This window comes from Stieleria bergensis (assembly GCA_007745635.1).
GTDB classification, from domain to species: Bacteria; Planctomycetota; Planctomycetia; order Pirellulales; family Pirellulaceae; genus Stieleria; species Stieleria bergensis.
This window is the reverse complement of sequence record CP036272.1, coordinates 3,071,480-3,129,150: the sequence shown is the minus strand read 5'-3', so window position 1 is coordinate 3,129,150 and position 57,671 is coordinate 3,071,480. Positions and strand designations below refer to the sequence as shown.

Below are 57,671 nucleotides of genomic sequence, written 5' to 3'. Positions count from 1 at the left end.
ATGCTCTGTCGCTGCTAAAGAACCCGTCTTACTTGGTGTTCGTTCTGGCATCGATGTTGATCTGTATTCCGCTGGCATTCTATTACCAGATTGCGGCCCGCGTCGTTGAACTCGGTGGCATGCCAATCGGAGCAACCATGTCGATGGGGCAGGTTTCCGAAATCTTCTTCATGCTGGTGATGCCACTGTTCTTCGTCCGCCTGGGCGTTAAATGGATGCTTGCTGTCGGCATGTTGACATGGGTCCTGCGATACCTGCTGTTCGCCTTTGGTGCACCAACGGAGATCAAGTGGATGATCTTCCTGGGTGTCGTGGTACACGGAATCTGTTATGACTTCTTCTTTGTCACCGGTCAGATTTACACGGACCAAAAGGCACCGAAAAAGATTCGCGCTCAAGCCCAAGGCTTGCTGGTCATGCTGACGCTTGGATTGGGGATGATGATCGGTGCTCAGGCTGCTGGCCAAGTTGAAACACAGCACACCACACAGGACGCAATCGACAAGAACGAGATCGTCCAAAAACTCGATGACTCCATCAAGGACCTCAACGAACAGATCAGCGAAGAGACCGACAGCACCAAGTTGTCAGCTTTGGAAACACAACTGGAGACACTGAACGCATCCCGCAGCGACGCTCGCCATGCTGCTTTGGCAGCGATCGAGTGGCAACCATTGTGGCTCAAACCAGCCGGTTTCGCTGCTGTGGTTCTGATCTTGTTCGTCCTACTGTTCTGGGACAAATCACCGACCGCAGTAGCCGATGACGATTCCGAGGATGCCCCTGAAACGGCGGACTCAGACGATATGATTGAACTGAACCCAGACAATCCGTACGCATCGAGCTGATCACGCCACGACGGGTTCATGTTGAACGAAAGCTCCCAACCCTGCGTGATGTGCGGACGCGTCACGCGGCGCGGGAACACTCGCCACCATCTGATCCCACGGACGTGCCATAAGAATCGCTGGTTCAAGAAACGTTTCACGCGAGACGAAATGAACTCGACCATCGACGTCTGCCATGATTGTCACCTTTGTATCCATCGCGTGGTACCGCGTGAGAAAGATCTTGGCCGACACTTCAACACACTGGACCTCCTGCTGGCTCACCCCGAGATCAGCAAGTTCGTTCAGTGGGTCAGCGGTCAACGATAACTCGGCCATCGAGCCGCTCGTGCGGATTGGTCATCGTTTTCAGCGTCCCGTCACCGCCCTGCTGGCACCGCCCTGCCTGTTTAATGGAGCCAACCAATCTCATGAGTCAGGACGACAGCGAAGAAGAGTGGGGCGATGACCCGTGGGAAGAAGGCGACTGGGAAGAAAATATCGACGACGAGGACGGCGTGGAGTCGATCTCGCTAGACGATCTCGGCGCGGCCTATGCTCGCGCCGCCGCTGCTCATGATCCTGAATCGTTTGCTGAACCCAGCACCGATGAGCCCGAATCCTACGAAGCCACCGAGGAGGACGCGGCCGCTGAAGAAGTGCCGCCCACCACCGAGTCCGAACAGGTCCATCCAGCAGGAATCATCGAAGCGGCTCTGTTTATCGGCCATCCAGAGAACGAATGCTTCACCGCAAAGAAACTGGCCGGGCTGATGCGTGATGTCAGTGCAGACGAGGTGGTTGCACTGATCAAAGATCTGAACCAGACCTACAAGGATGCCGAACAGGCTTTTCGCATCGTTGAACAAGACGAAGGGTTTCGATTGACCATCGCGCCGCAGGTGGAAGAGATCCGCAGCTCGTTCCTGGGAAAAGTTCGCGAGGCCAGACTGACGCAGGCCGCGATCGAGGTGTTGGCGTTGGTTGCCTACCAGCCTGGCATCACGGCCCAAACGGTCCAAGACCAGCGGGGACGCGACTGCGGTGCGCTGCTCAATCAGCTGGTGCGACGCCGACTGCTGGAGATCGAACGCAAGCCAGCTGAGAAGAGTGGAAAGCGGGTCGCTCATTATTCTCCCACCGAACGCTTCCTGGCATTGTTTCACCTGGAGAGTCTGGAAGACCTGCCGATGGTCGACGAAGGGCCAGTTTAATCTTTTTTTGAAAATTCACTCCGTAGCACATGCCCAGCCTGCAGCGCGTCCTTGATCGGCAAACTGTAGCGATTCCGGGTAATTTTCCGGCGGATGCCAAGCGTGAGCGCAAGCTTGATTGCACCAATCTGTTGGCTGCACTGGAATCGATTCGCTGCGATGGCAAACCAGACGCTAGAAACGTCTCCCAAAGGACCGTTGGCATTGATCCAACGTGTCGCGGGCCACTCGCGATCCTCCCTTGCCTGACCAACGTCTGAACGACCACGCTAGAACCATCACGCCTGATCGCTTACACCGATCCATGGGGAATACGGACATGAAACGTCTACTCGCACTCTTGATGCTCATCAGCATCGGCTACGCCGCGCCAGCTGATGCGCAACTGTTCAAGTTCAATTGGCTTCGCAAGCGAGACAAGGCGCCGCCAGCGAACATTCCCAATCGCTATCGCACTCCCTATCCCACCATCACTGGGCCAGCCAGCATCGGTGTGTTTAGCTACCCAGGACGCAACTACCCCGGGCCTTACGATTTCGATCCCTACCGCTTTGATAACTACGTTTACGATCCGATGATCAGCGGCCGCTTTCGTGCCCCCAGCCTCTTGGACGACCCGTACTTCCGAGAACGCTATCGTTACGATAGCGCGTATCCGGGACGCAAGCACGTTTCCGTTCAACCACGGCGCAACGACCAGTGGCGTTATGGCTATGGCCAACGTTCGACGAATCAGCACCACCATGGATCGGCGAATCTGCATCGCCACAGTTCGACGCCCCCGCACAGCTATGACTCCGCACCGTCGATCGGCTCAACGCCATCACCTGTTCCACAGCCAATGCACCAGCCACTGACTGACCGATTGGACAACCCGTATGTCTCCAAGACGATGCCCGGGCGACGCAATCAACATGTCAATTTGCAAGCGACAGGCGAGTTCACTCAGGCCCTACAGAAACGCGCCGACCGCCAACTGTGGATGGATTTTCTTAAGCCTGATGAGATCCACCGCTTGATTCATGACAACGACAACGAAGCGCTCAGCGAACTGCTGGCCCACTACGATGCGATTGCCAATGATGCTGACATGCAGGACTTGGTTTCCACACCTGGGTTCAGGCAAACACATCAGCTGCTGCGATCCAATGTGAATCAACTGCGGCAAACGACCGTCAGTCCGATTCAGCCAACGGAAGTCGACGGCGATCATTTGCCTGAGTTCAAGGATCTGCCTGAACTGCTCCCTCCGCCGGCACCGCAAAGCACGACCGCAACGGACCAGATTTAGGTCCAATCGCGTTTCTGGCGCCAGCCGCCGCTTTAAAAGCGGTTTTGGCGCCAGCCAACGGTCCGCCTGAACCACATCAACGGCCGGGCCAGACGCTGCTTCTTCTGAGTCAATGATGCGTTGACTCAACAGCGATGTTGCTCAAACGCAACAACGACGACCTCGCCGAACTTCTTTTGCTGCTTTTGGCAGGCGGCCTTTGAACGAAACGGTTGCCGCGATGACCGTTTCTCCTATGTTGCAGCGATCAGCTCAATGAATCTCGCTGATCTGATCGGTTCCGCCGTCTCTTGGCACATTAGCTGCACCGTTTGAGGTGACAAATGCTTCGGGGTGGTCTTTGAGTCCTCCCTGGATTCATCAGCCCCAATGCCCCATCGCTTCACAGGACGAACTCTTGGCACAACATCAACGCCCCATCTGGATCGTGGTCTTCGCAATCATGCTGGCAGCCATCGCGGTACGCATGTCCACCTAAGCTGGGATTGAGACGGGACGACTAACCCGCCAATGGCAGCAGCCAAGCCAAAACCGTGGTCACAAACAGCGCCGAGAACCCCAGCGCGATGCTCATCACGGAAATGGTTTTCAAACCCTCTGCTTCCGTCATCCCGGTCATGCCGGTGATGATCCAGAACGCACTGTCGGTCATCCAAGAAATGGGCTTGCTGCCCGCACCGATGGCCATGGCAAGATAAACAGGATGAAAGGGCAGTGACTCTGGAGCCACCAAACCTTGCAGAACGCCAGCAGACGTCATCATGGCAACGGTCGCTGAGCCCTGCAGCGTCCGAATCGCTGCAGTGACGACAAACGCCAGCGGCAACAGGACCAGCCCGGCGTCGGCATGCACTAGATCAGCCACGGCGCTGGCGATGCCCGCTTGCCGCAGCATGACTCCGAACGCTCCGCCCGCGGACGTGATCAGAATGATGTTTCCCGCTGAAGCGAGGTTTCTAGAGACCAACGTGGCTCGCTGCTCTTTGGCGATATAACGCGTCAAGGGGAATGCAATCAGCACTCCAATGGCAATCGCAAGATTCTTGTCCCCCAGCTGTAGCAACAGGTCCGTCCACCAAGCGGATTCAACGATCTTGGCCTTCAACAGGTACTTGATCACGCTGCCGCAGGTGATCAGCAGCACCGGGACCACGATCGGCAGGATGGACTCCCAAAGCCCGGGTTGGTTCTTGGTCTCCAACGACTCGGCGAGTTCTGCGATGCCTGGCCGGTCGGCATCGACGTCTTCCCCGTCCCGGTTTTCTGGACCGTCGTCATCTCGCATGGGCACCGGGAAGGTGCGATTGATCAGCTTGGCGGCCGCCAAGGAAAAGAAACTGCTGATCGAACCGATCACCAGGCCCGCGATCAGCATTTCTCCGATATCGATTTGCAACGTCTCTGCGACTTGCAGCGGCCCAGGTGTCGGCGGGACTAGCGAGTGGGCAATCGAACCCCCAGCCAAGACCGCCAAAATCAGCAGCACATAGTTTTTTCCGATCGCACGGTACATCGACCGCACCAATGGAAGCATCAAATAAAAGACGGTGTCAAAGAACACCGGGATGGCAATCACGAACGAACTGATCGCGATTGCTTCGGGAGCGCGCTTGGGACCGACCCGTTTTAAGATGCGCTGTACTGTCGCAGTCGCGGCACCGGATTCAGCCAAACAGCCGCCGATCACGCTGGCCAGTGCGATCAGCACGCCGATCTTTCCGGCACTGGTCCCGAATTCCATCGTTAACCGTGAAATTGCGGACCGATCGACAAGTTGTTCGGCTTGCTGGGTTGTCCAATCTCCCTTGGAAACCTGCTTCGCACCGTAATCGCTTAGGGCGTCAGTGCCCGTTAACCCGCCAACGAGAAATCCGGCTAATAGCAGTGTGAGAAAAGCATGAAGACGGAATAATAGAATGCAAACTAATACAACGACAAACGCCCCGGCTACAATCCACCATATATCCATCACGACAGCGGTTCCAATCGACAGAATCCACGAGGTAAACGTTCACTGATCTAGTCGTACAGCGAAACGAAGTCTAAATTGAAGATGGAACTTAACAGATTTTGATGCCGAAGGGTTATGATCAGCGAGAGCAAGACGTGCATCCGCACAGACTTTCTCGCCGTTCCCTTCGCCGCGATCCACCCTCCAGACCATCGGTCCCTTAGAAACGTGTCCGACACCAGCCCAGATTCATCGACCCAATCATCGTTCCTGCTCAAGCATGAATTCGCCATCCGGCGTTTTCACTCTCTGACCGGGATCGTGCCTCTTGGCCTGTACATGTGCGTTCACCTGGCAACCAATGCCGGCTTGCTGAACGGTGCGGAAACATTCCAGAGATCGGTCTTCATCATTCATAGTCCCGGCAAGTTACTGCCGCTGATCGAGTGGACTCTGATTTTCTTGCCGCTGATCTTCCACGCTGGCCTGGGGATTTGGATTGCCAAATCTGGAAAGTCCAATAGCAGCCAGTATCAGTTCACGTCCAACCGGCGTTACACCGTGCAACGCTGGACCGGTTTTGCAGCCCTGATTTACCTGTTCCTGCACATTCTGCACCTGCACGGTTGGTTTCACGCCGACTGGTGGTTGGGAATGATCCGCGGCGCCGGGTTCGGCCAGTTCGCTCCTTATAACGCGGGTAGCTCGCTCGTCATCGCGATGCAAGCGTGGGGCATCGTTTGGCCGATCATCTACTTGGTCGGAGTGCTGTCCTGCGTGTACCACTTTGCCAACGGACTATGGACCGCAGGCATCACTTGGGGCTTGTGGGTCTCGCCCGAAGGACAGAAACGAGCGTCAAAGGTCTGCGGTGCAATCGGCATTCTGTTGACCATCGTCTCGCTGTCAGCTTGGTTCGCCGCGATCAGCCCAAATGCTGAACAAGTCGAAAAGTATCGCGAAGCAGAAAACCGAATGTATGAAGCAGCGGTCGAAGCGGGCTTTGTCGATGCGAATCCAGAGAAACGCTCCGAACCCGTCGTTGAAGACGGTCAAGAGAACGAATCGGACGAAGACTAAGCCGAAGTCGTGTTGGTCTCGGCCGTTTGACACGGTTGACTTCAACAGAGCGGCCTACGCCAACTTTCAAGAACACAACCACTTCAAGTTACTCAAGTCAATTGAATCATGTCTAAACAGCGTGTTGTCGTCATCGGTGGCGGTCTTGCCGGTTTGTCCTCTACGATGAAACTGGCCGAACTTGGCGTTCAAGTCGACCTACTTAGCCTGACACCTGTCAAACGTTCTCACAGCGTTTGTGCACAGGGTGGCATCAATAGCTGCAACGATCAAACCCGTCAACTTGGTGACAGCGAGTGGAAGCACTTGGATGACACCGTGTACGGCGGTGACTTCTTGAATCACCAACCGCCTGTCAAAGAGATGGCGTACTGGGCGCCTAAGGTCATCGACCTGATGGATCGCCTGGGCGTGCCGTTTAACCGAACCGGCGAAGGATTCATCGACCGCCGACGCTTTGGTGGCACACTGTACAAACGAACTGCGTTTGCCGGAGCGACCACCGGTCAACAATTGCTGTACGGCCTGGACGAACAGGTCCGCCGTCAGGAAGCCCTGGGCAACGTTCGCAAGTTCGAATTCTGGGACTTCTTGGGTCCGATCCAAGACGAAACTGGTCGCTGCCGTGGTGCTGTGGCACAAGACTTGGTGTCGATGGAGATCCGTGCCTTCCCCGCCGATGCTGTGGTCGTTGCCACCGGTGGTTGTGGCTTGGTTTACGGTCGCAGCACGATGAGCGTCTTCTGCAACGGCAGTGCCGCCAGTCGATGCTTTCAAGCAGGTGCAAAGTACGGTAACGCCGAATTTATTCAAGTACATCCCACCGCAATCCCCGGCAGTGATAAACTGCGTTTGATGAGCGAATCGGCTCGTGGCGAAGGCGGCCGAGTCTGGGTTCCTCGAAAACCCCACGACTCTCGCGAACCGGACAACATTCCAACCGGTGAACGCTATTACTTCCTAGAAGACCGTTACCCCGAGTACGGGAACTTGGTCCCCCGCGACATCGCCACACGCGAGATCTTTGACATCTGCGTCAACGATGGGCTTAGTGTCGACTCCGAACGCATGTGCGTGTACCTCGACCTCACGCACATCCCCAAAGCGGAATTGGATCGAAAGCTTGGCGGCATTCTGGAAATCTACGAAAAGTTCCAGGGCGTCGACCCACGCGAAGAACCCATGCGGATCTTCCCTGCCGTTCACTACAGCATGGGCGGTCTGTGGGCCGACTACGTTCGCAGCAGCGAAGGTGGCCTGCAATCCGGTGCCCCTCGCAACCACATGACCAACATCGAAGGCCTCTACGCCATCGGTGAATGTGATTATCACTATCACGGAGCAAACCGCTTGGGAGCAAACTCGTTACTCTCTTGCATCTTTACCGGTTTATTTACCGGGCCATCCATCCAAAACTACATCAGCAACCAATCCGGTGGATATGCGGACGTCGAGGCCTCGCTGCTTTCCGGAGCCGTCTCCAAACAGCAAGAGCGCCACGACAATCTGCTAACGGGCAACCCAGGCAGCGACGAAAACCCGTACCTGATCCACCAGGAACTGGGTGACATCATGACGCGAGCCGCCACCGTCGTACGACGCAATGATCAGCTGAAAGAATCGATCGGCAAAGTCGACGAACTGCACGAGCGAATCATGAAGGTCAACTTGGCCGATAGTGGTGGCTGGTCCAATCAAAACGTGATCTTCGCCAAGTCCGTCCAAGACATGTTCCCGATTGCCAAGTGTATCCTGAAAGGTGCCCTGAATCGCGACGAATGCCGAGGCGCTCACTTCAAGCCAGACTTCCAACGTCCATCGCTCACCGCCGAAGACCCCGCCGAACGCCGCAAGCAAGCCGAAGCATGGTGTGACACCTTTGCCGAGAACAATGAGAAGTACCTCAAAAGTACGATCGCGTCCTACGACGCCAACAGCATGCAGCCTGACTTGACTTACGAAGACGTTGACACCAGCCTGGTCCCACCGCGACCACGACTCTATGGCTTGGTCGGTGCAGAAGACATCGAACAAGTCTGGAAAGAACGATCCGGTGAAAAGAAAGACAAGGACGACACCTTGGCTGCCACCTGATCCCACTGTCCAGCGACAACCTCTCCTTCACCCACCGAATCAACCCGTTATTTGAACCTTCAAAGGCCGACGAATGATTGCCCTTGATTCCGCAGCAAAACGCCCTGAGTTCATCAATGTCCGTGTCCGCCGCCAAGACGGCCCTGGAAAAGAACCGTACTGGCAGCTGTTCAAGATCCCGTATGAACACGAGCTAAACGTTATCTCCGTCCTGCAACGGATCGCGGCGCAAGCAAAAACCAGCGATGGCCAAAAGGTCGCTCCGGTCACCTGGGACTGCGGTTGTTTGGAAGAAGTTTGCGGCTCTTGCACCATGGTGATCAACGGCCGCGTTCGTCAAAGCTGTAGCGCTTTGGTCGATCGATTGCTAGAAGACAACCCCGATGAACTTGTTCTCGAACCGATGAATAAGTTCCCCGTCGTTCGTGACCTGATGGTCGATCGTCAACGCCTGTTCCGCGGCTTGGAAAAGGTCAAAGCTTGGGTCCCCGTCGATAGCTACTACAACATGGGCTCGGGCGAGCGCCAGTCCCAGGCCACCCAAGAGCAAAATTACCCGCTGAGCCAATGCATGAGCTGTGGCTGCTGTGTCGACTCATGTCCACAGTATCAAAAGATCGAACTCGAGCGGATGCCCAACGAGTCCGACGAAGACTTCTTGAAGCGTCAGAACGAAGCGTTCGACGAAGCCTTTGTCGGCCCGCACGCGATCTCTCAGGCAATGCTGTTTAACAATCACCCGACCGGCAAAGCCATCGCGGACGAGCGAATGGACGCGTTGACGGACACCGGCGGCATTCAAATGTGTGGCAACGCCCAGAACTGCGTTTCGGTGTGCCCGAAAGAGATCCCATTGACCACGTCAATCGGACGCGCCGGCAGAGCGGCGACCGTCCACATGATCAAAAAGTGGTTCGATAAGTAAGACCTGCGTTCGTCGGGTGCCGTGCTTGCACACATCAATGAGATAGCATCGCACAGTTGGGCCTCAATCACGTGGCTTGTCCGCCTCCGCACCACGAGAATCGAAGATCTTCCAAGCAGTGATGTAAGCACCACTGCCCCCAAAAAGACTCGCCCGCAAGCGGGAGGGTATTCTTGGGACAGAACCGCCGATTTCCCTGTGATGACAAAACTCTCCCGCTTGCGGGAGAGTCGAGCCTAAGCGAGGTGAGGGTGAAAGCGGTGCAGACGCCTAAAACCCGCGTGACAGCGACTAAATTGGTGACGAGATTCTAAACGGACCGACGCCTCTGTCCCCGTTTTCTTGGTGCCGATGGAGTGCCTCCCACCGACCGTCAAGTGATGGCGGTCAGATTCACTTGCTGGCAGATGCCCCGAATCGATTGCTCGTCAGTCAAATGATACGTGGGAATACGCATCGCGATCAACGGTCCCGCCAGGTCCAGATACTGATCGACTTCTAGCGTGTTGATGATCACGGCGACGGCGGCACCTTGCCTGGCCAAACCAATGATGGCCGCCAAGTCATCCTCGGTGGCTTCTGGCACGATGAACAGAAGCGTCGTCTCGCGACTGAGTTGTCCCTCAACTTCGATCAGCAATTCGGGCAGCGTCAGTGCATCGCTGCGTTCCAATCGCGCCAGCGTCGAACGGATCTCTTGCAACTGCCCCGGGCCTCGATCGGCTGACAGATTAATAGGCCGCATGCGATCATTTTCGACGGCATCTGCCGCTTGCCGCTTCGCCTGATCTCGAACCCGATAGTCGCCCACCCAACCTTGTGTCTGAATCCGATCAGCTGCATCACGGCCATTGCTGACCAGGCCCACAGGTTGCGAGACTTCATGCAGGGCACGGGCGATGCCTGCCGCGGCCATCACCGCCAGGTCGCCTCGGACCGGTTCGTGCCGAATCGGGTTGCTATCGACGTGCATGTCCAAAATCACGGTTGCCCCGGCGATCGAACTGGGCTCGTAGACTTTGCTATGCAAGATTCCGGTGCGCGCCGTGGCAGCCCAGTGAACGCGGCGCATCGGATCGCCCGTTTGCCAGCGTCGAATGCCGCGCAAGCGAGTCGGATCTTCGAACAGGTTATCACGCATGCGAATCTCACCCATCGGACGACGCGACGCGATGTCATAGGCATCCAAGGGGACAATTTTCGGCAAAACGGTGACATAGCTTGGTTCCGCCCCCAGACTAAAGCGACGAAACAACCCCATCACATCACCGGTTTCCAAGACCATGGGGCCGATCTGGTAATGGCCGCGTCGGTTACACTTGATCTTGTACTCGATCACTCGTTTTTGATTAGGCCACAGCATGAAGATCTGCACCCGTTCTCCCTGGACCTCAAGGGCAGGGGGAGTGAAGAGGATCGCCCGCGGCGGCAGCACGTCTTCGGCCAACAGCCACAGCACTGGGATTCGACTGGTGTTGTGCAGTTCAATCCCGACACTGATCTGGTCACCTTGCCGGACTTCAACATCGCCGCCAAGGCGTTTTGCAACCACACAGCGCGTCCACAGATTCGCCAGGAACCGGTTGACGATGACGGCTGCGAGCGCGGTCAATCCGGCAAACAACCACAAACTGGCTCCGATCAACAGGCCAACGAGCAAGACGAACGCACCACCAGCGAGGAGCGTTGCTTTTCCGCTCGGTCCCGGTGAACACTGCGAATCAGTCGCCTGTTCATTGCTGCTTGTCGTTTGATCTGCCATACCGTTGATTGTACATCATCGGCCCCCGTGAAGGCTAAGCATTCAAAATCGGGTGCAGCACATTTCCATGCACATCGGTCAACCGCATGTCACGTCCGCTGTATCGGAACGTCAGTCGTTCGTGATCGACCCCCAGCAGGTGCAGCACCGTGGCCCACATGTCATAGATGTTGCACACATTTTCGACGGCATGGTAACCGAGTTCGTCGGTGGCTCCGTAAGCCGTGCCCCCTTTGACACCTCCACCGGCAAACCAAACGCTGAATCCCTGCGGATTGTGATCGCGCCCGTTGCTGCCCTGGGAAAATGGCGTCCGGCCAAATTCGCCGGCCCAGACAATCAGCGTCTCCTCTAGCAATCCTCGCTGACGAAGGTCTTTGATCAAACCTGCGATCGGCTGATCGACTTGTTCGGCCATTGCACGATGGCCACGTTCTAAATCACCGTGTTGATCCCAGGGGTTCGCTGCACCGCCAGCGCCAATGCTCTTGGTCAGGCAACTCAATTCGATGAACCGGACGCCTTTCTCGACCAACCGTCGAGCCAACAAGCACTGCCTTGCATAGGCTGCCTTTTCAGTATCCGGACTGTCCAAGCCATACAGTTTCCGCGTGGCCTCGGTTTCGCCGCTGATGTCGCAAAGTTCTGGGACTGCGGTTTGCATCCGAAACGCGGTCTCATAGTTTTCGATCGCCGCGTTGACTTGATTGTCTCGCCCGCTGCGTTTTAGAAAGTCCGCATCCAATGCTTTGGCGAAGTCCCGCTGGCGATTCTGATACGCCATGTTACCAATCGGTTGAATGTTGCGAATCGCATCGGGCTTGTCCGCTTGCAGAATCGAGCCTTGATTCTGGGCGGGTAAATACCCACTGCTGTACAGGCTCACGCCTCCATGAGGCACACGAGCACTGCCACTTTGCAACACAACAAACCCAGGCAGATTCTGGTTCATTGATCCCAGGCCGTACGCGCACCATGCTCCAGCGCTGGGATGCCCCATGAATGGGAACCCACTGTGCATCAAGAAATTACCTTGCGCGTGTTCGTTCACCGGCGTCGTCATCGAACGCACCACTGCCAGTTCGTCGGCCACCGTCGCCAGTTGGGGGAACATGCTGCTGACCGGCAGGCCCGATTGCCCCGAGCGCGTGAACTTAAACGGGCTAGCCATCACGCTGCCGTTATTGTTGAACTGGGTTCGCTGCACCGAAACCGGCATCGGCTTGCCATTCAACTGATCCAGCTTAGGCTTTGGATCGAACGAGTCGATGTGCGAAACGCCCCCCGACATGTAGCAAAAGATCACATGTTTGATTTTCGGTGCATGATGCAGTCGCTGCATTGCCGCTCCATGAGCGACAGACTGAACGGATGCCCCACCGGATGAATCGGGGGCAAGCGGATTGGCGCTGGCAGCATTCCGCATCGCGGTCAGCGCCGTGAGACCGAATCCGGTGGACGCCAGTTCTAGAGCGCGACGCCGTGAATACAAGCGGTTCGGACGAGCTTGATTATCGAACATAGAGGAACTCCTTCAACTGAAACATCGAGTGTGCTAGAGCCGCCATCGTTTCCGCATCTGACGCTTCGCGGACAGGCCCGATCTGGTCGAGCTGCTTGGTGATTTCTTCCATCCCTTGCTTGGACTTTTCATACTGTGCTCGCTGTTCGGCGGACAACAGCTTGACCAACTGTTGCTCGCTGACATAGTTCTGATTGCCTGAGGCAATTGCTTGAATCTCTTCAGCGCCGAGGACTCGATCAAACAGGGCTCCGTTCAGAATTCGTCCGTGCAGCAAGCGACCACCCGAAGCAGGCAAATGGCGCACACCGAATGTCACCACGGATTGTTTGGCCGCAAAACCAATGAATTTATCGGTGCGATAGGGTTTACCGTACGCTTGCCCATTCCGGTAACCCGTGATGGTGCCCTGATTATCGTACGTGATCGCCAAGTGAACGGGTTGTTGACCGGCTTGTAAATCGGCTGCGCCCCCAAACGGTTTTGTCCGGTGAAATAAGTTGCTACCGGCCATCCAATGCTTCGGGGTTTGTTCGCCGAAAACAATCGAATCAAACAAGCTCCCGTCGGCCGTTTGCAAGGTGATGGCTCCACCGCCTCGCTGATTCAAGTCACTTAACTGAACCGTCACCATCAAAGTCTTTTCTTCAATCGGCTTGGTCAGTGGACTGGAAATCGCGTAACCATCTCGTCCCAAGTGCAGTCCATCCGCGTCTTGCCTGGCGTCCCGCTGAAGCTTCAGGGTGATGGGATTCTCTGGGGACTCCAACGACTTGGTAAAGTCCCACGAAGCGTAGGCCTCGGGCAGAGACTGGCTTTCCTGATCGGGCTCAGTTTGGCTCTCCCGCCAACGTTGCCTGGCTGTTGCCAGCAACCGCTGCACTTGTTCCTCAAGCTTTTTTCGCTGTTCTTTTATCGCGGCTTGCCTCGCCGATTGCTCTCGAAAATCAAATTCGAAATCATCCAACATCGTCCGCGCGGCCAACAATTCGTCGTCGGTGGCATGACGAGCAAAGCACAACCGGAACATGCGATTGATCTTGGACTCCACGGTCGGCAAAGCAGGATCTCTCAGCACGCGATTGGCTAGCGACCTGGCATGTTTGACCACCTGTGGACTGTTCATCATTGCCAGCGACTGAGCCGGCACATTGGTGACGTCACGGGCGCCAACACAGCTAAACGGTTCGGGGTAATCAAACACTCGCAGAAACGGGTCCAAGGCATTTCGAACGACACGCACATAAAGGCTGCGGCGATTCGAATCGGCGTTAACCGGCGGTCCAAAGGTTTGCGGTGCCAAGCTTCCGCTCACCGATAGCAAAGCATCGCGAACCACTTCGGCTTCCATCCGACGGACGTTGGATCGTGCAAAGAGTTGATTGTCGGGATCCTTCTGGAATGCCAATTCATCGGCACTTGATGATCGCTGCCAAGCTTCCGTGGTCACCATCGCGTGCACCATTTGCTTGATCGACCAATCTTGTTGAGAGAAGCGATCAGCCAATGCGTCAAGCAACTCCGGATGCGAAGGGGCAAACCCCAAGCGTCCAAAGTTGTCGGGGGTTCGTACCAACCCGGTCCCGTACAGATGATGCCAAAGCCGATTGACGATCACGCGCCGAGTCAACGGGTTGTCGACTCTTAAGAGATCTTCGGCCAGCTGCAAACGGCCACTGTCCTGTGCTTCATAAGGCGTTGAATCGATGGCTTCCAAAAAACGACGCGGAACAAGTTCCCCCAATTGCTTGTGGTTCCCGCGAACCATCATCGCCTGATCGGTTCCAGCGGTCTCCTCGATCCCTGGAACGCGGGTTGGAACAAGCACCTGGGCTTCGAGCGCACGGTACTTTTCCACCAGTTCCCGAAGCGACTTGGAATGGTCCAAATGTGCCGAAAGCACGCCATGATCGACGCAGTCGGCAATCATGACGCTCTGCGGGTGACTCGCGTTCCCAGCGCCCCAGGATTCGATGGCACCTTGCAACGCCGCTTTTGCCGTGACTGTTAGTTCATCCAGGCTCTTGACCGTCGCCTGATCCTCGTTCAGCAGGGCCGCGATGCCCTGGCCCCCTAACCTTGGTCCGGGGGCGGATCGGTCGGTGATCAAGACTTTGCGAACCGCAAACCAGGACTTGGCATCATTCTTGGTCAACAGTGGAGCGTCCTTGGCCGTCGTGACCTCCACGTGAATCGAGTCTCCGGCCCAGTAAGCCAAATCGAAACGATACCACTTCCACTGCGGAGTGAGATTCTGAACCGGGTACACGGTCCCGTTGCGGGGATAATCCTGAACGACGTAACGAACGGAAGCTTGCCCAGCACCTTTGGCCAAAACCCACAGCACTTGATTGTCGGCGAGTTGAACGTCGGGTGATGTGAAGCGACCGGCGTGCTTGCGACTGATGCGATCCGAACGGACCGCGGCTGGCATGACTTGCTCAATCGCTTCCACGCCAGATTCCCGCAAGGCAAAGGAGTCTCTGGGATGGTCGACCTGGGCATCAAATTCCAAACCATTGCCCGCGACGAACCACGCTTGACGATCATCGACATTCGCAAAATCCCAGTAGTGCGCCGCCTGCTGCTTGACCGTCAAAGCATGATCCATGTCGGACTTCAAACGTTCAAGACGCTGTTGCCAGCGCTTTGCAAACGGTTGCTTGCGATCGTCATCGCTGGCTAACACAGACAATTGATTGGGAACCGCGCTCTGGAAGGCTTGGTCGGCCTTCTCCGGAATCGAGCGAGAGAACAAACGCTGACCCGCAGCATCGATGTCGCGCAGCCATGCCGCGGCAACCTGCTGGCGTATCTGCTTTTTCAGCGTTGCGAGTTTCGAGGTCTGTGCATTGATCGCCTGGTCAACATTGGCCACGTTTCGTCCAGGACGGCAAGAACTAAGGATCCCAAACAGCGCGTAGTAGTCTGCTTGGCTAATCGCATCAAACTTATGATCATGGCAGCGAGCGCAGGAAACGGTCAGCCCCAGAAAGGCTTTGCTAAAGACGTTGATTTGATCATCAATGAAACGAACCTTCTCGTCCAACGCATCCGTCGGTGCAAAGCCATGGAAGACCATTCGCCAGTGTGCGGTGGCGATGGTGGATTCGTTGAGCCCCAGCTGCTGGTTGATTCGGGGTTTGGTCAGCAGATCGCCAGCGATGTGTTCACGCAACATCGTGTCATAGGGAATGTCTTCATTCAGAGCACGAATCAAATAATCTCGATAGTACCAAGCGTTTTCAATGCGAGGATCTCCTTCGCTGCCGTGCGATTCTGCGTAACGAATCCAGTCCATCCAGTGCCGCGCCCAGCGTTCGGCAAAGGCCGGGCTGTCAATCAGCTCGCTTGCCAATGCCGCAACAACAGCTTGTTGATCTTGGCCACGCTTCAGTTGACCTAACCAGCGCGATTGTTGTTCGATGCTTGGCGGCAAGCCAGTCAGAACAACATACAACCGGCGAATCAAAGTCGCATGGTCCGCCGGCGGCGACGGCTTCACACCGGCATTCTCAATGCCCTGGTTGATCCAAGCATCAATCAGTTCGCGAGTCGGAACCTGAGCGGCACTGCGACCTCCAGGCAACGCCGCGGATTCAATGGGCTGCAGACTCCACCATTGCTTGCGGCGCTGCAGCGTGTTCTCCCATGATGTTTGCTCGCGCAGGCTCTCTTCAGTCGGTGCTTGGTCACGCGGATCGGGCAAGCCCATTTGAACCCAGTCTTCAAAGTCCTTAATGACCGCGTCAGCCAACTTGGGACCGCCTTCGGGCATTTCCAAACCATCGATTTCATGGCGCAAGATTTTGATCAAGCGACTTTGTTCCGGTTTACCCTTCACGATCATCGGTCCGCTATCGGCCTGCAACATGCCACCGGCGAAATCGGCAATGAAACCACCCTCATTGGAATCGATTGAGTTGTGGCACTCGTAGCAATTCTCGACCAACACGGGTCGAATTTTCGATTCGAAAAACTCACGTTGCGGAGGCGTTAACTCTGCCCCCATTGAGCTGCCATGAAACATTGAGCTGCCATGAAAGCAGAGCAAACCAATGACGATCAAGAGCATCCGCTGCCAGCGATGATCTATCCAAGACGGAACGTCTTTCTTATGCATGAGGTCGATACCAGAATGAGGCGAAAAATTCTGAGCACAGCAGGGGAAGGGAGGGAAGTCACAGCCAGTGCATTCGAAGCCAGGTGAAAGTGCAACCGGTCGCAACGCATGTGGGGCAACCAGTCCTTGCAGGGCATGTCAGTGCGTCACATCCGGCGTTGCAGTTTGACGCTGGAGTTTGACGGATTTGTGCCAGCACGACACCCTGGGGGCGAACGAACATACCGAGGCGGGGGTCATCCAATGCCTCGTCGCTGAAAGAACTGGCGGGAAACGCCAAGAACAACCGTGCAGCGACCACTTTCGGCATCGATGGACTAAAGTCAGTATAACCGCTGTACAATCAGAATGCGTTTGACCATCCGTTGAACCGTTCTGTTTTTGCCGCCTCTCCCAACTCAGCGGCAAGCCTTTCTTTCCCCAACCTATCTACATCACTCACCCATGACACGAAACGTTCGACGTAGCACCCTGTTTTCCATTGGTATCGCGCTTTGCCTGACCACTGGGCTGTCCGCTGACACGGTCCTGTTGAAAGACAATTTTGATCGCCAAGAGACCGATGATTCCCAGGAACAAGTGGGCGGCAAGTGGTCAACGAACAGCAAAGCCCGTGCAAAAGGCAACAAGCAAGTTGACCTGATTGACGGGGCGATGCGAATGACACGTCATGAAGTCGCAGACCACGGCGTCTCGGTTGCTCATGATCTGCAATTCAAGAATGCTGAAATCAGCATGCGATTTCGCATTGGCCAGGGCGACGAGCTTGGCATCAACATCGCAGACATGAAAGAGAAAAGCGTTCATGCCGGGCATCTTTGTGTTGCCAAGATTCGGCTCAATAAAGTGACCATCATTGATCTGAAAACGGGACGGATGAAGAAAGAGATGCGCGACAAGGCTCAAAACAAGACCTTGACCGCCGACGACCGGAAGCTGATCAAGACCAAAGAGAAAGCCTTCCCAATCAAGTTGACAGCCGATACCTGGAATGACTTGAAAGTTGAAATCCAGGACGACACCATGACCGTTTCCATCAACGGCAAAGAAGTCGGCCAGTTCGCCTCAGCGGGGATCGATCACGACACCAAAAGTCGCCTGCGACTGGCAGTGGCCAAGGATGCCTGGGTCGATGACATCAAAGTCGTACGCAAATAAGGCGTTAGCCTACTCTGGCTGCCGCTTGCCGATTTGCTGAAAAATGACAGGTTGCCGCGAGTGCCACGTCTAGTCAACTCGTGGGGCAACTTGCCTCCCAGCGGATCGTGCGGTATAATTAGGGGCTCGTTTCAATTTCGATTGGCGAATTCGGGGGCGACTTGGATTCGACCGGATGATTGGAAGCGTATGGTTGCGTGTCGTGGTTGATCAGTTGGCCACGTAAAAAGCTGATCACAACTTAATTGCAGATGAAAATCTAGCACTGGCTGCCTAAGAACAGGCAACCCTGACTGAAGGGGGCTGCCAGAGCCGCCTGACTGTCAGATGCAATTCTGGATCGCTTACCGTCATGGTCGAGACGCGGTAGGCTAAATAAAGATTCGATCTAGCGAGCGGCGGAGCCTGTCGGGCAGCGCCGCTGTAAGCGAAATGGGCTTCGGTCCATAACCGTCCGACTACACACGTAGACGCCGTCGTGGACGCATCGCGGGACGAGGGTTCAATTCCCTCCGCCTCCACTCAAGCCACTTTGCGATTCTTCGCAAAGTGGCTTTTTTCATTGGCTTACGGCGAACCTCTTAATTTGCGATTTTTCCAGCGACAATTACGTCCACGCGAAGGGACAATTAGACGCTTGTGGTCAGAGACTAGGAGATCGCCATCAACCAAGGGGATGTCCATCTGTTGTTGAAACGGTTGACGGTCTCTTTGATGATGCCATCGAGGGACTAGGGTGATCTTACTGTTGCTCGCCGCTCAGGTGCCGATTTCCCCGGGACGTGCCAGTGCCTTGATCAAACCCGGTAGAGGCTGTTGACCAACAAGTTTACGGAAACTCTTTTAGCGTCCGCAATGCGTACGATGAAAGGAGGCGTTTTGCTCAGTGGCTCACGCTGCTCCACGCTGGTCGTACTGGAGACGCAATTTTCGACGTCCCGAATCAGGAACACTCATCAGCACTCATTCCCACTCATTGATTAGTGTTAATAAGTGCTTATTAGCGTTCTCCATTTCCAGCAATTGCATCCATTCCCGCACGAGGCCGTGGACTTGACAGTCCGAGACGCGTTGACACGAACACTGAAGTCCAGGCTGCTGATTGCACCATCGGCTGGGCCATTGAAATTCATCTCACTCGCCCTGACCAGGTAAAAGCCAAGCGTTCGCCGTACAAAGACGCAATGTTCGACGTCCTGGATCAGGAACACTAATTGGCACTAATCAACGCTAATAGATGAGTGCGGATAAGTGCTTATTAGCGTTCTCCATTTCCAGCAATTGCATCCACTCCCGCTCGAGGCGGTGGACTTAACAGTCCGAGACGCGTCGACACGAACACCGAAATCCAGGCTGCTGATTGCACCATCGGCTGGGCCATTGAAATTCATCTCACTCGCCGTGCCCAGGTAAAAGCCAAGCATTCGCCGTACAAAGACGCAATGTTCGACATCCTGGATCAGGAACACTCATCAGCACTCATTCCCACTCATTGATTAGTGTAAATAGGTGCTGATTAGCGTTCCGCATTTCCTGCGATTGCATCCATTCCCGCTCGAGGCTGTGGACTTGACTTAGTCAGCCATGAACCGAGTCCTGCATCGGGGACGGAGTCAAGTCATTGATGGGTTGCCTGGTTTCACTTGGGTGTCCAAGGCGTTCTTGGGTTGGCGACTGTGTTAGAGAAACCGACCGATCGACGGCTTGGCAGTGTGTTGACGCGGTGACAGCGCGTTTGATTGACCCGGAGGATGGAAATCGTTTGACCAACAACCGACCAATCCGGCGTCTGATGTAACGCTCGATAAGGTGCTTGCTTGCACTGACCAACCAACACGCAACCCAAACGAGTGCTAAATTTCGTTTTATGGCGGACAGTCGTTCTAGCGAATTCGAAGATCCTCAAAGCAGTGGTGCATGCACGGCACCCTACGATTTTTGGTGCAAGCGTTTGGGCGCGAAGCCTTGGACTCGCTTGCGTACTGTTGGGCTTCCCAGGACCATTTGTAGAACACCTTCGGCGTTCGGAAAGGATCTGCATGGGCGTCTGTCCCCAGGGTGCGCTGCGCAACCCTGGGCTTTGAGGTAGAACACCTTCGGCGTTCGGAACTCTGGATAAGATTGTGAAAGCTGCCGCCTTGGGTTTGGCAGGTTGCTTGGGCGTGTTTCTGATCATGTGCTTCGAAGGAACTTCAGGCTGGCCTGCCGAACGCCGTAGGTGTTCCATTTTCACAGCCCAAGGTCGCGAAGCGCACCTTGGGTTATTGGAACCATCAAACCTCCGAACGCCGTAGGTGTTCTACATCCGGTTTGGGGCACACCGAGCGGAGAGCAAATATTCTCTGCTGCAAAAGGACGCTTCGGGGACACCCCCGGAGAATGATTGTGATCCCCATCTTCGTGCTCTTCGCGTCCTTCGTGGTTTATTCCGGAATTCGCAACGATTGCAATTTTCGGCGGACCGTCTGCAAGAGATTATCAAGTCCCGCTAGCGCTCAAACTGATCCGCGTCTGCTCTGCAACGCTGATTTACTCGCAAATGATACCGGACGCTTCGGGGACAGACCCCGGAGGATCATTGTGATTCCCTCTTCCTGCTCTTCGTGTCCTTCGTGGTATATTCTCGGCTTGATAACCAATGCCGGGGATCGTAAGTTTTCCGCGGAAGCCGTTAACGGGGACACTCCAACACGATCGCTGGATTTGACAAATCACAACTGCCATTCCACTGCCAATGGGAGCGATTGATCGACAAGCGTTCCCGCGTTGGCTCAAAAGCCTGAACTCGAAAAGTTGAAACACAGAGGAACAGAGGTCACGGAGAAAACTCTGTGACCTCTGTGTTTTTCTACGTCCGGATCTTTGACAGGATCATTTGATGCCGATTGTTTGGACCAACACCAGACTAGAGTGTTTCCGCCTGGAGACAAACAGTGGCGGACTATTTGTTCAACCCTTTCAGGGTAGGGGGACGCGGTAGGCTGCTGTACCAGGGAGCGCTGCGCGACCCTGGCCTTTGGTGTGGAACACCTTCGGCGTTCAGGCATTCGGTCGGGACTGGCATTCAAAACGGGGGACAGTCCCAGTCCAATGAGTAAATTGGTGCGCGCAAGCACGGCACCCTACGGGTCTTGGTGCGTGCTTCGTACGCTCTTGCTGATTGTGGCGTTTATCCAATTCGCCGGAACCCCGATTCGAAGAAAGCGGTTGCCGCCTTCGTCTATCTCGGGAGACCATTTTTTAAGTTTCAACCATGACGGGGAGAGTTCTCAAAACGCTGTACCGAGCATTCTGGCACGCGCCGAAGTGATGAGCGACAGAACATCCAACGCGGCGGCGGCACAAGCAGTGCAAGCGGAAAAGTCTCCCTATCCGCGTCTTTCTGGCAAAGAACAGGTGCGAACGGGATGACTTTGCGTTCTCGAACATCGCGACCATTGGGGTTCAGGGACACCTGGGATTCTAATCATGCAGCCGGTCTAACTGCACGACGATGGCACGTGATGCAGCCCCTACTCCCCGGCCCCGTTACCATCAACCGACCCGTTCTGGAATCGATCCCGTGAACCGCATACCTTTAGCACTGCTGATGATTGTGGTTATCGCCAGCCCCCTTACTGCACAGGTTAGTGATGGTGTTAACAACAGCTTGCCGCAACAAGACGCACCGCCAGTCGCGCATGAGTCCGTGGTCCCGTCCGCCTGTGACTGCATTCACTCGAATTGCTGCGATGCGTCCTATGCCAAATGTGGGTGTGAGAGCCAACGCAGCCTCTGCGAGTGCGGTTCCGGACGGTTCTACTTCGATATCAACGGCGGTGGAACAATCCTCTGGATGCCGGACTACAACTTTTTCGCCGAACGCGGTGAGGGTGGTCCCTTTAACAGAAATTCGAATCTCAACACTGCGGACAATGCAACACCTGGCTTTGCCGTAGGTGGATCGATTGGAATGATTTGCCGCCGATCATTGTTGGGTGCCTGCCAAACCCGACTGGAAACACGGTACTCTTACCTTGACGCTCAGACATCCACCAACTCCGCTTTCCTGGACCCCGGCGCGGGAACACGTTTCGGCTGGGAGGCGTTCGATACTGCCGGCGGCTTTGGAACCAATGATGGAAATACATTGACCACACGCGTCGACCGCGACGTTGCCCTGCACAGCCTTGATCTACTGCTGCACCAAGATTACCAGCTATACGGCCAAAACCGGCTGACACTGTATGCCGGAGCATCACTACGAAGGTTGGAACAAGATTTCGACGTGTTTGGGCAAATCAGTACGTCCGTGACCATGCGCGAGTCGCTCAACACTGACTACTACGGCGGCAAGTTGGGCATGAGCACGCGTCGCCCCGTCCGAGCTGGCTGGATGTTTGAGGGCGACTGTGGAATCGGCCTGTACGGCGCGTCGTCAGACTACGTTGGCAACTATGCCGACAGCACACCGAGTGACATCTCCAGGACACGATCAAGTTCCGATTTCGCAGTGAATCCCTACGCAACATTGAAACTAACCAAACCGATCAGCCCCAACGCCTTCATCAGCGGATACACCACCGCAGAGTACCTGAACTATGTGCCACAGATGGAGTACGGCGAGCTCGGCACACCGCCCTCTGCCGGATCGGTTCGGATGGACGGGGATGAAATGACCAGCCTGGTTCTGGGACTCAATCTAACCTTCGTCCGATAGCCGGATCCATGACTTGCCTGGCATCGTGGGCAAGCTGAATGAGCCGTCAAGCGGACCCGCCGCAGGATGATTGCTTGTTGCCTTGAACAGAGCGGCAACGGAGCCAGCACTAGGCCGCTTGATGGACAGGCTTCAGACGAACGCTAAGCCAGCCAAGAGGCCGAATGGTGGCTTCAAGGCTTTGCATCGTGCTTGACGCCAAGCCTACATCAGCAACACCACTCGCGACTGATGCGAGGGGGCGGGGTTGTGTGACAGTAGGCTGCCTTGGCGACGGTGCTTGCCTGAGAAGAGTGCCGATGGCAATTCGGGAAAATGTTGGTTCGGATCCCGTTTCTCAGGCGATCGAACCACTGTTTTCGCGGCAGAACTCCGGCTTTGCTTTACGGCTTCAGAATTGGCGTGTCCCAACCTTCGATATCCGAAGGCTTGGCATCGGTGACAGAGGCCTTGAAGCTAAACGTGGACGGATTGTAGGGGCCGACAAACGAGACGTCCGCATCGGCTTTGATCTCGTCTTCCATGCCCATGCACCACAGAGTGGCATTGATCACGAGACGACGGACGCCTTCGCTGACGATGTCCTCCGAAGCTCCCTGAGTCGAACAGAACGCGCGTCCTTTGGGACCGCCCTTGTAGGAATACTCACGCACCCAAGCAGCTGGCTGGGGGGCCTTGTCCTGGTTGGCCGGGGCGCCGACTTCCATCGACTGCAAGACTTGATTGGTTGCCAGAATGGTTGAGTTCGGCATGGGAACCGCCGAATAGGCACCGGCCATCGCGTGCATGTCTTTCACGCCACGCATCACGGGGTGACTCTCCTGACCAGGCACAACATTCATCGCGGTGGCAAACTTGTGATTGGAACCGTAGTGACCGGCTCCCAGCTTGGGATTCCAAGTTTCACCCAAGATCTGGCGGCCAAAACCGCCAACGAAGTCTTTGTCTTTGTTACTGTAATTGAAGAAGGCATACTTGCCCTTGAGACCATTGAAGGCGTGCGTTGTGGTTCGTAGTCCAAGTACCGGACCGCCACGCTTTAGGTAGGCTTCGAATTTTTCCATCCAAGGATCTTCGGGAGCCACAAACCGTAGAAACAAGAACAACATGTCGGCGTCGTCGATCTCCTCAATTCCGGGAATCAAGCTCGAACCTTGCTTAATCAGTCCCTCTTTTGTCTGACCAAACAAAACCGTGCATTTGAATCCATAACGATCGGCCATGATGCGAGCGATCGCGGGACAGGTCTCTTCGCCACGATATTCGTGATCCGATGCGATGAACAGAATGTGCTTGCCCTTTCCGGGCCCGCTTTCTCCTTCGTAAACCACTCGATCCGCCGCAGTGACGCTGGAAGTCAAGAAAACAAGTCCGAAGACGAAACAAAACGCGTGTCTGAAGGGCATCACGAGGTTCCTTAAGGAAGACATGAAGGAGGGGGGAAATTTGGGGCAGAAGGTCCGGCGGATGAGAATCGATTTCCACCTGAGCACGATTATATTCGACTCACCCGCCCTGAAACCCACCTCCCCCAAGAGAGTTCTCAGAAAAATCGCGGCACCGCACGATCATTCACCCGCCAGTCGGGCTGGTGAACCGTCCGAAACCAAGACAATGGCGACGTTCCCACACTCAGAAAGCGTGTTTTCGTCGCCCATTGATAGCCTGATTTTCATAGACTCTCTCAAGCCGAAGCGTGCTGGAAATCGGAACCGGGTGACCCATCTGTTCGTGATTGTCACGGCCTGCGTGTTTGAGGGGCTTCCTGTCGCTGGCATTAAGCTGAATCGACACCCGACGAACGCCTCTGGACAAGCCCCCCGAAACGCCACTCATGGCGGACCGCCAATACCGCTGGCGGGAGACGAAGCAATGCTTAAGTCAAGAACTTCGCTCGCACGCTGCCAAACCGTTTGGTCTCAACCAGAATCTCGCAGTTCTCAGAAACAGCGATCAAACCAGGCACCGACCCCGTTAAGACAATCTGCCCTGGATACAATCGTTGCCAACGCGCCTCTAGGGCTGTTGTAAGCCACTTTAGCGAAGAGCAAATCGTCTCCAGGAGCACGGTTCCCGAGCAACCGTCCAAGCGTTGCTCATCACGCCGGATGGCCAAATCAAGCATCGTGGACGCCGGATTCTGGGGAAGCTCCGCCATCGAAACACCTGCTCCGGCAACCACGCCGGCATGAATCGCATTGCTGGCGATCAATTCCCCCGCACTGGGCTTGGCTCCGCGGATGACGTGATGATGCAGTTCGATCACTGGGAAGACTCGATCGATGCAGTCTGGAAAACCGGGCTGAGCAAAGTCAGACGCAGTGGGGGCACGAGACAACCGTACGGCCAACTCACCTTCGATCGCGAGTTGAGCGAACGAGGAACGACTTAGAGCGCAACCGTCCTCATGCTGCTCGTTGTGATACAAACGCCCGTTGATGGATTGATCGATTCCTAGCTGTGAACGAATCGTCTTGGAAGTGCACCCTACCTTGTACCCGACGACACGCTCTCCCCGCTGTACTCTGAGTTTGCTAACTTCGTCTTGCAGCCGATAACCTTGCTCGACCGTCAAAACAACGCCCTCGGAGAACAGTGTTCCGGGCTGGCGCCGATCGTAGTCATCAAGCTGGCGCCTCGCCCATTGCGAAATAGGCAAGTCAGCCTGGCCATTGGGGTCGCCCATGAATTTAACTCGGGGTGCAGGAGTTGGCACAAAAAAGAGCGCAGAGTTTACCACCCAACCCAGAACCGGGCCAGAGCCAGCACAGTCTCAATGCTCCCGCCAGCATGTGACTTGTCGGTCCCTTCAGCACACGTCATGGATGAAGCCGCACTGCCGTTGGGCCATCTTCAAGTTGGTCTCATCATCTGGCCTGTTGCTTGGCTGACATCCAGCGAGTAGCGGCTTTCCGATTGTCTTCACAGCTTACGTCGTTCAGGTTCGATCTTTCGACGCCCAAAACTGCGTGCAAATCAAACCACACATTCACCCAATTCGGCAAGGTCCGGTTGGTATTGCGCTAGCGGTCAGGCCTGCCGCTTCATCAATCGATGACGAATCTGCAGCAATCGGGGACCGAATCGGTGACGCAAGCACGACAACGTCCCTGCGGCAAACCGGCGCGTGAGACACCGGAGTTCAGCGTTTGGGCGAGACGCTAACCATCCACGGATTCCGCCGATTTCACGTTGGACGCGGGACGGGGTGACCATCGATGGTGCGGATCAGTGATGTTGAATGCCCCAATGGATCATTTACCGCGCCGGGACTCTGCCAGGCGCCCTCCGCGGGCTGATGACGGGTGCGATCGGCGATTGATTTTCAAAATGGAGGTGATCGTGAAAGCGACGGCTGATTTTGCTAAGATAGTAGTAGTCGATGGAGCACGCTCTTTTACGGATCACGACATGCACACCCCTCTTCCCAGACGCAGCTTTCTTCAAGGTGCCGGCATTGCGATTGCTCTGCCGATGCTCGAAGCGATGACACCCGCCGCCAATGCCGCTGTTCGTCCCGCGCGGCCAGTGAAACGATTTGTGTGCCTATCTAACAATTACGGTGTCTACCGAGACGGCTTCTTTGCTCGCTCGGACCAGGCTGGCGCCGGTTACGAGATGCCGGAGACGCTTCGACCGCTGGCAAAGCACCGCCGGGATCTCACATTGTTTTCCAACTTGGATCATGGCAACACGATTGGCCACCAAGGGGTCCCGGTTCTGCTGAGCGGTGTGCGTCCCCATTTGGCCGCTCATTATCCTGAAGGCAACCTGAGCGTCGATCAACGGATTGCCGAACACGAAGGGGCCGCGACTCGATTCCCATCCATGACGCTTAAGGTCAACGAGTCAAACTTCGTCAGCTTTACGCGCACCGGCGTGCAAGTTCCAGCGATCGATCTGCGCACCATGTACCGGGCACTGTTTCTCGCGGACCCGGCGGACAAGAAAGCGACCGCTGCCGAGCGTCTGAAAAGACAGAACAGCATTCTGGACGTCGTCATGGAGCAGGCCAAAGGTGTCGATAAGCAACTGGGCAAACGGGATCAGCGGAAATTCGCCGAGTACCTCGAAGCGGTTCGACGATTGGAAAAGAAGATTGAACAACAACAACCTTGGCTTGATAAACCCAAGCCCAACCCCGAGCGTGCTGAGCCGCCGCAGGGCAAAGGCACCGAGGCAGACCTGCGTGCAATGGTCGAGTTAATCGCGCTGGCGATTCAAACCGATTCGACGCGTGCGATCACGTTATCCTCCGGTTTTGCAAACGGAGACTTTGGTCTTCAAGGCGGCTATCATGGGTTCTCTCATCATGGCGAACGGGAATCTCACATCGCGGCGTTGAAGTTGATCGAACGCAATAAGATGACTCAAATGGCGCACCTGATGGACTTGCTAAAGGCCCAGGAAGACGTCGTTAACGGCGGGTCGCTGCTTGACCATACGACGATTCTTTGGGGCTGCGGCATGGCAACCGGACCGCATTCAACAAAAAACCTGCCACTGATTCTCGCTGGTGGTGGCTTCAAACACGGCCAGCATCAAGTCTATCCAGAGGATGCGAATCGCGTTCCCGCCGCCAACTTATTGCTCTCGATCTTGCAGAATCACGGCCTAAAGATCGACCGATTTGGCACCAGCACAGGCACCTTGTCGCAGCTTGAGTGGAGCTAATCAGTTGAGAACTCTCTTGTTTGTCATCGCAACGTGGCTGCCAGTGGCAACGCTTCACGCGGCTTCACTGGATCCAGTGCGACCATTCGTTCAACAACACTGTCACTCGTGTCACGGTGCTGAGACTCAGGAAAACGACCGCCGCTTTGACACGCTGCCAACGGACCTCAAGACAGTCGATGCCATTGAGCGTTGGCAGGAAGTCCTGGATGTACTCAATCGTGGGGAAATGCCCCCGGAAGAGAGCCCACAACCCAAGGCGGATGAGATCAAGCCCGTCATCGAGTTGCTGACGAATCAACTTCAACAAGCCTATGCAAGGCAGCGCAGCACCGGTGGGAAGTCCGTCACGCGCCGACTGAATCGTTTCGAACTTCGCAACACCGTCCGAGACCTGCTGTCCCTGAATGATCCGGAATTGCGAATCAACAATGTCGCACGACTGGTTGACAACAATGGCAACGGCAGCGTCGAAAACACCAGCACTGACCCCTTTCGCGCATTTCCACAAGACGAACAAGAGGCGGGTTTTGATAACATTGGGAACCGACTGGTCATGTCGGATTTCTTGTTGCAATTAATGCTTGACGCCGCAGAGGAAAGTTTGGCGTTGGCGACCGAGACGGGCCCGCGACCGGACACCCAATCACGACACTTTTCCGGCCACCTGCAGAAACAACCACGTGGCGACCTGGAACGCCTATCGCGTCAACGGAATCCATCGTTTGATGAATACTTCCGCCGCGAAACCATTGCTGCTGACGCGTTACGTGGTGGTGTCGGGACCTCGGCACGCTATCGAATCACGCTTGAAGTCTCTGGGCATCGGCAACGTCATCCTTGGGGCGACGTGATCACCAACGATCAATCGCAACCGTTAAAGTTGCTGTTGCGTTTGTTCAAAACACGGACTCGCGACGAACACATTCCTGTTCAGGTGCTGGAAGTTCCCGGTGATGGGCGTCCGCGGAGCTTTACCGTTGAAACCTGGATCGACGCACGCTGGACGCCACAATTGCTGTGGGAAAATGGGCCAACCACCCGTGAGGCTCGCAGTGACTTGCTGGTCCAAAAACTGCTGCCCGATCACTATCGCCAACCGCCGGATCGCAAACAGATCCCAGACAAAAAGCAGTACGACGCGGCTCGCGGGCAGTGGACACAAGACATGACAGCGATCGCGCTGGCAAATTACCGGGGGCCATCCATTCGTGTACACGGTTTGACGTTGGAGCCCTTGATCGATCAGTGGCCACCGCGGCACCATACGGCTTTGTATGGAAGCGGTTCCTTCAATCGCGACAACATTCAGCCCTTGCTGCTAAGGTTCGCCCAACGGGCGTATCGGCGGCCGGTTTCGCCAGCGGAGATCGCCCCGTATGTTGAACTCGTCCGATCACAGCTCACCGAGCGCCCGGATGCACTGCCCAGCACGATTCAAGACTTGACGTTCAAATCCTACCAAGGCTCGTGGTCAAGACTTCCCGACTGGTCGAAACTGACTCCCGAGAAGCAAGGCCAGATTGCCGACGGGCTGGTCGACCATCGTCGAGCCGGGCGCGACGAGCACTACGGCATTGTTTTTGATGGCCAGCTGAACATCGGCCAGAACGCCAGCTATGAATTCCAGATGGCGTCCGATGACGGTGCTCGACTATTGATCGATGGAAAAACAATCATCGAACACGACGGGCTGCACGGCGCCTCACTGCGTCAAGGTGCCACTGAACTGAGCAAAGGCAAACACTCGATTCGCATCGAGTACTTCGCTTTTGGAAAACCCAACAGTTTGCGAGCTTCCTGGAGTGGGCCGGGTTTTCGTGACGCACCGCTGGCCAAGGCAAACGCCGCAAACAAGCAACCCATCAGTGTTGATGCCGAGACATCGCAGGTCATCAAGGCGATGCAAGTTGGTTATACAGCCATCCTTTGCTCACCCGATTTTCTTTACCTTCGCGAACAAAGCGACACGCTGAACAGCTACGAAATTGCCTCTCGCTTGAGCTACTTTCTCTGGTCTTCCATGCCAGACGATGAACTCTTTGCGCTCGCCAAATCAGGCAAGCTAACCGAAGCGGCCGTTCTGCGGGATCAAGTGGATCGAATGCTTGACGATCCCAAGTCAGCGGCGTTCACGAGACATTTTACCGAACGCTGGTTGCGATTGGACAAACTCTCGGAAAGCCCCCCCGAGCTCAATGGCCCCTTTCGCGTCTACTGGGACCGCCGCTTGGAACCTCAGATTGTCGCGCAAACCGATGCATACTTTGCAGACTTAGTTCAAACCAACGGCCCGATTGGATTGCTGATTGATTCGGACTACACGTTCATGAACGAGTCCATCGCGGACGTGTTCTACGGACGAAAAGATGTCAAAGGCGACTCGTTGCGAAAAGTGGCGACAAATGATCCACGGCGTGGCGGCATGCTGACCCAGCCCGCGGTCATGACTGCAACCGCCAACGGCGTCGACACATCGCCGGTTGTCCGCGGCGTTTGGATCCTGGAAAACATTTTGGGCACGCCGCCCACACCTCCTCCGCCAGACGTTGAACCGCTTTCGCCCGATCTGAGGAACGCCAAAACGATTCGTGAGCAACTTGCCGTTCACCGGCAACAGGAAACGTGCAACCGCTGCCATCGCAAAATTGATCCATTGGGCTTCCCCTTTGAGAACTTTGATCCGATCGGCCGATGGCGTGACCGTTACCGTACCGGCGTCATCGACCCCAAAACAACCATGGCCGATGGGAGAGAGGTCAATGACATCGTGGCGTTCAAACAACTGCTGCTGACGCGCGAGCAAGATGTCACGCGTTCCTTGACTCAAAAGCTACTGATCTATGCCAGCGGCCGCATCCTGGAACCGATTGATCGTGGGGAAGTTGACCGCATCGTGGCCGAATTCGAAACGCAATCCGGTGGCCTTCGAGACCTGATCAAGCTTGTCGTTTCAAGCCGCGTGTTTTTGAACAAATGACTGGCCATCTGATCGCGGTACCAGCACCGCGTTCCCATCGGTGGACGGAAAAACTTCGAGACGCCTCACGCCTGTCGCTTCATTGGAAACGCCACAGGATCGTTGGGACGTTGTCCGTAGATCAATCAGGCGATTCAGCGCAACGTCGTGCGTCATGCTTTCCCGGTGCTATTGCGGTTTTCCGACGCCCTGACAACACTGCAATGTGATCTCGGTGCTCCCCGCCGCAGATTGCCTTGTCCTCTCAGCTTTGCTGCAAACCGGTGCAGACTGGAGTCTCCAAACTGGTGGTCTCGATTGACCGCGGTCAACCCCATGTCGTTTCGCGGGCGTGGACGAGCGATTGCCGCCGGCGCTGCAAAACTCGCAGGTGTTGACAGAGGCTTGCCAGATGGAGATACTTAGACTGAACGCAGGGGTGTCCCTTCTGGGCTGAGAGTTTCGGACAGCATGAGTCGAAACAACCCTTTGAACCTGATACGGGTCATACCGACGAAGGGAGCGAGACGGCCTCACAAATCTCTCTCGGACCTAGCCGCTCACTCTTCTCCGAGTCCTTTCCCGATTGCAACCTACAGGGAAGAAATGAATTCTCCAAATCTGCCAGTGTTGAAAAAATTGAACAGCGCGGATCAACGCGGTGATTTTAAGGGGCAATTTACTGAAGAGGCAGATAACTCTGCAGAGATTCAGGCGATTGAAAACGACCCCACTCTCTTTCCCAATTCTTCACGCGTCTACATCGAAGGCGAGATCCACGAAGGATTGAAAGTGCCCATGCGAGAGATTCGCCTCTCGGACACGGAGCATGACACTGGAGAGATTGAGAAAAACGAACCAGTACGGGTCTACGACTGTTCCGGACCGTGGGGCGACCCTGAATTCGACGGCGACGTGACTCAGGGACTGCCAGCTCTAAGAAGCCAATGGATCTTGGATCGGGCCGATGTCGAAGAGTACTCCGGCCGCGAAGTCACTCCGGAAGACAACGGTTATCTCTCTGAAGAGCATTCGGACAAGTACAACGAACTGACAAAGGTCAAGAACCGGCTCAAGCAATATCCGGGATTGAAACGTAAACCTTTGCGAGCCAAAGGCAGTGCGGATTGCGAAGCGGAATGGCATCCGGTGACGCAAAAGTGGTATGCGGATCAAGGCATCATCACGCCGGAGATGGAATACATTGCCATCCGCGAAAACTTGGGGCGTAAAGAAGAGTTCGAGGCGATCTGCGACAAGTATCCGAATCTACAGGATCTGCCGCCCGAAGCCTCCGATCGCATTCGACAACTCTGCACCACGCCCGAAGGCTACGAAATGCCTCGGCCTTCAGAGATTGATCCCGATTCGCAAGTGGCTCGCAATCGCATCGATCATCAACACCCGGGACAATCCTGGGGCGCGAAGACACCGGCTTTTATCACCGCTGAATATGTAAGATCCGAGGTCGCTCGAGGGCGCGCGATCATTCCAGCGAACATCAATCACCCTGAAAATGAACCGATGATCATCGGTCGCAACTTTCTGGTGAAGATCAACGCGAACATCGGCAACTCTGCAGTCGCTTCGACGATTGATGAAGAAGTCGAAAAGATGCGTTGGGCGACCAAGTGGGGCGCCGACACGGTCATGGATCTTTCAACCGGAAAGAACATCCATGCAACACGCGAGTGGATCATTCGCAACAGCCCTGTTCCCATTGGAACCGTTCCGATCTACCAGGCCCTCGAAAAGACCGGCGGTAGCATTGAAGCATTAACTTGGGAACTGTTCCGCGATACCTTGATCGAACAAGCCGAGCAGGGCGTCGACTACTTCACCATTCACGCTGCGGTACTCAAGGCCTTTGTTCCCCACACCGCCAAACGGATGACCGGCATTGTTTCGCGTGGCGGTTCGATCTTGGCCAAATGGTGCCTCCACCACGAGAAAGAGAACTTTCTGTACGAGCACTGGGACGAAATTTGCGACATCTGCGCCGCCTATGATGTCAGCTTCTCAATCGGTGACGGATTGCGCCCTGGCTCGATTGCTGATGCGAACGACTACGCGCAGCTAGCCGAATTAGAAGTCCAAGGTGAACTGACCAAGCGAGCATGGGCAAAAGGGTGCCAGGTGATGAATGAGGGGCCGGGGCACGTCCCCATGCACCTGATTCAGGAGAACATGCAAAAGCAGATCGAATGGTGCCACGAGGCGCCCTTCTACACGCTTGGCCCACTGACAACCGATATCGCCCCTGGCTATGATCACTTTACCTCTGGAATCGGTGCCGCACAGATCGGCTGGTACGGCTGTGCCATGCTTTGCTACGTGACTCCCAAAGAGCACCTCGGATTACCGGATCGCAACGACGTTCGCGAAGGTGTCATCACTTACAAGATCGCTGCCCACGCAGCCGATCTTGCCAAAGGACATCCTGCGGCTCAAATCCGTGACAACGCACTGTCCAAAGCTCGGTTTGAATTCCGTTGGCGTGACCAGTTTGCCCTCGGTCTTGATCCGGCCCGTGCGATTGAGTATCACGACGAAACCTTGCCTGCCGAAGGTGCCAAGACAGCGCACTTCTGTTCCATGTGCGGTCCTACGTTCTGCTCGATGAAGATCACCGGTGACGTTCGTAAATATGCCGAAGAGCAGGGCAAGGAAGAACAACCTGCCGAGCCCGTCCACTAGTCGACACCCGCTGGGTCACTGACTCCATCGACCGAGTCGCAGAACATGGCGACACGGTCGAACCTGGTGATTGGCCAACATGATCCACTCCAAGCAGGCTCGTCAGTTGATACTGATGAGCCTGTTTTGTTTGTCGCCCCCGGCACCTCCAAGTGCACCATGCAGAAGGGGTTTGCCAAGCGTTTCAGCACCGACAGGCTCGTCTGTGGTTTGGCCCGGCACCGTCAACTGGCTTGACCATGCCCAGCAGCGTTTGGATGAAACTTAGTTCAGTTTCGGAATCGCGCGGCCGGGAGTCCACGGGGCTTTGGCGTTGTCAAGCTTCTTGTTCAACGCCGGCAGATCCTTCTTCAAGACCTCGTTGATCTGCTTGCTGGCACGCTTGTATTCATTGACGATAATCTCGAATTGCGCACGATGCGTGCCGGTCGGTCCCGCTATCGCTCCGCTGGCCATGCGGCCAAGCCGAGACAGAAAGCCGGGGTAGGCGTTCTCGTTTCGACGTGACTTTGTTGGATCGCCTCGAAACGCTTCATTGATGTCCAGCAGCTTTAACTCGATCGCGCGGACATCATTTTCCAAGGTTGGATCCAGTTTCGGATCTCGCTTCAGAACGGACTTGATCTTGTCGATGTTGTTCTGCGTCTCGGCCAGCACCTGCGTGGTCGCGTTCAGCGTGTTGGATAGCTTCAAAACCTTGCGAGAAAACTCAATCGCCGTTTTTCGCTCCGCCGCGCTCATCTGCTGGAACGAGATCGGTTGGATTTCAAACGCGACCGGTTCGACCAGCTGTGTGACTTCACCATCATCCATCTGCATGAGGTCAACGGTGTATTTGCCGGGGACGGCAACTGGAGCACCGCGATCGAAACCGGCGTGCGTGTAGTTCCAGAAAGTGCGATGCAGCCCTTTGGACGTACTTGCTTTGAGACGCCGAACCACATGCCCCTGTGCATCGCGAAGGGTCAGCCAGACACGCGGCGACGCCTCGCGGTCTTCCGCTTTCAGTTCATCCCAACTGGGGTAGGGCGAGTCAGCGCCCTTTTCAGCGGCGCTGCGATCCTGTTGTTGGCGAAGCGACTTCTTTGTCTTCAGTGATGCACTGAGATAATAGTCAATCCTGACACCGTACTCTGGATTGTCGCCGCTGTAGAAGCTTGCCCCCTGGAACGCTCGTCGCCCCACGGCCAAGGGAGCCGACTGTGCAAACATTTTGCCTTGGCGAATGGGGAAGATCTGATTGTCCTTCAGTCCGTCCGCTGGCAGATCGCGAAGCAGCGAATAATTGTCTAGGATGTAAAAGCCACGACCAAAGGTTGCCAACACCAAGTCGTTTTCATCGCGTTGGATTTCGAGATCACGAACACAAACGGTGGGCAATCCGGTTGCCAGTTTGACCCATTTTCCTCCGCCGTTGATCGTATAGAAACAGCCGAACTCGGTACCGCAGAACAGCAGGTTTGGATCGACGTGATCTTGCTTGAGCGTGTAGACGCTGCCGCGTTCGGGAAGATCACCGGTCATCTCAGTCCAAGTCCTGCCACGATCACTTGATTTGACTATGTAAGGCTTGAAGTCCCCCCGTTTGTGATTGTTGATGGCAACGTAAACGGTGTCGGCGTCGTAGAGATCGGCTTCGATGTCGTTGATGTAACCGAACTCAGGAATCTTCAACGTACCGAATTTGCTGACTCCGCGCCAGTTCTTACCGCCGTCTTCACTCACTTGCACCATCCCATCGTCGGTGCCAACATAGAGCAGGCCTTCGACTTGTGGGGACTCACTGACCGAGACGATGGTGCCATAAAGCGACGTTGACTCGTTCTTGGCCACGGTGTCGACGCCCCACACACGGCCCATGACTTTCAGCTTGTTTCGGTCAAGATTACGTGACAGATCCTCACTCACAGCATTCCAGCTGTCACCGCGATCGTCACTGCGAAACAGGATTTGCGATCCATAGTAAACGCGTTGATGATTGTGCGGAGAGATCATCAAGGCCGAGTCCCAGTTCCATCGTAACACCGGACCACCCTCCGCCGGTTGCGGCTTGATCTCCACACGCACACCTGTCTTGCGATCGTATCGCACCAAGCCACCGTATTGCCACTGCGAGTAGATCGTATCGGGATCTTCCGGATCGACAGCGGGGTCAAATCCATCTCCGAAAACGGTAATAAACCAATCGCTATTACGGATGCCATGCACGTTCGGCGTCTGCGACGGACCGCCTTGAGTGGCGTTATCCTGAGTGCCACCGTAGACATAATAGAAGGGTTTTTCGTTGCTAAGGGCAACTTTATAGAACTGCGTGATCGGCAGGTTGGCCTTAAAGTCGTAGGTCTTGCCGCGATCCCAGGACTCATAAACACCACCATCACAACCAACCAATAAGTGGTCGGCGTCTATTGGATCGATGATCAAGGCGTGATTGTCAACGTGCTTGTCGGCTTCGCCAAGCCGATTGAACGTCTTCCCGCCGTCTTCGCTGACCATCATGTAAGTGTCCATCGCATAGACGCGGTCCATCTTGTGCGGACAGGCAACCAGTTCTTGGTAATACTGTGGGCTACCGGAAACGTAGTCGCTCATACGTTGCCAAGATTCGCCACGATTGGCACTTCGATAAAAGCCACCTGCCTTGCCGACCGCTTCGACAATCGCATAGACGATCTCGGAATTGTGTGGCGAGATCGCCAAGCCGATCCGGCCTTTGTCGCCAGCGGGCAACCCGCTGTTGATCTTTTCCCAGGAGTCTCCGCCGTCGGTGGACTTATAAAGCCCCGACTCGGGACCGCCATTGATCAACGTCCATGTATGTCGACGCCGTTGGTAAGCCGAAGCGTACATGATGTTTGGGTTTGTCGGATCGAGTAGCACTTCGTTGACGCCTGTGTCGTCGCTGATGTGCAGAACCCGACTCCAGGTCTTACCACCATCGGTGGTCTTGTACAAACCTCGCTCACCACCGGAACGCCACAGCGGACCTTGTGCGGCAACGAAGACCGTGTCGCCGTCTTCCGGGTGAACGATGATTTTCCCGATGTGTTCGCTCTCTGGCAGGCCGACTTTGGTGAAACTCGCGCCGCCGTCGGTTGATTTGTAGACACCGTCCCCGTAACCCACGCTACGCTGCGAATTGTTTTCACCCGTCCCCACCCAAATGGTGAATCGGTCAGTGGGATCAATCGTCACGCAGCCAATCGAGTAAGAGCCCTGTTTGTCAAAGATTGATTGCCAAGTGACACCGGCGTTCGACGTTTTCCACACGCCGCCAACAGTGGCGATGTACCACGTGCTGCGTCGCGTGGGGTCGACCGCGATGTCCAGAATGCGCCCCGACATCAACGCTGGGCCGATACTGCGGAATTTCAAGCTGGACGCGGTGTCGGACTTGATCCCCGGCGCCGAATCGGCTGGCGTGTCAGTGTCCTGGGCCAAAGAGACCAGCGAGAAGTTGCTGGCGCAAAGAACAAGACAGCCGATCACCAAGCAGCGAAACATGAGACTCTCCGAATGCGGATCAAGATGATTTCAAGTCCCAGACAGTGTAATTCAACACGACACACAATTACTTTGGCAAACACGCAAGTTGTCCAGAATGCAAGACTCCGCCGGCCATGCGTCCAGTCCCTGCCATCACTCACTCCCGAGCAAAACGCGTTCCGATCGAACCCCAACAGCGGATCGCCGACAGCCTGCGAGATTCGCATGTCATTAAGCCCGACTTCAACGGGCGATCAAGATCGCGCCATGGAATGCTTTCCCAGTCCTGGAACCACCGGCAGCAACGCAGACGTTAGAAAACTGCGGTTCGGGATCGAGCCTGGGTCACAGCGTTGTGTGGAAATGCTAGATTGTGACGATCCCATCCCCGACCGATCAGCCTTTATTGATATGAACCATAAACGCAACACACTTCATTCCCGTGATGAGATCATGCAGACGATGGATCGCATCTATCGTTACCGCATGACCACCACTTCCGGCGGCAATCTTTCGATCCGGGACTCGTCGAGGGACATTTGGATTTCGCCGGCACGCGTTGATAAAGGCAACTTGACTCGGGGTGACATTGTCTGCGTGCATCCAGATGGCACGACCGATGGCTTGCATCCTGCTTCGAGCGAGTTTCCATTTCACAAAGCAATCTACGACGCTCGGCCTGATATCCAAGCCATCGTGCATGCTCATCCCGTCGCGCTTGTCGCCTTCAGTATCTGCCGCCAATCGCCCGACACACGACTCTTTCACCAAGCCCATTCGGTCTGTGGCAAAGTCGGCTTTGCCCCCTATGCCTGTCCCGGCAGTGATGCCTTAGGCGCCAGCATTGCCAACTCCTTTTCAGAAGGCTGTGACAGCGTGATCCTGGAGAACCATGGTGTGGTGGTGGGTGCCACTGACTTGGCACGGGCTTTTGAGCGGTTTGAAGCATTTGAGTTCGCCGGCAAAACGTTGATCAAAGCCAACCAAATTGGCGAGGTGCGTTTGCTGAGTGACGAACAACTTGCCCAGGCGGCAAACCGTGGCGTGGACTTTGTTTCCTATCAGCCAACGGCCGCGAGTGCGAACGAACTCGAACGACGAAAACAGCTTTGCGATTTCCTGCGCCGCGGCTGCCGCCAGCGACTTTTGATCAGCACCGAAGGAAGCTTTTCGGCGCGTGTCAGCGACGATTCGTTTTTGATCACGCCGACACAGCAAGACCGTGAACGGTTGCACGCTGACGACTTGGTGCTTGTGCAGGGCGAGAACCGAGAATCACAGAAACTGGCCAGTCGCGCTGCGCGAGCGCATCAAGCGATCTACGACAAACACCCGCACGTACAGTCAATCGTGTTTGCCCACCCCGTCAACGCCACAGCATTCAGCGTGACCGACACGGCGCTGAACGTTCGCACGATTCCCGAAAGCTATGTGTTCCTTCGGGATGTGCAGCGCGTCCCCTATGGCGTCCAATATCGCGACGATGGCAGCATTGCCGACTACGTTTCGTCCGCCAACCCCGCCGCAATCCTACAGAATGACGGAGTGCTTGTGACGGGATCGACCGTGCTTGATGTGTTTGATCGTTTGGAAGTCCTCGAGTCAACCGCCGAAGCCGTGATCAACGCCGGCGCGATCGGCGAGGTTTCGGCGATGTCAAATGACGTGATTGATGAACTTTGCGATCATTTTGATCTCCATTAGGAAAGGACTGCCTGCTGGCACCGCCTTGAAGACCTGAGGGTTAGCGAGGTAGGGTCCAAGCAGGCACCAATTACAAGCAATTGCATCGTTTCAGAGGCAGTGGTGCGTGCAAGCACGGCACCCTACGAATCCAGTCCAGGTTGGAGGAAATCGCAATTGTCCCCCGAAAATCCTACACCACCCAACGTCAGGCAGAGTGCAAACATGTTCAAAGCAATGCTCCTTGGACTCTCACTCACTCTGTTTTTTCCCCTGGAAATCCTTGCCCAAGAAGGGAAGCGACCGGCGACCGTTTTACTGATCACCGCCCGCCAGCTCGAAGACGCTTGGAAACCATTCGCGGAGTGGAAAACACAACACGGCAAGTCCACCAAGATCATCACGATTGATGAGATTGATGAACAATTCCAAGCCGAATCCATTCAGGAAAAGATTCGCCTGTGCGTTCGCCAGCACATCACTCAAGAAGGCTCCAAATGGGTGATTTTAGGTGGTGATTGCCAGCGTGATGGAAACGGCCTCGTGCCGGGCGGTCATACAACCGTGCACCGCCAAGAGCCCAACGGCATTCCGACCGACATCGTGTATCTCAGCGAAACGAACTGGGACGCAGATGGGGACGGTGTTTACGGCGAGTGGAAAGACGACCGTCAAGCGATCCGTTATCCAGATGGCACGATCGGCCTTGGCCGAATCCCAGTTCGCACGGCAGACGACGTAGCTGCGTTCACCGACAAGGTGATCGCCTACGAATCTCGCTATCCAACTAGCGACTTTGCCAGAACAATGGTCTACACCTGCACGGATACGCCCGCCTATCCCAAGGTCCGCAACAGTTGGGACGGTTATCTGTCCAAGGCCTGGAAAGCAGGGACGGTGAGGCGTTTCTTCTCCGCAGAAACTCCTTGGGACAAACCGGGCGATCCGGGAAGCTATGATCTTTCGCCAGCCAACCTGGTTTCCCTCATCAACGAAGGCTCGACTGGCAAACTACACATTCATGGCCACGGACACTTGCCGGCTTGGGTCCTCGAAGGCGAGCGTTTTACGGCACAACATGTCGCCCAGTTGAAGAACGACGGCGCCTACCCACTGATCACAACGGTGTCGTGCAACACTGGCGAATTCGATTCGCCCCAGGACCCTTCAATTGTTGAGCAAATGATTCGTCGCCGAAAGGGAGGTTCCGTCGCTGTGGTTGCCCCGGTGCGAACCGGTAAAGCGCATTTCCACAGCCCCTCGGACTTTCGCTTCATGGTGACTCAGGGCAAACTCGATGGCACCACGCAAACGATGACACGTTACTGGAGCAATGGTTTGGGGGACGAGTTAACGACGGGCGAGTCCATGATGAAAGCGAAGGCGCAGATGGCAACGGATGCCGAAAACTCGCCAGGGTACCATCTGTGCGTTTGCGAGCTAAACCTGCTTGGCGATCCAACGCTCGACATGCGATCCCAGACGCCGACCACACCAATACTGCAAGGCCTAAACTCCTTCACCGCAGGCCCCCAAATGGTTCAAATCAACACAGGTGCTCCCAACAGCAAGGTCTGTTTTTGGCAGGAAGACAAGCTTTATTCGATCGTTGACACAGACGACAAGGGGATCGCACAGGCCCAAGTCAACCTCGCCCCCGGAAGCCTTTCAATCGCCATTTTCGGCAAGAGTTTGAATTCGGTGCAAAAGACAATCGAAGTTCAGCCATCAGGTGACGCCTAGAATCCAGCCATCGGACACGCCCGGCAACAGTCCGTTGCATGATGTGCCCACCAACGCCTTATTTCGCGTCCTTACCGTTGCTAATCGCGCGTAGCTTTCTTAGTGCTGATTCATCCATTCCCATCTTCTCGAACCAATCTTCAAATTCCTTCCGCGTGTCCACATCGTCAACGTCTTTCAAAAGCTGCCTGATCTCTTGCCGTTGCACATCGGATAGCTGCCGATCATCGACCCGATCTTCGAATCGTCCTTTGTTCTGTTTAGCATTTCCATCAAAGCTGCGGCCAGGATTGTTAAACGACGCCTTGTTTGGATAATCAGCTTCAACCAACTTGCGTTGCTCACCACGAGCGGGTGGGATGATCCAATCTGCTCCCTTGAAGTTGTCTGGCCCTTTACGCCAGACCTGCAGTAGTTGGCTCAGATCTTCCTTCAAACGACCGGGATCGTCTGGAGGCATGTGCTGGTTGGGATTCCAGCCGTTCTGCATGAACATCGTCATGGTTGTCATCCCCACGCGATGGCACTCAAAGCAGCGATTCCCATCGACAAACACCGTTCTCATGTCCCAGTTCTCGCCGCCGATCACATAGTAAGGTGAGTCAGCATCAAGTTTGGGAACCACGGTCTCATCCGTCCCGGGGATTTTGGCAGCATTGATAAAGTCATTGGTGATGAATGGATCTGCCTGATGGCACTGAACACACTGAACGGCCCCAGGCGTTCTAAAGGCCTCGTTAAACCCGTTTTGGTCCTCAATCCCGGGCAGTGTCCCACGCATCCGCAACGTCTCTTTGTCAAGCTTGACCCAGGGTTCAATCCGGTCGCAACTTTCAAAAAAGGCGGTCGCACCTGACTCCTGGTTGTACCCGATCATCTGCACCGATCCAACAACCGCGTCGAAACGGCTGCTCGAATTCCTGGCAAAGCTAATCCAGATCACGTTCGGCAGTGGTTCCCCATCGGCAGTCCGTCCTTCGTAGCGTTGTAGCGTCGATCCAGACACCGTGTCCTTGCCAAGGAAACTTGGATTGTCGCAAGTTCTTCCTAAGTTCCCGTATCGCTGCACGCCTTTGACATACAAAGGAATTTCAACGGCTTCATCTAGATTGACCGTCGGCGGCACCCCCAGGTCGGGTTCGACGAGTTTGGCGTACTCAAACGCTGTCTTTGGAAAGCCATTTGAACGAACGCGAATTGGTGTTTGTTTGTCATCAACGGGCTGGTCTCCCATTGTCACTGCCGTTGGCCATAACGTCGCAATCGAAATCAACACGACAATGAATCGGATCATCATTCATTCTCCAAAGACGGATCGGGCAGGCGAATAGGACGACGGCCCGCGAAGTAACACCGCCAAAAATCTCCCAATCGGCCTCTGTTTTAACATAAATCCCATTGTTCTGACAAAGCACGACGCGAAGCTTAATCGCAAAACCGATCGCCCTTGAGTAGGCAGTTCCCAGACATCCAAGTCCAATCAATCGGCGTTGATGTCGGCGACCGTCGCGCACAGATTGTCGCTCCATCCTCTTCGAGAACAAGGGGCAGTGGTGCGTGCAAGCACAGCACCCTACGATTTTTCAGGGTAGGTTGAAGCGACGCTGGCTGTGTGCTTGCACGCACCAATTGCCACCCATTGCATCGTTTCAGGGGCGGTGATGCGTGCAAGCACGGCATCCTACGAGTTCAGGGTAGGTTGGATGCGTGCACGACATCAACCAAGCTGAACTGGTACAATGCTGCGCTGTGGTAAACCATCGAACCGGACGGAGACACGTTATGAAATTCATGTTGCGAATCTTCATCGCTGCCCTGCTGCTACTTGGCCCTGAACAGTTGGCGACTTCGCAGCAACCAATGGAGAAGGGTACTTGGTCTTTCAGGGACGGACTGCCCAACGCGGTGACTTTTGTCTATGGAACGAAGTTGACAGCGAAGGACCTCAGTCAACTGTCTCAATGCACTCGTCTGACGCATGTCATGATGGGCAATGCAGGGATTGACTCTGAATACGTCACCATCGAAGGTGATCTCACAGCGCTAGGAAAACTGAAGAACCTCGTCGAGCTTCACCTGTGTAAGGACGGGATCCATGACGACGACCTAAAATTCATCGCCTTGCTTCCCAAACTGGAAGTCCTGGAATTCAACGCAGACAACGGATACGAAGGCGCCCCGATCTGCACCGACAAAAGCGCCAAACACCTGAGCGCTGCAAAGACGTTACGCAGCCTGACCATTCACGACGGAAACTTGACGGATGCATTTGTCGCAACAATCACTGAGAATTTACACCACTTGGAAACGCTGTCACTAAGCTCGTCTCAATTGACTGACGAGTCACTTCGAATGATCTCTGAACGCTGTAACAAACTCAAGTCGCTTTCAATTTCGTCTGAAAACTTCACTGTCGAAGGCCTGAAGCAACTGGACAAGATGAAGCGACTTGAGCAGCGAAGGGTCATCTCACCAGCACTGCGCAAAACTCGCGCCCTGAAGGCGATCCAGTAAACCTGCCACAGGGTCTGTCCCACTAACGGGAGTTCTTCGGGGCAGGGGAGTGTGTTTGTCAGCGCCCCGACGGTGGGCAGTGCGACTCTGGGCGATGCCGTGGAACACATTCGGCGCTAGGGTTGACTGGACTCGACTGGGGCGTCTGTTAAGGCAACTGTCGCGTCTGGCTTTGAGGTCACTTCGTTCGGAACGCTTGGCTTTGCACGAGTGCATGAACGAACTCGCTGACTGCGTACTCGCTGCGTTTTGCAGAACGGACGACTGCATCGGCAAGGTCTTCATCCGTGAAACCATACGCACGGCCCAATGCGTACTGGATCAGGTGTTCGGTGAATCCGCGGGCAAAGTCCTCTTCGCGCTCAGCGATCAAGTCGCGCAGTTGGTGATAATCGCTAAAGGCTGGTCCTTTGTAGAGAGCTCCTGAGGGGTCGATCGTCCAGGTCTTTCCGCTCTTCCCTTTCCCTCCGGCATGGTCCGTGGTGCGCCACTTACCGGCGGCGTTGAAGTTTTCCAATCCGAAGCCGATCGGATCGATCTTGCGGTGACAACTGGCACACTGGGCTTGTTCCTGGTGGGCGAGCAGGCGCTGCCGCGTGGTGAGCACCTGGTCTGCCAACCGGGAAAGTTGCGGGACGTTCGGCGGTGCCGGCGGTGGTGGATCGTTCAAGAGGTGCCGCAAGACCCAGGCTCCACGTTCGACCGGGCTGCTGACGACTCCGTCGCTGCCCATGGCGTGGATCGCGGCCATTCCCAGTAATCCGCCTCGGGGCGAATTGGCGGGCAGTTCAATTTTACGAAACTCGTCGCCCGTCACACCTTCGAGTCCGTAATAGTTAGCGAGCAGTCCGTTGACGAACACGTAGTCGCTCTTGAGAAGTTTGCCGATGCGACCGTCTTTCGAATCGCGAAGCAGGTGGGCAAACGACTGATAGACTTCTCTGCGCGTCGCAGCCCGTGTGCTCTCATCAAACTCTCTGTGCAGATTGACATCGAACTGAAATAAATCCAGTCGCTGCATGTCCAGCCACTGATGAACAAAGCCGGCCACGAACTCATCCGAACGCGGCTCAGCAATCAGCCGATCAACCTGCTGCCGAAGCACTTCTGGAAGGTGCAGTTGGTTCTGTTCTGCGAGCTGCAGCAGTTCTGCATCCGGCGGTCCGCTCCAGAGGAAGTAGGAAAGCCGGACGGCGAGTTCGCGATCATTGAGCTGGCGTCGCAGTGCGTCGCCACCGGGTTCGTAAAGATACAGAAAGCCAGGCGAAGCAAGAATGACGCTCAGCGGCGTGCGAATGGCGTCTTCAAAAGAGTCGCCCGCTTTGCGACGTGTTTCGTAGATCGCAATAAGCCGGTCGATGAAGTCTGGTTCTGGCTTTACCTCGCGAAATGCCGCGCCCGCGAAGTCGGTGAAAATCGCGCGAGCTCTTTGCCGCTCAGTCGAACTAGAGTTCCTGTCGAGAACCAGTTGCAGCGGAGAACGCGTCTTCGCTTTGGATGCCGAATGTGGCCCTTCGAGTTCCACCCAGTCAATCCAGATGGCGGGAGGGTGGCCGTAGCCGTTTTTTGTTTTCCATTCGTTGTGCGCATTCCAAAGCGCTTTGAGGTTTCCGTTGTTCGGCTGTTTCTCCTGCACTGCGAACTCGCGAATCGTCTCGGCGGTGACCTCAAGCGGGATTTCGATTGTTTCGGGATTGTCAATGGTTCCAGTGACTTGATGCGTGCTGATGGCGGGGCCTTCGAATCCCCAGTTTCGGCTTTCGATCAGACGCTGAGGATGTCCCACCTGGATGAAACGTCGCTCGGCAGGAGTGCCTTCAACAGCGCCGACACGCACACGCATGACGTAACTGCCGGGTGGAAATTCCTTTTTCTTCGGCGGAACAATGATGCGACCGGTGCCGTGAGCAAGCTTCAAGTAAGTGCCTCGGTCGCGGTGTGGCAGGGTAACGTAGTGCTTGTGCAGAGCCAGACTTCGGCTTCGTGAAGGATCAGCTGCCGCAGCTTTTTTCGCATCGCTAAACCCGAAGTCCCTTGGATCGGGAGTGCCCTTTAACCGGTCGGCGAAAGTATAAAATCGGTTGGGGTGATCGATCAGACGATCCGTCTTTCGAATCTCGGCAATGATCACTTGATTCTCAGGAGTCTTGGCGGCTTCATCGACTCCTTTTTTCCACTGCTTAAAACGTTCCTGTTGTGCTTCGGTCTGCGCGATTTCTTGTTCGTTCGCGGGGTTGATCGTTTTCTCCGGCTCCACTCGAAGGATCTTGGATTCAGCCGCTGCAGACTCAGTGATGGGTCCTTCCAGTTCCATCCAGTCGACCCAGATGGCGGGCGGCGGGCCGTACCCGTTCTTCTGCTTGTGGCGCTCGAAGTCCTTCCTGAGAAGTTTTGCCGACTTGGGCTGACGTTCCTGAATGCCGACGACGCGCAGGGTACCTGCACCGATTTCGACATTGACCTCAATGGTCTCCGGGTTCTCAATGGTGCCAGAGATCGGTTGCATGCTGAGCAGTTTGGCGAAGCCGGGTGAGGTACCGTTGACATTTTGGGGATGACCGATCTCGATGAAATGGCGGGCAGGATCGGAGCCTTTCACCGCGCCGACCCGGACCCTGAGCTTGTAGGTACCCGGAGGAACATCTTTCGGATCGGGGCGAACGTCAAAGCGTTGAACCCCGCGTGACAGTTTCAGATAGGCACCCCGATCGTCGTGAGGAAGCTCAGCGTAGTGCTTCAGGTAGCTGTGATAGCGCCGATAGGGGCTGTACAAGGCTGCAACGGCATTGATTGGATCGCTGCTGCCATAGTCGCGAGGATCGGGTGCCCCTTTCAGAAGATCAGCCTTTCGATACTTGAGAACAGGATCGGAATCATAATCCGGGTGCCTCTTGCGAAGGGGGGCGACAATTTCCTGGTTCTCAGCAGCTTTGGCTGCCTTGTCGACCCATTGTGTCCAGGGCAGCCATTTCTCCTTGTAGTTGTCTTCGAGTCTCTTGATGATTTCGAGGTTCTTTACGTTGGCCGTGTTTTCCGGCTCGACGCGATGTGTCTTGGGGGCTGCTGCCGTTGCATCGGACAAGGGGCCTTCCAGTTCGATCCAATCGACCCAGATGGCGGGCGGTGTGCCGTAACCGTTCTCGCGTTTGTAGGCGTAAAACTCTCTGCTGAGGGCCTTCTGGTTGCCCTCGGGTCGGCGCTCCTGGAGACCGAATTCGCGCGGCGTCTTCGAGCCAATGACGAGTGTGGTCTCGATGATCTCAGGGCTGTCCTGCGTGCCTGTGACCTGAAGGCTGGCAAGCGGCTTGCTCGCGAAACCGGCCGGGATCTGATTGATGCGTTGGGGATGCCCAATCTCGATAAAGTGACGGGAGGGGTCTGAACCTTTCACCGCCCCGGCTCGAATCCGTAGCTTGTAGGTTCCCGGAGGAACGTTCTCCGGTTTGGGTGTCACGTCGATGCGTTGGATCCCCCAAGCAAGTTTCAAGTACGTACCGCGATCGCTGTGCGGCAGTTCGAGGTAGTGTTTCATGTAGGCATAAGTGCGACCGTACCCGCCCTGATAAGAAAAGGAGGCCGCGTTCGCATCTCTGAAACCAAACTTCTTTGCGTCGGGCCCACCCTTCAGAAGATTGGCGTTCTGATAGAGCCTGACATTGTCGGTCAGATCATCGAGCTTGTACTTCTGACGGATCTGCTCGATGACCTTTTGGTTCTCTGGAGCCTGGGCGGCCTTATCGACCTCAGCTTTCCACAGCAGGTATCGTTTGTTCGTTTCCTCCAGCGTCTTCATTTTCTTGCGACTCTGCACATTGACCGTGTTCTCCGGTTCGACGCGGAAGACCCGGGACGGTTGCTTCTGAGCCACCTGCCGCTCGAAGGCTTCATCAATGGCCTGACGCCCCAGCTTCAGATACTGCTCAAACTGATCGCTGGAAATAAATTGCGATGCCCCAACGGTATCAAAGGTTCCCGAGCCGCCATCGGTGGGCAGTGAGCCGACATCGACTTTGACGCCGGTCAACTGTTCGATGGTGTTGCGGTACTCACGCCGGTTAAGCCGTCGCATCGTGATCTTGCCACCTGAATCCGACAGAGCCTGCCGCGCAGTGACCATTGTCCGCGCGAGGTCATCCAGGAAGTCCGCCTTCTCGGTGTTGCCCGGCTGCTCAGAATCTTCCGGCGGCATTTCACCGGAGTTCAGCGCGTTGAGAACCTTTTGCCACAGTTCCGCCTGCTCGAGAGTGCTGATGCGGAATGGCAGTGTTTCCAGATCGACTTTGCCTTCCCGCGTCTCAGAGTCGTGACAGTCGAGACAGTGTGCTTTGAAGAAGGCCTGGTGTTTCTGCGGAAGGCTCGCTTCGGGCGGATTAGCTCGTACGAAGCCACCAAGGCACAAACTCAGCACCCCGCCAGTGCAGCAAGACATTGTGAGTCTTCGTGCCTTGGTGTCTTCTTGAGAGGCCATGGTGTGAAAATACTGAAAGGCAGACTCACACAAAGCCACGAAGAGACGAAGCAGTGCTAAGGAAAATGTGCGGGGAGTCATAGTTCGATTCTCTTCGATGCTTTCGCGATCACTCAATTAACGATTCGTTTGATGCTGTCTTTCAGCAATGCTTCACCAAAGTTGATCAGCAAACCAAGGCGGATGTCGGTCACTTTTAATGACGTGAGACGTTGCTTTGCATGCACAGGTGCGATCTTTTCGACCAATTTCAATTCAACGATAGAACAACCATTGATGATCTGGTCCGCTCGGAACCCAAGTTCGAGCGGAAGGCCTTCATTCTCAACCGGGATCGGCACTTCCGTTCCACCCGGTAGCCGAGTTTCTGCAGCTTCTTCTGAGGAATCACGGTATAGACCGACTCCAAAAGACCTGGGCCGAGAGCCATGTGCAGCTTCCTGCTCGCCTTGACGACATCTTTGGCGATTCGTTCAAGCTCTTTCATACCGGGAGTTCCTTATTCTCACACAAAGTCACAAAGCCACGAAGGAATTGCAGTTGATGCCTTTCCCTTTGCGTCTTCGTACCTTTGTGAGAGAACATCATGCCTGCAGTTCCTTCACGACGCCGGTGCTGTCGCCGTGGCGTTCGGTGTTGATGCCAAGTCCCTGCAGCATCGTCAGCCAGACGTTGCACAGCGGCGTGTCCTTCGGCAGCACCAGGTGCTGTCCCAGTTTCAGATTCGCTCCGCCACCGGTCAAAATGGTTGGGCAGTTGGTCAGATAATGGATGGAGCTGATATTGGACCCCCAAGCCACAGCGGTGTGATCGAAGAGGCTCGAACCGTCGGCTTCCTTGGTCGCTTTGAGCTTGTCGATCAGACGAGCCAAGAGCTGGCTGTGCGTTCTGTCACGAATTTTAGAGGCCTCCATCCGTTCGCCGGGCGAATAATGGCTGACGTTGTGAGCACTGGGTTTGAGACCCAAGCTCTGCAGCAGGCTTTGGCCGGGCATGCGATAGCCTAGCGAACGCGTGCTATCGGTCTGCAACGCGGCCACAATCAAATCGTGCATGATCTCGATCTCGGCCTTCCCTTTCAAACCAGGCTCCGGTTCCTCAAGCGGACTTTTGGCCTTGGGGACGTCTAGCCACGCTTCGTCCTTGTTGAGACGCACTTCGATGTCTCGGATTCCCTGAAAGTACTCGTCTAGCTTCTCCGTGTCGGTTCTGGAAAGGCCGGTTTGCACGCTTCTAGCCTGAGTCAGAACAGCGTCCAGAACGCTGCGGTTCTCGGCGATCGCCGCCTGGCGCTGTTCCAGCGGCATGTCATCGGCAGAGAACAGTTTATGGAAGACCTTTACCGGATCGTTATCCCCGGCGACGGGCTTGCCACGCTGATCCCACGCCAGCGAAAGACCGGGCCCATGACCTTCCAGACTGGAAGCGTTCAGCTGGATCGAAGAGAATCGCGTGTCCTGTCCCAGATGCTTCGCAACAACTTGGTCCGCGGAAATGCTATTGGCCATGTTCTGGCCAGGTGTCGAATAGCGATTGGCACCGGTCAGCCAAAACGTGCTGCCCCAGTGAGCTTCGTTGGTGAACTGGTTCGCGCATCCCTGCACGACAGTGATCTCCGACTGGTGACGGGCTAGCGGGGCGAGACCTTCAGAGAGTTGATAATCGGCGCCGACACGGGTCTGATCTGGATACCAAGTTTCTTTGGTCACACCAAATCCAATGCTTAGAAAGACGCTACGTTTGGCAGGGGGCGCAACCGTTGCTGAAGCGGCCGAAGCAAAGCGGCGAAAGCCGATCGACTCCAGTGCTGGCAGTGCAATCAGTGCACCCGTTCCGCGAAGAAAGCGACGACGACTGGGATGAGGACTCTTCATTTGAACTTAGTTGGTTGCTCGAAGGGATGAGTTATTTCACAAAGTGGACGGGCAGAGCGGGATGCCGGACCGCCGTAAGCTGAACTTGGTCGACGAAGTAGCCGCCTAATTCGACGGGAGCCGCACGCGTGCCGGTGCTGGCGGCAATGACGATCAGCGCAACCGTTGCGTCCGGCTCCAGAAGACAGGATGCGGTGATCGTTGCCGGCTGATCACCCGGCAAGAGCTCGATCGCTTTTTTGCCAAAACCAATCCCATCCTCCCGGACCAACTGAGGCCATGATTCACGGATCGCTTGTGGCTCAACATTGAACAGAAAGATGCGACAACTTCCAGTTAGCCTTGAAAATTCCGAATCGTTCGGAGCGGCTTGACGATGCAAGCAGGCGGAGAGATTGAGAGTGACCTGGGCATTCCCGCCGCTGGCGCCCCAATGCTGCCGAAAGGACGACAAATCGACCAATTGAAAGACGGAACAGTTAGAGGCAAAGTCGTCGGGATCACCATTCACATTTCCCGTTTTCAAGAAACGAAGCACTCGGTTTCCATCGACGTCCTCCACCACCTCGGCTGGATTCCCACCCCAAATTCCAAACTGGGACGGAATACCGGTTGGAACCGGACCTGAAAAGGATTCAAAATCACCGTTGGCAACTCGAAGCTCGATCGCCTGCGACCTTGGCGAGTTCACGGCCCAGACCACACCAGCGCTCAGCAAACCAACGACCGCACCGACCAGCAGAGCAACCGCAACCTGTTGAGGCCATGCCAGCAGGCGCATGACAGGCGTCAATCGCGGTTGTATTTTGGACACCTGCCCCTCCGCATCCAAAATGGAAACGATCGACTCATCGCGCAAGTGATGGACCAACGCCTGTTCATCGACCAGCATCCTGGCCATGATCGTTCGAGCCTCTGGTTGATCTCGCAGCAGATCGTTCAGTTCGGTTCGCGCCGACGCGTCGCCGTCATCACGGACTTGCTGAAGCAAGTTCAAGAGTTGTTCTTCGATCACGAATGGGTCCTCACTTGGCGTTCAATGCACGCACTAAGCTGCTGACGAACTCGCAGCAACGTCATTTTCACCGCACTTAGACTCCGCCCCGATGCTTTGGCAATTTCCCGCAAACTCCGACTGACCGTGTAGTGGTCATGAAGCAGACCGCGCTGATGATCGTCCAGTTTCGTCAGACACTTGGCAAGTGCCTCACGCCGGACATCAAATGCACTTGCGGTTTCCTGGATGTCATCGGCCATGGCGTGGATCACGTCTTCGTCAAAAACCAGCCGGTCGCGCTTCTGATCACGGTAATGCGAAAGCACTGTGAAACGCGCCACGGTGAACGCCCACGGCAAAAACTCGGTCTCCGGATCCCAGTCTCCCGCTTTTTGCCACAGTTTCACACAAGTCGCCTGCAACACCTCCCGCGCATCTTCCCGATTGGCAAGATTCGCGTGACAGAACGCCTCCAACGCAGGTTGGTGGCGGGTCAAAGCTTCAATGAAGCGAGTTTCGTCAAGTGGTGGGGGCATGGCGAACTTGGGTTCTGGCAATGTCATCTGGTGGAGCCGTGGTTTGGGGAAGCTGAACCAAACTGGACGGACGTCTCCATACCTTGCCCAAAAGTAGATTCCGCGAGACCACGAGGTGGTCACATTTTTAGGCGAGAAATGTTGAAAACAGGATCCCCGTGAAATGGTTGGCCAGAACGAATCCTGATCCGCCTACAGATCACAGCTCGCTCAATTTTAGCTTGCCGTCGCCGTTGGAGTCGAGCTGTCGAAACCGTTTCGTCAACGCGGGCACGTTTCGGCCTTCTGGGTTGCCAATCAATTCCTCTAGCGTGATGACTCCGTCACCGTTCCGATCACGACTCTTAAAGAATTGCTCACCAAGCCGACGCCGTGCAGGCGGGGCAGGGGCCGCCGGTTTGGAAAGTTCTGTTTTCGGGGGTTCAATTTTCCGTTTCTCTGTCTGCCAAGATTCGGGTTTCGTCGCACCGGGCGAGGAGACCGCCGCGGGGTAAGGCGTTGCAACGGGTTTGTCGTAGGGGACCAAGTAACGTGGGTCGGGCGTTGCGCCGGCAGGCGCTCCGGCGAAGTGAGGCGTCATCTTTGCGCCACGGCCTGCCGGGTCGTACTGCGCATGTGCTGGCAACGTCGCTACCCATTGGTCAAGCTTCTTCGCCAATGCCTCGGTTCGCTCAGGTTGCTGCCATGCGAGATTGGTGAGTTCTGCGGGGTCCTTGACAATGTTGAAGAGCAGGGTGCTTTTAGCATCCCGCCACAGTTTCCAATCGCCGTCCCGAATCGCCTGTCCGGAATAGAAGTCCCAGTACATCGGCTGATCACGCTGAATTTCAGCCACATCGCCAGTAAAACGAGGCATCAGGTTCACGCCATCGAACTCCGCTGGAATGGTTCCACCGGCGACGGCAAGGGATGTGGCGGTAAAGTCTAGGGTTGTCACCATTTCAGGAATGACCTGACCTGGCAAGATTTTCCCCTTCCAAGTCGCGAACATCGGAACTCGAATGCCACCCTCGTGCAGCGTGCCTTTTGGGCCGCGCATGGGGACGTTATTGGACCCATTCCAGCTTCCGATGGCGCCGGTTTCGAATCGACCAGGTGCGCCGTTGTCACCGGCGAACAAGATGAGCGTTTTTTCCTCCAGATTGTATTCACGCAGCTTCGCCACCAAACCGCCAACGGCATCATCCATCGCTTTGAGCAGCGCCAAACCTTGGCGACGACGTTCGTCTTGGGCATCGTTGTAGTGTGGATAATCCTGTTGGGGAAAGTTCTTGTAGTAGGGATCGTTTTTCCTGATCATTGGGACGTGCGGCCCATAGATGGGGAAGTACAGAAAGAATGGCTTGCCCTGGTTGCGAGTGACAAAACTTTCGGCGAACTTGCCCTGCAAAATGACTCGGTTCTGAAGTGCTTCGGACCACTTTGATTTGACTTGGTGCGGCACGAGATTTCCGTTCAGATCAAGGTTCGTGCTGCCTGTAGTCATCGTCCCCACCCAGTATTCATCAAAGCCGCGGCCACGTGGATCGAACTGTTTGTCTTGATCATCGTTTGGGCCACAGTGCCACTTCCCCGAGAACCCCGTCACGTAGCCGAGCTGCTTTAAGCGATCGGCAATCGTCAACAGCGGCTGACCAGCCCTGTCTGTGCCAGCAGGGTAGACCCTGGGAAGGGTGCCGACGCCAGCACCGGCGTCCATTTTATTGTCCGCAAAACCGAATTCGTTTTGAATCCGACCGGCCATCAATCCGCAACGCGATGGGCGGCACTGGGGCGCCGAACTGTATCCGGCTTTCATCAGCACACCGGCTTTGGCCAACGCATCCATGTTGGGCGTGTCAACGTTACCGTCAATGCCATGGATCCCAAGGTCCGTGTAGCCATGGTCATCCGAATAGATAATGATGATGTTGGGTGATTCCGAATCCGAATCCGAATCCGAACGGGGTTCGGTAAAATGATCCGCCCGCAGGTCGGATGCGTGGGCGAACGAAGTGAACAGCAACAGAGCACAGACGACGTTCTTCATTTTGCCAACACAAATCCGATTAGAAACTCTTGTTCAACATGCCACAGCCACTCAGGCAAACAACTCTTTGCGAGCCTCGCCTTTATTAGCCAACGTGAACGGTTGGCCACTGGCACTTTTCTCCTCATAGCCCGGGTCAATGCCCAGTCGCCAAGCGATGGTGGCGTTGAAGTCCGTCACGTCCAGTGCATCGTCGGCCGCCGATTGGCCATCCTTCGTCGTGGTGCCGTACACCTGTCCCGCTTTGACACCAGCCCCAGCCATCAGGCAGGTGAATCCATCGGGGTGATGATCACGCCCTTTGTTCGGATTCACTTCGGGCTTTCGGCCAAACTCGGTTGAAACAACAACCAGTGTCGTTTCCAACAGCCCTTTCTGGCTCAGGTGAGTTAGCAGCGACGATAAACCCTTGTCCAGCTTGGCTGCGTTGGAGGCAAACTTGCCGTACAAATTGTCGTGATAGTCCCATCCGCCAAGCTCTACTTTAACAAAGCGAACACCACGTTCGACCAGTCGACCAGCGAGCAGACAACTGCGGCTGAATTCTTGCTTGTCATAAAGGCGTACAATGCTCTCTTCTTCATTCTCCAACTCGAAGGCATCGATGTCGTTGGAGTTCATGAACTTGAGAGAGCCCTGATAGGTGTCGACATAGGCCCTCGTTGCCTTGTTACTATAGTCCTGCTCGAAGGATTGATTCAATGAATCCAGAATGTCGAGTCGGTTCTTGAATTTGCCTTCGCTGACGGCAGCGTTCCGCTGTACAAAATCAATTCCAGTGCGGGTGTTCATCACGGGCAGCGCAGCCCACTGGCCCGGTAAAAAACCCGCCGTTCCAGCACTGCCTTTTCCAATGCTGACAAAGTTTGGCAAACTGTCCTGATCAGTGGTTAAACGTTTGTTGACCCAGGCCCCGAGCTGAGGGTGAGTGACCGATGAGCGCGGATCATAGCTGGTCATCATTTTGTAGATTCCAGCAGGGTGAGCCCCCTGGTTGGATCTCATGGAGTTGATGACCAATAGCTGATCCATTTGCTTGGCCAGGGTGGGGAAGTAATGGCTGACGCGGACGCCATCGACATTGCTCTTGATGATCTTGGAATTGGCAATGACCGATTGATCGACTTCCATGTTGAAGCTGTCATACTGACTCAATCCACCGGAGAGGAAGAGATTGATCACCGACTTCGCTTTAGGCGCATGCTCGGCTGCTGAAACGGCGTTCAGTGCTGGCAGCGACATCCCTGCCATGCCGACGCTGTAGATAAATTTTCGGCGGTTCAATGTTCTATCTCGCAAATCGAAATTCGTTTGAATTAAGCAGGGCCCAGATCAAGTCGGCTTGATCGTGGGCAGTGAATGACTTCTCAGAGTCATTGGGCAAGCGACCGAGGATGGCTTTCCAAATGATCTCCAATCGCTGTTCTGGATCGGTGATACCTTCTAGCTTTCGATGGAGATAGGCCTGAGGCTGAGTGGTGATTTCATGCTCCAAATGACCGTTCATCAGATACAAGATCTGTGGAATGTTGGGTTCTTTGTTTGCACCATCAATCAAATCGCGATCGGATTGTCCCATCAGCTTCGCGACGTCATGCGTGCCGTCGACATGGCCGTAGCACGAGACTCTCCAGAGTTGCTTGGGCCCCATCGGGCCATTGCGTTGCTTCGCCCGATTTTCTTCGCGTCGCTGGAACGCGGCGCGGCCAGGTCCATTGACCGAATAGGCCACGAAATCTTTGACGTCCATCTCCTGAGATTTCTCGTAAAAATTGGTGAAGCCATCCCACTTGAATTCAGTCGCTACATATCGATCGGGCGTTTCGGTTCTCAGGCTTAAGAATGAATCGACCAGGACCTCGGCGGACAGCCTACGAACAATGGGACCATCCAACACATAGTCGGGGCCATTTGCATTCAACGCCAACGCTTTGCTTTGGTAGGTCTTGCTGTTGAATAGGACGCTCAAAAATTGATTGAGGTCATAATTTGATTCCTTCATGATCGCGATAAGCTGCTCGGTCAGTTCCGGATGCGAACCCATTTCATCCTCCGACAAGCCGCCCAGCGGCCCGACCAGTTCTGTGCCCATGACTTGATGCCACAATCTGTTCACCACCGATTTAGTGAACAAGGGATTTTCTGGGGCGGTCATCCAGTCAGCCAAAGCCTTTCGCGAGTTGATAGGCGGCCCAAAGTTGTTGCGTGGGAGCGCGTCCAGTTTGACCTTGGTCAGTTTGTGATCCAACGCAGGCATTTCGCCAAAAAGCACATCGGCCTCCATGGCTTCAAACGGCTTGCCATCTGAATACTGATAATCATGCGGCAGACGCATGAACCCAGTGCCGTTACCATGAATCGCGGCATGTTTGACCCGCAGCGATTCACGGTACACGATCCATTCGTCGAAACTCTTGTTCTTTAGAATCCGACGATCTTTGGCATAGCCCTTCTCCAAGTCCGACGTCGGATCGACGCGGAGGTGTGTCTTGGAACTGAAGGCCGCCAGTCTGTAAAAATCCTTCTGTGTCCACTGATCGAACGGGTGATCATGGCATTGGGCACATTCGATGCTCAGCCCCAGAAAGGTCTTGACCGAATTGGCCAGGTGATCCAAGGGCATCGATTCACGGGCGTAGAACCCAGTGGCACCGTTACCAGGCTTATAGAGTGGACCACTGGCATTGATCAATTCATGTGCCATCTGATCGTATGGCTTATTGTTTCGCAGGGCTTCCTTGATCCACTCCCCATAGTTCCCGGGGTGGTGCAGCTTGTCCCCAACGTATTTCACTCGAAAGAGGTCCGCCCAATAGTTGTACCAATGACTCGGGTAACCTTTGGACTGGAGAAGTTTGCTGATCAATCGGGATCGTTTGTCCGGTCGCTGGTCCGCAATAAAATCGTCCAGTTCGTCGATTGTGGGAATGCGTCCAATGGCATCCAGGTAAACGCGGCGACAAAAGTTGTATTCATCAATACCAGGGCGGCGATCTTGACCAACTTCTTGCAACCGCGCGGCAACCACTTGATCAATCTGTCGGGCCTGCTTGGAAATCACAGCTTGCTGGTCCATCGCAGGAGGCTGGGCTAACACAGCGGGCGCACCTACCGCCAAGGTCAAAATGAGTAGCAGAAATCGATTCATATGATATTGAGAGTCAATGCGAGTGTTAGCAGAAACACGCTCAAGATCGATCACCACGGACCGATCAGCAAGCGTCCATTGTAACTGGATGAACGAATCAACCGAATGCAACAAGTCGCTCAATACAGCAACAACTTGAGCAAGCAGTGAAAATGAAAGGCAGGGAGATGGCAGTGCGTGCGAAAGGGGAGGGGGGGCGAACGCCGCACCGGCGAAGGCTGGGGCTGTCAAAAGCCGCGAAACTTTCCAGACCGATACAACAGTCACAGCTGTACCGATCAACGCTTGCTACGCACTAGTTCGTCACGGTCGAGTTTGCCATCCACATTAGAATCTATAATTTTAAACCGTTTGGTCAATGCTGGAACGTTGCGACCTTTGGGATTCCCAATGAATTCCTCCAGCGTGATCGCTCCGTCACCGTTGCGGTCTCGATTTTTGAAGAACTGATCGGAATTTCGCCGCTGTGGCGTCCCAGCAGGCTTTTCGGTTGCCGCTGGCTTTGCGGGTTGGGACTTTTCACGATCCAAGGCCGGACCATTCTCTGCGCCAGGGTACTCCGAGTTGACGTTGGAAAAGTGGTCAATCAGCTCGGTCTTGAGCGAAGCGTAAACCTTTGGAAGTTCCGTTCGCAAATCGTGCTGCTCGGCGACGTCTTTACTGAGATCAAACAGAGAAAGATCGCTGCGGGCCAACTCGCCGACCAGGCCTTCCCAGTCCGGGGAGTGGTCTCTGCCCACGTCGCCCCACAATTTGTAGTTGCCCTTGCGCAGTCCAAGATTTCCCCAGAGCTCAAAGATCATCGTTCGCTCGGGCAGAGGATTCTTGCCCGAGGAAAGCATGTGTGGCATCAAAGACATGCCTCGAACCGGGTTCTTTCCATTCTTTGACGGAACCGAGATTGCGGCGGCGTCTAACAGGGTGGCAAAGAGGTCACAATGCATGACCTGATCATCGGAGACCATGCCTTGGGGCAGTCGGCGATTCCAGTTCATCAGCAGCGGTACATTTAATCCGCCCTGAAACGTTGTTGCTTTGCCACCACGGAACGGACCATTGTTGCCGGGAAATCTCCCCCCAGCGGAACCTTCCGCCATGGTGCAGCCTCCGTTGTCACTGACGAAGACAATCAACGTGTTTTCGGTAACATTCAGTTCATCCACCAACTCGACCAGACGCCCGATGTTGTGATCCATGTGTTCCAAGATGGCGACATAGTCACTGCGCAGAAAGCTAACGCCGCGATCGAGAGCCTTTTTCACCCAAGCCTCGGGCGCGGAGGCCGGTTGCTTTTCACTGGTGCGCAGCGGACCGTGCACGGCGTTGTAGGCCAAGTAGCAAAAGAAAGGCTCATCCGTAGCAGCACTTTGACGAATAAACTCTTCTGCCCAGTCCGTGAACAATTCCGTGGCATGTCCTTCAGAAGTACGGTCGGGCTGGCGGTTGTGCATCATCTTGGACCTTTTGGAACTGATCCAATACGGATGTGCCCCACCCAGGAATCCACGAAACACATCGAATCCGCGGTCGTTTGGGACTTCTCCCTCCAGAGAACCCAGATGCCATTTGCCAAAGGCTCCCGTTTTGTACCCAGCTTCGGACAGATATTCGGAGAGCATTTTCACATCGCGTTTGATCCCGCGATATCCCGGCGTGCCAAGCGGCTGCTGGCCGGGCCCGCGCCACATCCCGTTTTCAGACGAGTATTGCCCGGTAAACATACAGGCGCGCGAAGGACCGCAGAGCGGGACGGTCTGGTATTTAGGAAACCGCACGCCTTTGGCGGCCAGAGCTTCCAACGTCGGCAACCGACATTCAGTCGCGTCCCAGTTAGACGGCAGATCGCCCCAGCCATGATCGTCGGAAACGATAAACAGAATGTTGGGCCGTCGCTCCGTTTGGCCGCCCTCTGGTTCCCTAGCGGAAACCGCGACCGGGGCCAGTACGAGCATCAGCAGCAGGAAAGAAAATCGATGAGTCTGCATTTTGTTCTTAAACATGGTCTGGCCGAAAGATCGTCCTTTAAAGTTGCTGGATTCAAGATGCTTCATATCCGGGTTTGGCGTTTTGCCTGCCGTCATGAAAAGACCACTATGGCTTGACGATCAATCGTTGACCAGTGTCAGGCATTGCGAGCGTTGGCTTGCCTTGGAGGAAGCCGAGCTTGGTTAGAAATTCATCGGCGGCAATCAACGTCACCTCTTTCCACGGCTGCTT

The 57,671-nt window shown here is 55.3% G+C and carries 32 protein-coding genes, 1 other RNA gene, 1 pseudogene and 1 riboswitch (2 of these 35 running past the window's edge); of the genes and pseudogenes, 16 read left to right on the top strand and 18 right to left on the bottom strand.

Going from position 1 to position 57,671, the window contains the following annotated elements:
* The 4 genes from SV7mr_RS10785 to SV7mr_RS10770 all read left to right on the top strand — a co-directional run.
* Nucleotides 1-848 carry the 3' portion of a nucleoside permease gene (locus tag SV7mr_RS10785; protein ID WP_145271851.1) on the top strand. The gene continues 607 nt to the left of window position 1, outside the view, so the window shows 848 of its 1,455 coding nt (coding positions 608-1,455); its start codon lies off the left edge, out of view; its stop codon occupies nucleotides 846-848.
* Nucleotides 849-866: 18 nt separating this feature from the next.
* Complete coding sequence (locus SV7mr_RS10780) at nucleotides 867-1,157, top strand: hypothetical protein (RefSeq protein WP_419188386.1); 291 nt, start codon at nucleotides 867-869, stop codon at nucleotides 1,155-1,157.
* A gap of 101 nt (nucleotides 1,158-1,258) precedes the next feature.
* Complete coding sequence (locus SV7mr_RS10775) at nucleotides 1,259-2,041, top strand: SMC-Scp complex subunit ScpB (RefSeq protein ID WP_419188385.1); 783 nt, start codon at nucleotides 1,259-1,261, stop codon at nucleotides 2,039-2,041.
* Between the two features lie 319 nt (nucleotides 2,042-2,360).
* The gene (locus SV7mr_RS10770; RefSeq protein ID WP_145271846.1) at nucleotides 2,361-3,332 is read left to right on the top strand and encodes a hypothetical protein; all 972 of its coding nucleotides are present in this window, start codon (nucleotides 2,361-2,363) and stop codon (nucleotides 3,330-3,332) included.
* 499 nt (nucleotides 3,333-3,831) lie between these two features.
* Here SV7mr_RS10770 and SV7mr_RS10765 read toward each other — a convergent pair whose 3' ends face one another.
* Nucleotides 3,832-5,301 carry a GntP family permease gene (locus tag SV7mr_RS10765; RefSeq protein ID WP_145278310.1) on the bottom strand — a complete coding sequence of 490 codons (1,470 nt, stop codon included), beginning with the start codon at nucleotides 5,299-5,301 and terminating at the stop codon, nucleotides 3,832-3,834.
* Between the two features lie 210 nt (nucleotides 5,302-5,511).
* On the opposite strand from SV7mr_RS10765, the gene SV7mr_RS10760 reads away from it, so the two are divergent.
* The 3 genes from SV7mr_RS10760 to sdhB all read left to right on the top strand — a co-directional run bounded on the left by SV7mr_RS10760 (nucleotide 5,512) and on the right by sdhB (nucleotide 9,382).
* Nucleotides 5,512-6,363: a succinate dehydrogenase cytochrome b558 subunit gene (locus SV7mr_RS10760; protein ID WP_145271844.1), complete on the top strand. Its 852-nt coding sequence runs from the start codon at nucleotides 5,512-5,514 to the stop codon at nucleotides 6,361-6,363.
* Between the two features lie 108 nt (nucleotides 6,364-6,471).
* Complete coding sequence (gene sdhA / locus SV7mr_RS10755) at nucleotides 6,472-8,457, top strand: succinate dehydrogenase flavoprotein subunit (protein WP_145271842.1); 1,986 nt, start codon at nucleotides 6,472-6,474, stop codon at nucleotides 8,455-8,457.
* Between the two features lie 73 nt (nucleotides 8,458-8,530).
* The gene (sdhB, locus tag SV7mr_RS10750) at nucleotides 8,531-9,382 is read left to right on the top strand and encodes a succinate dehydrogenase iron-sulfur subunit (RefSeq protein ID WP_145271840.1); all 852 of its coding nucleotides are present in this window, start codon (nucleotides 8,531-8,533) and stop codon (nucleotides 9,380-9,382) included.
* 373 nt (nucleotides 9,383-9,755) lie between these two features.
* On the opposite strand, the gene SV7mr_RS10745 is transcribed toward sdhB, so the two are convergent.
* Genes SV7mr_RS10745 through SV7mr_RS10735 form a run of 3 tightly spaced genes read right to left on the bottom strand, consistent with a single transcriptional unit; the run spans nucleotide 9,756 to nucleotide 16,789 of the window.
* Nucleotides 9,756-11,144 (bottom strand): DUF58 domain-containing protein, encoded by a 1,389-nt coding sequence (locus SV7mr_RS10745; protein ID WP_145271838.1) that lies wholly within the window; start codon nucleotides 11,142-11,144, stop codon nucleotides 9,756-9,758.
* A gap of 34 nt (nucleotides 11,145-11,178) precedes the next feature.
* Nucleotides 11,179-12,666 (bottom strand): DUF1501 domain-containing protein, encoded by a 1,488-nt coding sequence (locus tag SV7mr_RS10740; RefSeq protein WP_419188384.1) that lies wholly within the window; start codon nucleotides 12,664-12,666, stop codon nucleotides 11,179-11,181.
* The gene (locus SV7mr_RS10735) at nucleotides 12,656-16,789 is read right to left on the bottom strand and encodes a DUF1553 domain-containing protein (RefSeq protein ID WP_145271836.1); all 4,134 of its coding nucleotides are present in this window, start codon (nucleotides 16,787-16,789) and stop codon (nucleotides 12,656-12,658) included. Before SV7mr_RS10735 ends, SV7mr_RS10740 begins: the two co-directional genes overlap by 11 nt.
* A gap of 444 nt (nucleotides 16,790-17,233) precedes the next feature.
* Here SV7mr_RS10735 and SV7mr_RS10730 point away from each other — a divergent pair, with 444 nt between their 5' ends.
* From SV7mr_RS10730 to SV7mr_RS10720, 3 genes are all read left to right on the top strand, one after another.
* The gene (locus SV7mr_RS10730; protein ID WP_145271834.1) at nucleotides 17,234-17,947 is read left to right on the top strand and encodes a 3-keto-alpha-glucoside-1,2-lyase-like domain-containing protein; all 714 of its coding nucleotides are present in this window, start codon (nucleotides 17,234-17,236) and stop codon (nucleotides 17,945-17,947) included.
* A 152-nt stretch (nucleotides 17,948-18,099) separates the two neighbouring features.
* Nucleotides 18,100-18,471, top strand: a transfer-messenger RNA (tmRNA) gene (ssrA, locus tag SV7mr_RS10725).
* Between the two features lie 3,038 nt (nucleotides 18,472-21,509).
* On the top strand, nucleotides 21,510-22,646 hold the full coding sequence (locus tag SV7mr_RS10720; protein ID WP_145271832.1) for a hypothetical protein: 1,137 nt from the start codon (nucleotides 21,510-21,512) through the stop codon (nucleotides 22,644-22,646).
* A 383-nt stretch (nucleotides 22,647-23,029) separates the two neighbouring features.
* Here SV7mr_RS10720 and SV7mr_RS10715 read toward each other — a convergent pair whose 3' ends face one another.
* Both SV7mr_RS10715 and SV7mr_RS10710 read right to left on the bottom strand, forming a co-directional pair.
* Nucleotides 23,030-24,052, bottom strand: coding sequence for a hypothetical protein (locus tag SV7mr_RS10715; RefSeq protein WP_419188383.1), 1,023 nt, complete (start codon nucleotides 24,050-24,052; stop codon nucleotides 23,030-23,032).
* 470 nt (nucleotides 24,053-24,522) lie between these two features.
* Nucleotides 24,523-25,332 carry a 2-keto-4-pentenoate hydratase gene (locus SV7mr_RS10710; RefSeq protein WP_145271828.1) on the bottom strand — a complete coding sequence of 270 codons (810 nt, stop codon included), beginning with the start codon at nucleotides 25,330-25,332 and terminating at the stop codon, nucleotides 24,523-24,525.
* 725 nt (nucleotides 25,333-26,057) lie between these two features.
* Between SV7mr_RS10710 and SV7mr_RS10705 the strand changes: the two genes are divergently transcribed.
* The 3 genes from SV7mr_RS10705 (at nucleotide 26,058) to thiC (ending at nucleotide 32,976) form a co-directional block, all read left to right on the top strand.
* On the top strand, nucleotides 26,058-27,320 hold the full coding sequence (locus tag SV7mr_RS10705) for a DUF1552 domain-containing protein (protein ID WP_419188382.1): 1,263 nt from the start codon (nucleotides 26,058-26,060) through the stop codon (nucleotides 27,318-27,320).
* 4 nt (nucleotides 27,321-27,324) lie between these two features.
* Complete coding sequence (locus SV7mr_RS10700) at nucleotides 27,325-30,300, top strand: DUF1592 domain-containing protein (protein ID WP_419188381.1); 2,976 nt, start codon at nucleotides 27,325-27,327, stop codon at nucleotides 30,298-30,300.
* Between the two features lie 404 nt (nucleotides 30,301-30,704).
* Nucleotides 30,705-30,818: riboswitch (TPP riboswitch) on the top strand.
* A gap of 67 nt (nucleotides 30,819-30,885) precedes the next feature.
* A complete protein-coding gene (gene thiC, locus SV7mr_RS10695; RefSeq protein ID WP_145271822.1) occupies nucleotides 30,886-32,976 on the top strand; it encodes a phosphomethylpyrimidine synthase ThiC in 2,091 nt (696 codons plus the stop codon).
* A gap of 264 nt (nucleotides 32,977-33,240) precedes the next feature.
* Here the strand turns inward: thiC and SV7mr_RS10690 are convergent, their stop codons facing one another.
* Nucleotides 33,241-36,480, bottom strand: coding sequence for a WD40/YVTN/BNR-like repeat-containing protein (locus SV7mr_RS10690; protein WP_145271820.1), 3,240 nt, complete (start codon nucleotides 36,478-36,480; stop codon nucleotides 33,241-33,243).
* A 207-nt stretch (nucleotides 36,481-36,687) separates the two neighbouring features.
* Here SV7mr_RS10690 and SV7mr_RS10685 point away from each other — a divergent pair, with 207 nt between their 5' ends.
* Entirely contained in the window at nucleotides 36,688-38,166 is a 1,479-nt protein-coding gene (locus SV7mr_RS10685) for a class II aldolase/adducin family protein (RefSeq protein WP_473163686.1), read from the top strand.
* A gap of 204 nt (nucleotides 38,167-38,370) precedes the next feature.
* Nucleotides 38,371-39,888: a C25 family cysteine peptidase gene (locus SV7mr_RS10680; RefSeq protein WP_145271818.1), complete on the top strand. Its 1,518-nt coding sequence runs from the start codon at nucleotides 38,371-38,373 to the stop codon at nucleotides 39,886-39,888.
* A 58-nt stretch (nucleotides 39,889-39,946) separates the two neighbouring features.
* On the opposite strand, the gene SV7mr_RS10675 is transcribed toward SV7mr_RS10680, so the two are convergent.
* The gene (locus tag SV7mr_RS10675) at nucleotides 39,947-41,185 is read right to left on the bottom strand and encodes a hypothetical protein (protein WP_145271816.1); all 1,239 of its coding nucleotides are present in this window, start codon (nucleotides 41,183-41,185) and stop codon (nucleotides 39,947-39,949) included.
* A 485-nt stretch (nucleotides 41,186-41,670) separates the two neighbouring features.
* Between SV7mr_RS10675 and SV7mr_RS10670 the strand changes: the two genes are divergently transcribed.
* Nucleotides 41,671-42,402, top strand: a complete 732-nt coding sequence (locus SV7mr_RS10670) for a leucine-rich repeat domain-containing protein (RefSeq protein ID WP_145271814.1) — start codon at nucleotides 41,671-41,673, stop codon at nucleotides 42,400-42,402.
* Nucleotides 42,403-42,580: 178 nt separating this feature from the next.
* On the opposite strand, the gene SV7mr_RS10665 is transcribed toward SV7mr_RS10670, so the two are convergent.
* The 10 genes and pseudogenes from SV7mr_RS10665 to SV7mr_RS10620 form a co-directional block, all read right to left on the bottom strand.
* Nucleotides 42,581-46,870 carry a DUF1592 domain-containing protein gene (locus tag SV7mr_RS10665; RefSeq protein ID WP_419188380.1) on the bottom strand — a complete coding sequence of 1,430 codons (4,290 nt, stop codon included), beginning with the start codon at nucleotides 46,868-46,870 and terminating at the stop codon, nucleotides 42,581-42,583.
* 113 nt (nucleotides 46,871-46,983) lie between these two features.
* Nucleotides 46,984-47,300, bottom strand: a pseudogene (locus SV7mr_RS10660) (GxxExxY protein).
* A gap of 154 nt (nucleotides 47,301-47,454) precedes the next feature.
* Nucleotides 47,455-48,744 carry a DUF1552 domain-containing protein gene (locus tag SV7mr_RS10655; RefSeq protein WP_145271810.1) on the bottom strand — a complete coding sequence of 430 codons (1,290 nt, stop codon included), beginning with the start codon at nucleotides 48,742-48,744 and terminating at the stop codon, nucleotides 47,455-47,457.
* A 31-nt stretch (nucleotides 48,745-48,775) separates the two neighbouring features.
* Nucleotides 48,776-49,759: a DUF2076 domain-containing protein gene (locus SV7mr_RS10650; RefSeq protein WP_145271808.1), complete on the bottom strand. Its 984-nt coding sequence runs from the start codon at nucleotides 49,757-49,759 to the stop codon at nucleotides 48,776-48,778.
* The gene (locus SV7mr_RS10645) at nucleotides 49,756-50,277 is read right to left on the bottom strand and encodes a sigma-70 family RNA polymerase sigma factor (protein WP_419188379.1); all 522 of its coding nucleotides are present in this window, start codon (nucleotides 50,275-50,277) and stop codon (nucleotides 49,756-49,758) included. The genes SV7mr_RS10650 and SV7mr_RS10645 overlap by 4 nt, the downstream gene beginning before the upstream one ends.
* A gap of 199 nt (nucleotides 50,278-50,476) precedes the next feature.
* On the bottom strand, nucleotides 50,477-52,306 hold the full coding sequence (locus SV7mr_RS10640; protein WP_145271804.1) for a sulfatase-like hydrolase/transferase: 1,830 nt from the start codon (nucleotides 52,304-52,306) through the stop codon (nucleotides 50,477-50,479).
* A gap of 51 nt (nucleotides 52,307-52,357) precedes the next feature.
* A complete protein-coding gene (locus SV7mr_RS10635) occupies nucleotides 52,358-53,590 on the bottom strand; it encodes a DUF1501 domain-containing protein (protein WP_145271802.1) in 1,233 nt (410 codons plus the stop codon).
* 4 nt (nucleotides 53,591-53,594) lie between these two features.
* Nucleotides 53,595-55,577 (bottom strand): DUF1549 domain-containing protein, encoded by a 1,983-nt coding sequence (locus SV7mr_RS10630; RefSeq protein WP_419188378.1) that lies wholly within the window; start codon nucleotides 55,575-55,577, stop codon nucleotides 53,595-53,597.
* A gap of 155 nt (nucleotides 55,578-55,732) precedes the next feature.
* Nucleotides 55,733-57,454 (bottom strand): sulfatase-like hydrolase/transferase, encoded by a 1,722-nt coding sequence (locus tag SV7mr_RS10625; RefSeq protein ID WP_419188377.1) that lies wholly within the window; start codon nucleotides 57,452-57,454, stop codon nucleotides 55,733-55,735.
* A gap of 91 nt (nucleotides 57,455-57,545) precedes the next feature.
* Nucleotides 57,546-57,671 carry the 3' portion of an alpha/beta hydrolase gene (locus tag SV7mr_RS10620; RefSeq protein ID WP_145271796.1) on the bottom strand. Its footprint extends 948 nt past the window's final position, so only the last 126 of its 1,074 coding nucleotides appear in the window; its start codon lies beyond the right edge, outside the window — the gene reads right to left on this strand; its stop codon occupies nucleotides 57,546-57,548.

Bases quoted from the DNA above. Each gene is read 5' to 3' on its own strand.
- SV7mr_RS10675 (WP_145271816.1), bottom strand. From the start codon at position 41,185: ATGATGATCCGATTCATTGTCGTGTTGATTTCGATTGCGACGTTATGG.
- SV7mr_RS10685 (WP_473163686.1), top strand. From the start codon at position 36,688: ATGTCATTAAGCCCGACTTCAACGGGCGATCAAGATCGCGCCATGGAA.
- thiC (WP_145271822.1), top strand. From the start codon at position 30,886: ATGAATTCTCCAAATCTGCCAGTGTTGAAAAAATTGAACAGCGCGGAT.
- SV7mr_RS10765 (WP_145278310.1), bottom strand. From the start codon at position 5,301: ATGGATATATGGTGGATTGTAGCCGGGGCGTTTGTCGTTGTATTAGTT.
- sdhA (WP_145271842.1), top strand. From the start codon at position 6,472: ATGTCTAAACAGCGTGTTGTCGTCATCGGTGGCGGTCTTGCCGGTTTG.
- sdhB (WP_145271840.1), top strand. From the start codon at position 8,531: ATGATTGCCCTTGATTCCGCAGCAAAACGCCCTGAGTTCATCAATGTC.
- SV7mr_RS10705 (WP_419188382.1), top strand. From the start codon at position 26,058: ATGCACACCCCTCTTCCCAGACGCAGCTTTCTTCAAGGTGCCGGCATT.
- SV7mr_RS10740 (WP_419188384.1), bottom strand. From the start codon at position 12,666: ATGTTCGATAATCAAGCTCGTCCGAACCGCTTGTATTCACGGCGTCGC.
- SV7mr_RS10680 (WP_145271818.1), top strand. From the start codon at position 38,371: ATGTTCAAAGCAATGCTCCTTGGACTCTCACTCACTCTGTTTTTTCCC.
- SV7mr_RS10710 (WP_145271828.1), bottom strand. From the start codon at position 25,332: ATGGGCGACCCCAATGGCCAGGCTGACTTGCCTATTTCGCAATGGGCG.
- SV7mr_RS10780 (WP_419188386.1), top strand. From the start codon at position 867: ATGTTGAACGAAAGCTCCCAACCCTGCGTGATGTGCGGACGCGTCACG.
- SV7mr_RS10655 (WP_145271810.1), bottom strand. From the start codon at position 48,744: ATGAAGAGTCCTCATCCCAGTCGTCGTCGCTTTCTTCGCGGAACGGGT.
- SV7mr_RS10625 (WP_419188377.1), bottom strand. From the start codon at position 57,454: ATGTTTAAGAACAAAATGCAGACTCATCGATTTTCTTTCCTGCTGCTG.
- SV7mr_RS10640 (WP_145271804.1), bottom strand. From the start codon at position 52,306: ATGAAGAACGTCGTCTGTGCTCTGTTGCTGTTCACTTCGTTCGCCCAC.
- SV7mr_RS10730 (WP_145271834.1), top strand. From the start codon at position 17,234: ATGACACGAAACGTTCGACGTAGCACCCTGTTTTCCATTGGTATCGCG.
- SV7mr_RS10645 (WP_419188379.1), bottom strand. From the start codon at position 50,277: ATGCCCCCACCACTTGACGAAACTCGCTTCATTGAAGCTTTGACCCGC.
- SV7mr_RS10715 (WP_419188383.1), bottom strand. From the start codon at position 24,052: ATGCCCTTCAGACACGCGTTTTGTTTCGTCTTCGGACTTGTTTTCTTG.
- SV7mr_RS10665 (WP_419188380.1), bottom strand. From the start codon at position 46,870: ATGGCCTCTCAAGAAGACACCAAGGCACGAAGACTCACAATGTCTTGC.
- SV7mr_RS10770 (WP_145271846.1), top strand. From the start codon at position 2,361: ATGAAACGTCTACTCGCACTCTTGATGCTCATCAGCATCGGCTACGCC.
- SV7mr_RS10775 (WP_419188385.1), top strand. From the start codon at position 1,259: ATGAGTCAGGACGACAGCGAAGAAGAGTGGGGCGATGACCCGTGGGAA.
- SV7mr_RS10745 (WP_145271838.1), bottom strand. From the start codon at position 11,144: ATGGCAGATCAAACGACAAGCAGCAATGAACAGGCGACTGATTCGCAG.
- SV7mr_RS10670 (WP_145271814.1), top strand. From the start codon at position 41,671: ATGAAATTCATGTTGCGAATCTTCATCGCTGCCCTGCTGCTACTTGGC.
- SV7mr_RS10735 (WP_145271836.1), bottom strand. From the start codon at position 16,789: ATGCATAAGAAAGACGTTCCGTCTTGGATAGATCATCGCTGGCAGCGG.
- SV7mr_RS10690 (WP_145271820.1), bottom strand. From the start codon at position 36,480: ATGTTTCGCTGCTTGGTGATCGGCTGTCTTGTTCTTTGCGCCAGCAAC.